This window comes from Streptomyces sp. NPDC001634, from assembly GCF_040298185.1.
In the GTDB taxonomy this organism is placed as follows: domain Bacteria; phylum Actinomycetota; class Actinomycetes; order Streptomycetales; family Streptomycetaceae; genus Streptomyces.
In genome coordinates, this window is sequence record NZ_JBEOZU010000057.1 from 1 (window position 1) to 57,671 (window position 57,671).

Genomic DNA, 57,671 nt, shown 5'->3' on the forward strand with positions numbered 1-57,671 from the left:
CCTCAGACAACGTGATCGACACTGCGGAAGGCCCCGGATGCGACACCCGAAAAGAGTAGCAACTTACCCGTGTGATTTGCGGCGCACGACACTAGGATCGCTGCTGGCCGTGTGCCTGGTCGCCGTGCTCGGCGGAGCGCGCTCCCTGGCCCAGATCGCCCGCTTCGCCGCCGACTGTGACCCGGACCTGTACCAGCCACTCGGACCGGTCAAGGTAACCCCGAACGCCTCCACCCTGGGGCGACTACTGGCCCGGCTGGACGGCGACGCGGTCGACGACTGGTCGGGAGCTGGCTGGCCCGCCACTGCACCGACCCTGCCGACGAGCTCGATGACGCGCTGATCGGGCTCGCGGTGGACGGCAAGACCGTGCGCGGCTCCCGCACCGACGGCACCGCCGTTCACCCGCTCGCAGCCGCCAGGCACGGCGCCCAGGCCGTCATCGCGCAGCGCCAGGTGGGTCGGTGAGGGCGCAGGGCCGGCTGCCGGCTTGGTCCCCCGCATGCTGGATCGGTGCTGGGCGCCCTCGGTGACGCCGCCGCGGTGCCGGACCTCGCCGCCGGTGGGGACGCGATCTGCCCACCCACCGCGCAGCACGCCACGTGCGGCTCACCCTCGCGACAAGTCGGCGGACCGGCGCTGTCGTCAGCACCAGCGCCGTAACCCCGGCCAGGTCAGCGAGCCGAACATCCCCGCGTACGGCCTGGCACCGTCGACTGATCAAGGACAAGTGGACGCAACCCGCCTCGTCGGGACGCCCGCCTGTGCCCGAGGAGCTGCGCGACCTGATCATCCGGCTCGGCGCCGAGAACCCACGATGGGGCTTCCGGCGCGTCCACGGCGAACTCCGTCGGCTGGGGCAGAGGGTCAGTCCGGCCGGCGTCCGCCGGATCCTGCGCGCCGTCGGCCTCGGCCCAGCCCCGTGCCGGCATCCGGTGCGCGGCGAATGGGCCGCCTTCCTCAAGACCCAGGCCCACGGCCTGCTCGCCACCGATCTCTTCCATGTCGACACCATCAGCCCGCAGCGGCTGCACGCCCTGTTCGTCATGGAGGCACGCACCCGCACCGTGCATGTCCCGGGCGTCACCGTCCACACCACCGCCGTCCGGGCCACGCGGCAGGCCCGACAGCTCATATGGCAACTCGGTCAGCGTGCCTACGACTTCACCCACGTCATCCGCGACGGGGGGCGCGAAATTCACCTGGGGGATGTGTCGACTCGCGAAAGCGTGAGGTCGACGAGTACCGGCAAGCTGCCTGACCGCAGGCAGAGAAACGGCCTGGGCGACAGTCCGAACCAGGTTTTCACACGGAACAGGGGTGGCGCGTGGGTGCGGATTCGGTGGCAAGCCGGCGTCTGCTCTCTGACCTGGAACACGGTTGGTTCACTGGAGCGGCGGCGCTATCTGCGCCAGGCGGAGACCAGGTGGACTCCGGCGAGTGCGACGATCAGTCCCGCGCCGACCGCGACCGCCAGCAGAGCCCACCGTCCGGCGCGCTGCGGGGCGGCGATCCCGTGGCGTGCCGGATGGCGGCGCAGGTCGGCTCCGATGAGGCGCGGCAGGCGCCAGACGTAAGCGAGGACGTGCACGGCCATCACGGCGATCCAGCAGATGAAGCTGGCTTTGTGCAGCAGGAGCACCGGAAGCGGACCGGTGTCGGGGCCGAGCAGGGCAAGTGCCACTCCCGAGCCGAGGACGGCGACGCTCGTGGCGACGACCAGGGGGCCGAGCACGCGCAACAGCGGTGCCGGCGGCCCGTGGCGGCGGTACGCGGGCGCTCCCGTGTAGTAGCGGTAGAACCGGTAGCCGGTCGAGCCGATCTTCAGGCAGACCGGGCCGGTCAGCAGCAGCCCGATGAAGAAGTGCAGGGTGAGGAGTTGCCCGAGGAAGAGGATGGTGACGCCCTCGACGGCGAACAGAACCAGCAGCACCGCCCCGGTCACTGCGGTCAGCCGCTCGTTTCCCGCCGGCCCCCCGGACATCGTGCCGGGCCACTCGGGCTTGCCGTCCACCAGAGCCCTGCCGTCGCTCACGGTCACTCGTCCGTCCTCCTGGTGATCAGGCCCCGCGCAGCCCGGATGGCAGTGCTGACGCAACTCCCTCGCGGTGCGCTGGAGCGGGCAGAAGCATGTCTGACGTGGGGTCAAGAACTCGTTCATGTCCGCTGGGGCGACTGCCGGTCCGGTGCGCGATGCTGCGCCCGGTCCAGGCGAAGTGCCAGTGCCGGGCATGCGGCCACCGCGCGCCGAGCGTGCCCGAGGGCTTGACCCGTAAGGGGGGCTGATCCCACGATCGGGTAGCCCCACTCGTCCAACTCGACGAGTTCCGGTAGGAGTTCGGCGCACAGGCCGTAGCCGTCGCATGCGATGCGGTCGATCCCGAGGGAGTGTGTGCCTGACATGCCGTTTACCTCCATTCCCGCTCGTCGGGTACCACTGTGTCCGGAACCGGCAGAACGGGCTCGTGGCCTGCCGCGGCGCACGGGCCGAGGCTCAGATGGTGCCGTGCGTCGTGGGCGAAGACGCGCAGGGCGGTCGCCGCGAAGCGTGACGCGCCGTCGGGGTGCCGGCAGGCGCCGCGCCCGGCGAGCAGTCCCACCCGGCCCTCCAGCCGCTCCCTCAGCCGAGGGTCGGGACTGCCCCAGGCGAGATCCGCGAAGTCCGCGGCCACGGCCGGCAGTCCGAGTCGGCACGGTCCGCACTGCCGTGCACTCTGCGCCGCGAGATATCCGAGCACCCTGGCCGCCTCGGCCAGACCGCAGGCACGGGCGGGAAGCGCCACGAACACTCCGGCACCGGGTCCCGCACCGAGTGACGCCAGCTCCTGCTTGGCGAACGGGACTCCCAGGGCCTGGTCCACCGGCAACCAACTACCGAAGAAGCCGCCCAGCAGGATGGATCCGAGCGGCTCCGAGGCTCCCCCCGCGACGTCCAGTACCTCACCGATCGGTCGGCCCATCGGCACTTCGTAGACGCCCGGCGTGCGCAGGGCGCCGGAGAGGGTCACGAGCGTGGTGCCCGCGGCGTCGGGGCGCCCGGCACTCCGGAACCAGCCGTGACCGTAGCGTGCGATCAGTGCGAGGTGGGCGAGGGTCTCGACGTTGTCGATCAGTGTGGGGCGCCGGCCGACGCCCTTCTCGAAGGGGCGCGGCGGGGTCGCCAGCGGGCGGGCGTCACCGCCGTTCAGCCAGCGCACCAGCGACGTCTCCTCGCTGGAGACGTAGTGGTGGGGCAGTTCGTGCACCATCACCGGCACCGTGTCGAGGCCCCGCCTCTGGCGTTCCTCGACTGCTTCGCGCAGAGCCCGTGCCTGATCCTGCCTGGAGCGCGGTAGGCACAGGTGCGCCACGTCGGCGCCCACCGCGGCGGCGGCCAGTGCGGCGCCGTCCAGCACCAGGTGCGGGGCGAGGTCCAGCAGCGTCTCGTCCTTCCGGCTGGCCGGTTCGCTCTCCATGCCGTTGGCGACCACCACGGCGGTGCCCTTGCCGCCGGCGACCGTGCGCAGTTTGCGGCCGGTGGGGAAGGCCGCGCCGCCCCTGCCGGTCAGTCCCGCGTCCTCCACTGCGCGCACCAGTCGGTCGACCGCGTCGGCGGAGCGGGGAGACGGTGGTGGACCGTACCGGCCGAGGTGCTCGTTCAGGTCGGCCGCGCCACCGGTGGCGTACCAGCCGTGCAGCAGCCGGGAGCCGTACGGGCCCATCATGCCGTCACGCCCGTCGCCGGTCACCAGGGGTGGCTGTCCGTCCGTCATTGCGTCTGTCATTCGGACCCTCCGGCGTCATCGGTCGGCGCGGGCGCCGGGTATACGGCGCCCGTGGCTGCTGGCGCGGGGCCTCTCGCGCGGTGCGCCCAACCCGGCTGCAGCGGCCCGGAACTCAGGAACGCGGTCAGCACCACGGGAACCGCCGCTGCGGTGACCCCCGTCCAGAGCCGCATCGCGACCCGGCCCGGGCCCGCCCGGTACAGCCGCCACCAGACGGCGGCGACGACGAGGGCGACGCATGCGGCGTACAAGGCGAGTTGCAGCGTGAGCCGGGTGTCGGTGCCGGTCCCCGCGGCGTGGAAGAGCGCGACCGGCCAGGCCGCGTAGGCCAGCCAGTGCACGGTCTTCCACCGCCGCTGCCCCATGCGCAGCCGTATCGCACTGGTGGCCGCGACCGCGAGCAGCAGGTCGAACGCGACCGTGCCCAGTCCCAGCCAGAGCGGCCGGTACGAGGCGGTGAACGGCACCACCGTCACCAGCCAGCCCAGGTGGACGAAGGTGTCGAGGATCGCGGTGACGATGTGCACGGCCAGGAAGGCCAGGGTCAGCACCGCCAGGTTGCGGTGCAGCGCGCTCACCTCGAAGCGGGCGAGCCGCCGCGGTGTGTACCGGCCGCCCACGGCGATACCGAGCGCGACGGTCGCGGTGAGCAGCACCAGGGCGACGGTGCCGCCGGCCCGGGTCGCGTACCACAGCGGGCTGGGGCCGGCGGCGAGTGGGACGATTCCGGTCATCGGGCGCCTCCCGCAGTGTCCTCGGGCCAGCCGCAGACTCGCTCGACGGTCCCGTCCACGCGTACCAGCCGCGCGGGCAGCCCCACCCGGCGCAGCCGGCCCAAGGCGCGTTCACCGAGGACGACCGCCTCGGTGCTGGCGATGTTGGCGGCCACGCAACTGACGGCGGCAACGCTGACGGTCCGCCAGACCGGGGCGGGTACGTCGCCAGTGGCGGGATCGACGATGTGATGCAGCCGGCGACCCCCTCGGCGCCAGGTTCGCACCGTGGTGCCGGAGGTGGCGAGGCCGCCCCCGGTGACGCTCACCGTGGGCCGGCCTCCGGCGCCGGGCGCCGCGTGATCGTCGGCGAGGGCGACGCGCCAGCCTCCCGGTGGCGCCTGGCCCGCGACGGAGAGGTCACCGCCAAGGTTGACCAGGACGCCGCAGCCCGCCACCTCGGTGGCGCGGTGGGCGGCCCGGTCCGCGGCGAGGGCCTTGGCGGTCGCGCCGAGGTCGAGCGCGATGCCCGGCGGCATCCGCAGCCGCCGGGCGGCGCTGTCCCATTCCACCGCCCGCCAGCCCGCGGTCGCTCCCGCAAGGCGTACGGGGCCCACGTCCTGCGGTCGCAGCGCGGCGAACGTGACGTCGTAGCCGAGCGCGTTCACGGCGGTTCCGACGGTGGGGTCCACGACGCCGTCGGTCACCTCCGCCGCAAGCAGCGCCACGTCCAGTGCCTCGGCGAACAGGGCGCTCACGTGACGGGGGGCACCCGCCGCGGCATTGGCGCGCGAGAGTTCCGAGTCGCGCCGGAAGCGGCTGCACGCCGCGTCGACGGCGGAGAGTTCGGCCTCGAGCACCTGCCGTGCCGCGTCCATCCCGTCCGGGTCGGCGACGAGAAGCGAGGCGGTGGTACCCAGCGCAGGGAAGGAGAGCGATGCCGGACGTGTGGCGGCGGTCATGACGCACCCGACGTGGTGTGCGACGGTTGTGGAGCCGGTGCCGGGGGCTTCGTCGTGATATGCGCGGATGCGGGGGCGGACGGACCGGTGGCGGACGGCAGGACGGGCGCCGTCCGCTGCTTCGGCACGGTCGTATGCGGGGCCGGGCGGGAGGCCGAGGTGGCGGTCCCGGACGGGTCCGCCGAGTGCGACGGAGTCCGCGGGGTGGTAGGAGTGCTCGACGTGGGGGCGGATGCGGGCGTCGACGGCCGGGAGGTGCTCCCGGGCGCGGACGAGGACTTCCCGGGCAGAGCCCGGGCGTACCCCGTGGCGAGCACCACGGAGCCGGCCGCGGCCGCGGCGGCCACCCAGCGGGTGGTGCTTCCGACCCGGCGCAGGCCGCGCTCCCGGCGACGCACGGCACCGGCCGATGTGGGGTGGTCGGGGTGGGACATGGTTCCTCCTCGGCCGTCGATGTGCCGTCGTGAAGCGCTCGACACCTTGCGGCCACGCCTGTGGGTATCCATCCACCAGCCTGCGCGGGCACCTGTCGGGAACCGGTTCAGGAATCCTTCAGAACCCGCAAAGATCAGCAAACATGCTGGTCGGGACGGTGATGCGAGGTGTCCCGGAGAGGTCGGCGGGTGTTCGGAGTTGTCCTGGGGCGGCTCAGGCGTCGATGGTCCGCGTAGCGCCGGACTCGGACTGGCTGCTGCGGTCGCGTCAGCGCCGGGACGCGGGCAGCGACAGCACCACGGTCACACCGCCGCCAGGCGAGTCCAGCAGGTCGGCGGTGCCGCCGTTGGCGGTGACCAGTCGGTGGACGATGGCCAGGCCCAGCCCGGTACCGCTCGCCTCGGGGTTGCCGAATCTGCGGAACGCGCTTTCCCGCGCGGCCCGGGTCATCCCGGGGCCGTTGTCGACGACCCGCAGCTGAACCGACCCGTTGTGCCGCTTACCGGTGATCAGCACCCGGCCGCCCTCCTGGACCGCGTCGAGGGCGTTGGCGATCAGGTTGTCGAGCACCTGCTCGAGATCTCCCTCGCCGAGGAAGGCGGTGAGCCCGGGGCGGCAGTCGGCGGTGAGCCGGACCCGGCCCGCGTCGGCGACGGGCTCCCAGGCGGCAACGCGTTCGGCCACGACGCGGTCCACCCGGACCGGCACCGGTCGCGGCACCGCGTGCTCGGCGCGAGCCACCGCCAGCATGCCGTCCACCAGCCGGGACAGCCGGGCGATCTCGCCCTGCGCGTCGGCCAGTTCCGCCGCGGTGTCCCCTTCGGCGTCGGCGGCGAGCAGGTCGAGCCGCAGCCGGAGGGCCGCCAGCGGGGTGCGCAGCTGGTGCGACACATCGGCGACCACGGCCCGGTGACCGTGCACCAGGGCCTCGGTGCGCCCGGCCATCGTGTTGAACGTCGCCGCGAGGCGCCGCACCTCCTGCGGCCCTGCCCCGGCCGGCGCCCGCGCGTCCAGCGCCCCCTCGCCCAGCCGCTGCGCCGCCTCGTCCAGCACCCGCAGCGGACGACCGACCCAGCGGGCCAGCAGCACCGACATCAGCACGGCGGCACCCAGGCCACCGACTCCGATCAACGCGAGCCAGCCCCACATCGCCAGAATCCGGTCGTGCAGCGGATCGGCGGACCGGCTCAGGACGGCGACCCCGACGGGGTGCGAGGTGTCACCGATCGGTACGGCGGTGGTCAGCCACTGATCGTCCTGGCGCACCCGGCTGTCGGGGTGGGCGAGCACGGAGAAGACCAGCCCCTTGGAGTCGTCCCCGGCCACGTCGGAACACGCGGTCGACAGCACGACATGGCCCGCACTGTCGTAGACGGTCGCGCAGTCGCCCCTCTTGTGGGCCTCCTCGACCAGGCTTGGTGCCACCGCATCCGTCTTGTGATCGGACAGGTACTCCTCGGCAGCGGAGGCGATCGACCTCGTCTTCGCGGCCGCTTCCTCCCGGAACGAGGTCTGCTCGCGCTGGGTCATGAGCAGCCCGAGCGGTACCACCGCCAGCACCAGTACCGCGGTGATCAGGGCGAGGACACTGAGCGCGATGCGGCGGGTCACGGCGCGTCAGCCGACTTCGCCAAGGCGGAAGCCGCGCCCGTAGACGGTCTCGACCAGTCCGGGCACGCCCAGCTTGCGGCGCAACGCGGCCATATGGACGTCCAGCACCTTCGTGGGCCCGTACCAGTGGGCGTCCCAGGCGCGCTCAAGGATCTCCTGACGCGTCACGACCCGACCCGGATCGGCGGCGAGGCACTGGAGGATGTCGAACTCCTTGGGCGTCAGCGCGACGTCCTCGCCGCCGACCGTCACCTTGCGGGTGCGTGGGTCGACGACGAGCGGGCCGTGGGTCAGCAGTTCGGGCCCGGCAGGGCGGATGCGGCGCAGTACGGCCCTGATGCGTGCCAGCAGCTCCGCCAGGCCGAAGGGCTTGACCAGGTAGTCGTCGGCGCCTTCGTCGAGGGCGGCGACCCGGTCGCCCTCCTCGCCGCGGGCGGTCACCACGATGATCGCCATGTCGGACTGGCGCCGCAGCACGCGGCAGGCCTCGATGCCGTCCATGTCCGGCAGACCGAGGTCGAGCAGGACCACATCGGGCGGCGGTACGTGGGTGAGCGCACCGCGTCCGGAGCCGACGCTGCTCGCCCGGTATCCGGCTCGGTCCAGGCCGCGTACCAGCGACCTGGCGAGCCCTGGATCGTCCTCGACGACCAGCACCGTGAGCGCGTCGGGATCCGCCCTGGGCCCGGTTTTCTGTTCCACGGCACCAAGCCTAGGACGACGTGGACGAGTCTCCGGGCCGGCGGATGGGCAAGGCACGCGCAGGAGCCGCTGCCGCATCGCATCCGCCTGGCTTTGCCACATCTGAAGCTTTCCTGAACGGCTCTCCGATGTGGCGCGACGCAAGCTGATGACATGGCGTACGCGAGCCGGAGGATCGCCTCGCGGCGCTGTCTTCGCCCGAAGGAGGCCGGCCCATGTCCATGCCTGGACCCACACACGACTCCGACCCGGTGCGGCGGCGCGAACGCGGACTTCGGCGTGTGGGCACCACGACCCGCCGGACCGCCACCGCTGCGACGGCCGTAGCCCTTCTGCTCGGGGTTGGTTACGCCCACATGCTGCCGAGCAACCCGGGACCGGTGTCCGATGCGGTTGGGCACTCTTCCCGCAGGCTCCCGCAGCCCCGGGCCAGCGCTCCCGCCTCCACCACACAGCCGGCGCAGACGACGACCGGAGCGTCCTGACCCCCGGTTCCCACCGTCGGCGTGCGGGCATCGCGGTGTGTCAGGGGGGCCGGGGCGTGCCCTGCACCCCTCACACCGCGCATGCAACGGTCGCCGGTTGTGAGGAGCCACGCCGATGCCGGCCCGCATGTCCTACGCCACGACCCGTCCTGCCATCGCTGCCGCCCCGTCCGTGACGGGGCGGCACCCGGGCTCGCACTGCCAGTGGCCTCGGGACTACAGGCGAGCAAACCCCCCTGACCTGCCCTTTTCGCCTTCGCGTCGAAGGCTGCCCCGGTCCACCGTCTTCTGAAGGCGATCGACAGGAGATGCAGTCAGTAATCAGGTCGGCGTAGCGGCTTCGGCCGGGAGCTACTGAGGCGAGAGACCACGGCCTGACGTCATGCGGATGCGGGCGGGGTGGGGCCGTATCAGTGCCCGAGGCGCGCCGAGAGGGTCTTCGCCGCCTCGCTCACCGCGGCGCCGAAGAAGGACTCGGATTCGTCAGTCAATCGGGTCATCGGGATGTTGACACTGAGGCTCGCGATCGGCTCTTTGGTTGCACCCCTGATGGCCGCTGCGACTGAGCCGACGTCGGACCGCCACTCGCCCCTGTTGGTCGCATAGCCCTGTGCTCGTATCCGCTCCAGCTCGGCGAGCATCCGGTCGGGGTCGGTGATGGTCGTGTCGGTGTAGCGCGGAAGCCCCTCGGCGAGCAGTCGGCCGATCACCTCGGCAGGGCTGTGCGCGAGTACCGCCTTGCCGTTGGCGGATGCGTGGAGGGGCAGGGAATGTCCCAGGGACATGCTGGTGCGCACGGGCTTGGACGTCTCCAGCCGCTCGATGAGCACCATCTTGTTCCCTTCCTGAACGGTCAGGTGAATCGTCTCGTCGGTGCGCCGGCGCAGTTCTTCCATCAGCGGTACGGCCGCGTCGCGCAGACCGAGGTCGCCGCTGGCGTGCCGGCCCACGTCCAGCGCTTTCGTGGTCACGACCCAGCGGGTGACCTCGCCTCCTGCGGGACGGATCCACCCCGCCTCGCCCAGCGTGCGCAGTGCACGCTGGACGGAACTCTTGGGCATGCCCAGAACGCGTGACAGCTCGCCGACGCCGATCGGCTGCCGCGTTGCGACCTCTTCAAGGACTCGCAAAGCGTTGAGAACGTTCTGCATCTCCATTGACTCCCTGATCGCTCGTCCCTAACCTCCCCGTACCTTTTTACGGAACGGTGTGCCGTATTACGGCACAGAAGTTGGAGTGATCACAAGTGACGACGCATACTGGGCGGCATTTTTTGCAGATCCCTGGCCCGACCAGCGTCCCCGACCGGGTACTGCAGGCCATCGCGCGACCGACCATCGACCACCGGGGGCCGGAGTTCGCCGAGTTGGGACTGGACGTCCTGGAACGAGTCAAGCCGGTGTTCGGCACCAGCGGTCCCGTCGTCATCTATCCCTCCTCGGGGACCGGGGCGTGGGAAGCGGCGCTGGTCAACACGCTGAGCCCCGGCGACCGTGTGCTGGCGTTCGAGACCGGCCACTTCGCCACCCTGTGGCGCGGCATGGCCGAAGGCCTCGGGCTGGAAGTGGACTTCGTTCCGGGCGACTGGCGGCGCGGCGTGGACCCGCAGGTCGTCGCCGAGCGGCTGGCCGCCGACAAGGCCCACTCCATCGCGGCGGTGATGGTCGTCCACAACGAGACTTCCACCGGCGTCACCAGCCGTGTACCGGAGATCCGAGCGGCCATCGACGAGGCGGGCCATCCCGCTCTGCTCCTGGTCGACACGATCTCCTCGCTGGGATCGATCGACTACCGGCACGAGGAGTGGGGTGTCGACGTCACCATCAGCTGCTCGCAGAAGGGCTTGATGCTGCCCCCGGGGCTCGGCTTCAACGCGGTCAGCGAGAAGGCGCTCGCCGCCGCCGGGCGGGCGCGGTTGCCGCGGTCCTATTGGGACTGGACACCCATTCTCGAGGCCAACCAGCACGGCTACTGGCCCTATACCCCCGCCACCAACATGCTGTACGGGCTGCGCGAGGCCCTGATCATGCTCGAAGAGGAGGGCCTGCCCAACGTGTTCGCACGGCATGACCGTCATGCGGAGGCCACCCGGGCCGCCGTCCAGGGCTGGGGCCTGGAGGTGCTGTGCGCCGACGAGCGGGAGTACTCCAGTGTCCTGACCGCGGTACTGCTGGGCGAGGAGCACGACGCCGATAAGGTCCGTCACATCATCCTGGACCGCTTCGACATGTCCCTGGGCACCGGCCTGAGCAAGCTCGCGGGACGGGTCTTCCGGATCGGCCACCTCGGTCACTTCAACGACCTGACCCTGGCCGGAACGCTCGCCGGCGTTCAGATGGGGCTCGAACTGGCAGGTGTGGACATCAACCCGGCCGGCCTGAGTGCCGCACTGGAGCTGCTGCGCGCCGAGTGAACAGCGCAGTGCAACACCGGTAAGGAGGAAACGAGCAGTGACCACGGCCAGGAGTTCAGGGCCCGTCGGCGAACACGTCATCACGCAGGACCTGATACGCAAGCTTGGGCGGGAACTCGACGGCGAGGTCGCCTTCGACGACTACACCAGGCACCTGTTCGCGCGCGACGCGAGCATGTACTCGATAACTCCGATGGGCGTGGTGTTCCCCCGCCACGCCGGGGATGTGGCGGCCACGGTCGCGGCGGCCGCCGAACACGGAGTGCCCGTCGTCCCGCGCGGGGCCGGCACCAGCCTCGCCGGCCAGACCATCGGGCCGGGCCTCGTGCTGGACCTGTCCCGGCACATGAACCGCATACTTCAGATAGACCCCGACAACCGTACGGCCCACGTCGAGGTGGGCGTGGTGCAGGACCAGCTCAACCGGGCCGCCGCCCCGCAGGGGCTGATGTTCGGCCCCGACACCTCGACCAGCAACCGCGCCACGATCGGCGGCATGATCGGAAACAACTCGGCGGGCAGCGGGTCGGTCCGCTACGGGATGACCATCGATCACGTACGAGAGCTGGACGTGGTGCTCAGCGACGCCAGCCTCGCCCACCTGGCACCAGTGAACGAAACAGAGCGGGCACGCCGGGCACAGGCAGCCACCCTCGAGGGCGATCTCTACCGGCGGCTGCCCGAGATCCTGAACCAGAACGCCTCCTCCATCGCCGAGGGATTCCCCACGTTCTGGCGGCGCGCCGGCGGCTACCGGCTGGACCGGCTCGCCGGGGACGAACCGTTCGACCTGGCCAAGTTCGTCGTGGGCTCCGAGGGCACGCTTGTGGTCGCCACCCAGGCCCTGGTCGACCTCGTGCCCAAGCCGCTTCATACGGTGATCGCCGTCGGTCACTTCACGTCCACGCCCGCCGCCATCGCGGCCACCGAAGATGCGCTGGCCTGCGATCCGGCCGCTGTGGAGCTGATGGACCGTACGATCCTGGAACTGTCCCGGCAGAAGATCGAATACGCCTCGCTGGGCACCATCCTGGAAGGCGACCCCCAGGCGCTGCTCTTCGTGACCTTCACCGGGGACGACGAGCGCGGGCTTCACGGACAGCTGAAGCGGTTGACCGCGCTGTGGCAGCGCCACGGCCACGGCTATCACACGCTGCAGGCCGTCACCGCCGACCAGCAGGCAGCCCTGCTCAAAGTGCGCAAATCAAGCCTCGGTCTGCTGATGGCCGCAAGCGTCGGCTCACGCCGTCCGCTGGCCTTCATCGAGGACACCGCGGTCGATCCCGCGCACCTCGCCGAGTACACCCGGCGCTTCAAGGCGATCCTGGACCGATACGACCTGACGGCCGGGTTCTACGGGCACTGCTCGGTCGGCTGCCTGCACATCCGCCCCTTCCTCGATCTGACCGATCCGGCCCAGGTGCTCACGATGCGCTCGGTCGCGGAGGAGATCAAGGACCTGGTCAGGGAGTACGGCGGCGTCAACTCCAGCGAGCACGGCGACGGGCTGGCCAGGAGCGAGTTCAACCGGGAACTCTTCGGCGACGAACTCTATGAGGCCATGCGCCAGGTGAAAGGCGTATTCGATCCGCACAACCGGATGAACCCGGGCAAGATCGTGGACGCCCCGTCGATGACGGACAACCTGCGGGACGCGGCACTGCCACCGGCCACCCCGGTGCGGACGCGGCTGTCCTTCGAGGTGGTCGGTGGCATGCGCGGCGCGGCGGACCGGTGCATGAACATCGGGCTCTGCCGTAAGAGCGCCACCGGCACCATGTGCCCCTCGTACATGGCGACACTCCAGGAAGAGCACTCCACCCGCGGCCGGGCGAACGCGCTCGTCAACGCCCTGTCACAGCCCGATCCCCGGGCAGCTCTCGGCGACGACCGGCTGCACGACATCATGGACCTGTGCCTGGGATGCAAGGCGTGCAAGAGCGAATGCCCACTCGGCGTGGACATGGCCGCGCTCAAGACCGAAACGCTGTCACACCACCACGACCTGCACGGCACACCGCTACGATCCAGGATCTTCGGTACGATCCGTTCGCTGAACCGCCTTGGCTCGGCGACCGCACCGCTGTCCAACCTGCCCGGGCGCATCCCATCGGTGCGCCGGCTGATGGACCGGCTCATCGGCATCACCCCCGCCAGGCCGCTACCGACGTTCGTGCGGGCCAACCTGCTGCGCTGGTTCAGCCGCCGCACGCCCACGGCACACCCCGCCACCCAGGGAACGGTCGTCTTCCTCGCGGACTCCTTCACCACCTTCACCGAGCCGGACATCGGCCGGGCGGCGATCGAACTGCTGGAACTGGCAGGATGGCAGGTCCACCTGGAGGCCGGCGGCTGCTGTGGCAGGTCCAGTCTGTCCAAAGGGCTCATCGATGACGCCAAGCACAAGGCGCGCGCACTCGCCCAGGTGCTCACCGCTCGCGGGGAACCGCACTCGCCGATCGTGGGGTGCGAACCGTCCTGCCTGATGACTCTGCGCGACGAGCACCTGGCGCTGCTGCCCGACGACGCGGCGGTCAAGGACGTCGCCGGCCGGGTGAAGCAGGTGGAAGAGCTGCTGACCGAAGCCATCGACGACGGACGGCTACGGCTGCGTGCGGACTCCTGGCTCGCCGGGCGCAGGCTGCTCTACCACGGCCACTGCCATCAGAAGGCCGAGGTCGGGACCGCCGCGACCATCGCGCTCCTCAAGCGGATCCCCGGTGTGACGGTCGACGAACTCGACGCCGGATGCTGCGGCATGGCCGGATCCTTCGGATACGAATCCGAGCACTACCACCTGTCGATGACCGTCGGCAACGACCGCCTCTTCCCAGCCATCAAAGCGGCTTCCCCCGACACCGTCGTCGTAGCGACCGGTGTGTCCTGCCGGCAGCAGATCTCCCACGGCGGCGGACGCCGCGCCCTCCACCCTGTGGAACTCGTCCGCTCCGCGCTCCACACCACCTGACAGACCGGGCGATCCCGGCTGAATTCCTCCCCCAAGGCGGGGCTCACACGATGCTCAGCACCGCCGCCGGGGCCCGCACATCCGTATGACGTGTCACTGCCCGCCCGGCCTCGGCCGCGCCTGTGCGAAGACCGCCGAGCGGTAGGCACATCAAGAAGGGAGACGACGCAGCACGCCCCACGAGTCTCGCGTGCAGTCAGTGCGCTGAGACATCCGGCAGTTTGCACCTACAAGGAGGTAGGTCGTTGGCAACGCCGACATCCCTTTTGCGGCATCGATCCCATATGAAGCGATGGACCAGAATTCTGCCCGTCATCGTCTTCGTATACATCATCTGCTACATAGACCGAACGAACATCAGCTTCGCCTTGCCCCACCTCGAGGTGGACATGCACCTCACCGGGGCCCAGGAGGGCTTCGCGAGCGGCGTCTTCTTCTGGGGTTACCTGTTGCTGCAGGTCCCCGGCGGATACATGGCCGAGCGGTGGAGCGCGAAACGGTGGATCGCGATCCTGATGGTGCTGTGGAGCGCGGCCGCGGTGGCTTCAGGGCTGACTCACAACTACACCGAACTCGTACTCACCCGCTTCCTGCTCGGGGTGGCCGAGGGCGGCGTGCAGCCCGCGCTGATGTCCACCATCCGGTCGTGGTTCCCGTTCGCCGAACGCAGCCGGGCATACGTGATCTTCAAGTTGTACACACCGATCGCGGCGATCGTCGCCGCCCCGTTCTCCGGCATCATCCTGACGTACGCGGACTGGCGCTGGATGTTCATCATCCAGGGCGGCGCCCCACTCGTACTCGGGCTTGTCGCATGGCTCGTCATCATCCGCGACACCCCGGCGAAAGCCGAGTGGCTCTCGGCCACCGAGCGGGACCACATCGAGAAGTCCCGCACTGCGGAGGGCGAACCGCTCAAGAACCAGGGGTCATTCAAGGCGGCGTTCAGCAGCCCCATCGTGTGGCTGTTCGCCCTCATCTACACGCTGACCCAACTGGGTCTGCTCGGGCTCTCGATGTGGTTGCCGAGCGTGCTCAAAACGGCCTTCCACACCGACATGAAAGTCGGTGTGGTCGCGATGCTGCCCCAGATCGCAGCCGGCGCGGCGATCATTTTCATCGGCAGGTCCGCGGACCGCCGCGGCAGGCACGTCACCCACATGGTCGCGGTCCTCGGCGTGGGAGCCGTGGTCCTGGCCGGGGCGGGTCTGATCTCGGCACAGCAGAAGTGGCTCGTGCTGGGAGCGATGATCCTGGGCACCGCGGCGTCGATCGCCTGGTACGGACCGTTCTGGGCCACCGTCACCAAGCTCACGCCGGTGGCGGCCGCGGGTGCGGGGATCGGCATCATCAACGGGGTCGGCAACCTCGGTGGATTCTTCGGACCCTACATCGGGGGATGGCTCAAGGACGTCAGCGGGGGATACGCCCTTACTCAGGTGTTCTTCGGCGCGGTCTTCGCGGTGGCGGCGCTGCTCGTCCTGACGCTGCGGAAGAAGCTGCGTAAGGCGACGAGTGTCCCGCCCATCGGTACCGAAACGGAGGGAGCGGAGGGATCACCCACTGTCAGGCCTGCCTGACAGTTCCCTTCCCGCCCGGCCCCTGGGGGGCGGGGCGGCCGAACGCCGCCCCCCCGGCACACAGGCCCGACAGGTGCGGGAGCCGGCTTCGACAACTTTCAGGACAGGAACGGTCCACAGGGGCCGACAAGGGAGATGCGCGGTGCGGTTGGTCAGGTATCGCCAGGCAGAGCACACCGGACGTGGTGCGCTGATCGGCGAGTACATTCACGAGATGGGCGACAGCTCGCTCGGCAGCTCACGGCCTGGCCCCAGGATCGCCTCGCTCGACGAGGTGGAGCTCCTCGCGCCCTGCGACCCGCGGGTCATTGTCTGTGCGGGAAGCAACTACGCAGGACAGATAGCGGAGAAGCAGCGGCCGTGGCCGACCCAGCCGCCGCTGTTCCTCAAAGCCCCCAATGCCGTGGTCGGCCCCGGTGCGGCGGTGGTCCACCCGGCCGGACTGCGCAGGCTGGAGTACGAGGGAGAACTCGCCGTCGTGATCGGCCGCACCGCCCGCGACGTTCCCGCGGCGTCGTTCGCCGACTACGTACTCGGCTACACCTGTGCCAACGACATCACCGCGGACGACTGGCGCGCCGACGGGCAGTGGACCAGAGCCAAGAGCGCGGACACCTTCTGCCCGCTCGGGCCATGGATCGAGACGGACGTGGCCGACCCTGGAGCGCTGCGGCTGGACACCCTCGTCAACGGTCGTACGGTCCAGGACGGCTCCACCGCCGACATGGTCTTCGGCGTGGGTGAACTGCTGGCCTTCGTCACCCGCTGGATCACCCTGCAGCCAGGTGACGTACTGCTCACGGGCAGCCCCGCCGGCGTGGGCCCGCTGGTCCCGGGGGACCGGGTCGAAGTCCGGATCGAAGGCGTGGGAACACTGTCCAATCCGGTGGTCGGCACGGAGCCGCTCGGCGCGCCGGGCACGACGTGAGCGTTTGACCCCGCCCCGGCCGCACCCGTGGTGCATTGTTCAGGTTGACCGAGCGCTGCGCGTCCGGCCGGTGGCACTGGACGAGCCCGGCGACGGTCGACCGAGGTCGCTGGTGCGGGCGTCCCGCCGGAGGTCGACGCCGCCGTCGGTGGAGTACTTGTCGATCTCGCCCGGTCCATCACTGGAGAGGTCGGGATTCTCCAGCGCGGCGACGTTTTGCAGTGCCTGCTCAAGCCGGAGGCCGGGGCCGCGATGGTGCGCAGGCACTGCAGTGCGGGTGCCGATACGTCATCCGGCATGGGCGCGCGGCACGTTGGTACTCGTGGAGGGTACCGCCGAGTCGGTCTCGTCGGCGTACCTCCAGGTGTCTCGCCGTGGTTCGTTGATCCGTTGGGGGAGTGGGCGGAGCGGCCCGACTTGCTTCAGGTCTCGCTTGGCCGGTGCTCGTTGTAGCGGGTCTCGAACTCGCGGAGCGCGTGGAGCAGGTGGCTCTGGTCACAGATCGTGGTGCGGTCGACGTGTTCGCGTGGGCAGGGCCGTATCCAGCGCTCCGTGATGGAGTTCATGCGCGGTGTCTGGATGCCGGTGGTGACGACTTTCAGTCTGGCGTCGGCAGGGCGTTGAAGCCGGCCGGACCGGTACACGTCATGGCCGGGGGAACGCCCGGCGCGGTTGCAGGCCGGCTCGTCACGAGGGCGGCAACTCCCCGCGCTGTCACATTCATTGACGAGTGCATGGCCACTCTGTAGCTTCCTTTCAGTTCAGCTTGCAGTTTTTACATCGAATCATGGGCAATCTCGCAAGATCGACATCGAGATTTTCGCGCAGTCGCCAGCTAGCCGAGTTCGTCACCCCTCGCATCCGTACCCCCACCTCTCCAAGGAGCCGAGGACGAGGATGAGAACCACCGGAAGATCCCCCGCGCTGCCCGCGTCAGGCCGGCAGCGAACCGCCGTCGTCGCGGTGCTCAGCATGCTGGCAGCACTGCTGGCGGTGCTGCAGGCCGTACCCGCCCACGCCGCCGGGACCGACCTGGCGGCCGGCAAGACCATGAGCGCCAGCAGCTACAACCAGACCTACACACCGGCCAACGCCAACGACGGTGACCAAGCCACCTACTGGGAGAGCGCCAACAACGCCTTCCCGCAGTGGCTCCAGGTCGACCTGGGCTCGACCACCAGCGTCAACCAGCTCGTGCTCCAGGTGCCGGTGAACAACTGGCCCACCCGCAGCCAGACTCTGTCGGTCCAGGGCAGCACCGACGGCAGCAACTTCACCACCATCGTGGCGTCCGCCTCGTACACGTTCGATCCGTCCACCAACAGCACGGTCACCATCAACTTCGCGGCGACCGGTACCCGTTACCTGCGGACGCTGGTCACGGCCAACACCGGATGGCCGGCGGCCCAGATCTCCGGGTTCCAGGTGTACGGGCCGAGCACCGCCGACACCACGCCCCCCACCGCGCCCGGCACCCTGCGCTACACCCAGCCGCAGGCCGGTCAGATCGCCCTGTCGTGGGGAGCGTCGACCGACAACGTCGGCGTCACCGCCTACGACGTCTACCGCAACGGCGCGCTGGCCGTCAGCGTCGGCGGCACCACCTTGACCTGGACCGACTCCCAGCCGGGCACGGCGACGGTGTCGTACTACGTCAAGGCGCGCGACGCCGCCGGCAACGTCTCGCCCGCCGGCAACACCGTCACCCGCACCGGCACCGGCGGCAGCGGCACCAACCTGGCGCTGCACAAGCCGATCACCGGTAGCCCGTACACGTACACCTACGCCCCGGCGAACGCGAACGACGGCGATCTCACCACGTACTTCGAGGGCTCCTCGTACCCGAGCCGGCTCACCGTGCAGCTCGGCGCGAACGCCGACGTCACCTCCGTCGTGGTGAAGCTGAACCCGGCCTCGGCCTGGTCCACCCGCACCCAGACCATCCAGGTACTCGGCCGTGAGCAGAGCGCGACGGACTTCACCAGCATCTCGGCCGCGCAGACGTACACCTTCGACCCCGGTACCAACAACACCGTCACCATCCCGGTGAGCGCCACGGTCGCGGACGTCGAGCTGAGCATCACCAGCAACAGCGGAGCCCCCGGCGGCCAGGTCGGCGAGCTCCAGGTGATCGGCACTCCGTCCCCGAACCCCGACCTGACGGTCTCCGCGTCCTCGTGGTCCCCGTCCGCCCCGGTGGAGACCGACTCGGTCACCGCGTCCGCCACGGTCGCCAACGTGGGCACCGCGGCCTCTCCGGCCTCCAACGTCAACTTCTACCTGGGCAGCACCAAGGTCGGCACCGCCCCCGTCGGCGCGCTGGCGGCCGGCGCCTCCGCCAGGGTGTCCGCGGTGATCGGCGCGCAGACGGCCGGTTCGTACCAACTCACCGCCAAGGTGGACGAGGCGAAGAGCTTCATCGAGCTGGGCTACGACAACAACGCCTACACCAACCCGGACAACCTCGTCGTCGCGCCGGTACAGAGCTCGGACCTGGTCGGAACCGTGGACTGGACCCCGAACAACCCGTCGGCGGGCAACAACGTCAAGTTCTCGGTGACGCTGAGGAACCAGGGCACGATCGCCTCGGGCAGCGGTTCCCACGGCGTCACGCTCACCCTGCTCGACAGCACCGGCAAGACGCTCACCACCCTCACCGGCTCCTACTCCGGCACGATTGCTGCCGGCGCCAGTGCTCCCTCCGTGAACCTGGGCAGTTGGACGGCCGTCAACGGCAAGTACACGGTGCACACCGTGGTCGCCGTCGACCCCAACGAGCTGTCGGTCAAGCAGGCCAACAACACCAGCGACACCTCGCTGTTCGTCGGCCGCGGCGCCAACATGCCCTATGACGTCTACCAGGGCGAGGACGGCCAGATCGGCGGCGGCGCCGCCGTGGTCGGCCCCAACCGCACCATCGGCGACCTGGCCGGTGAGGCGTCCGGGCGCAAGGCCGTCACCCTGAACACCACCGGCTCCTACGTCCAGTGGACCACCCGGGCCAGCACCAACACCCTGGTGACCCGCTTCTCCATCCCCGACGCCCCCGGCGGCGGTGGCGACACCGCCACCCTGAACCTCTATGTCGACGGCACCTTCCGGCAGACCATCACGCTGAACTCCAAGTTCGCCTGGCTGTACGGCGCGGAGACCGGACCGGGCAACAACCCCGGCGCCGGATCGCCGCGTCACATCTACGACGAGGCGCACGTGATGCTCGACCGGACCGTGCCCCAGGGCAGCGTCATCAAGCTGCAGAAGGACTCGTCCAACACCTCGCAGTACGCGATCGACTACATCAACACCGAGCAGGTCGCCCCGGTCGCCAACCCGGACCCGAACGCCTACCTCACCCCGGCCGGCTTCGGCCAGCAGGACGTGCAGAACGCGCTCGACACCGTTCGCCAGGACACCACGGGCAAGCTCGTCGGCGTCTACCTGCCCGCCGGGCAGTACCAGACCACCGGCAAGTTCAACGTCTATGGCAAAGCCGTCAAGGTGGTGGGCGCAGGACCCTGGTACACCCAGTTCAACTCGCCCACCACGTCGGAGAACTCGGACGTCGGCTGGTCGGTGCAGAGCAGCGCCAACGGCTCGACTTTCCAGGGCTTCGGCTGGTTCGGCAACTACACCTCCCGTATCGACGGGCCCGGCAAGGTCTTCGACCTGACCGACGTCTCCAACATCACCGTCGACGACGTCTGGATCGAGCACCAGGTGTGCGCCATCTGGGGCACCCACGTGAACGGGCTGAAGGCCACGAACATGCGGATCCGCGACACCTTCGCGGACGGCATCAACCTCACCAACGGCAGCCAGAACAACCTGGTGAGCAACGACGAGGCCCGATCGACAGGCGACGACAGCTTCGCGCTGTTCGCGGCCCAGGACCACAACTCCTCGGACCTGACCGACAACACTTTCCAGAACCTGACCGCGCTGACCCCGTGGCGGGCGGCCGGTGTCGCCGTCTACGGCGGTGAGAACAACACCCTGCAGAACCTGTACGTGGCCGACACGCTGACCTATGCGGGCATCACCATCAGCTCGCTGAACTTCGGCTATCCCTTCCAGGGATTCGGCACCCAGCCGACTACCGTCCAGAACGTCTCGCTGGTGCGCGACGGTGGTCACTTCTGGGGCGGCCAGGTGTTCCCCGCGATCTGGCTGTTCTCCGCGACCCAGCCGTTCCAGGGGATCCGGGTGAACGACACCGACATCGTCGACCCGACGTACGCCGGCATCATGTTCCAGACCGACTACGTGGGCGGCACGGCGCTCAATCCCGTCAAGGACACCGTCTTCACCAACACGTCCATCACCGGGGCACAGCAGAGCGGAGACGCCTACGACGCCAAGTCCGGCTATGGCATCTGGGCCAACCCGATGCCCGAATCGGGACAGGGCCCGGCCGTGGGCTCGGCGACGTTCAACCACCTGACCCAGAGCAACAACCACATCGACGTCTACAACCCGACCACGACCTTCACCATCAACGTCAATCCCTGACGGCAACGCGCCCGGGGGCCGGCCCACCAACCGCGTGGGCCGGCCCCCGTACCGTTGTATGCGGCTCCTCTTTCAACGCTCTAGAGAATATTTTCTTCATTTGATTGGCATCTTGCGATGCACTGTCATGCTCAGTACGGTCGGGGCGCCGATCCCCCACATTCCCTGAAGGAGCATCCAATGCGTGAGATCCCAAGGCCCTTACGGCGCACGGGGCTCGCCCCGCGCCTGGCTGTGGCCCTTGTCGCCGCGCTCGGCCTGGTGTGGATGTCCTTCGCGCCGGCCGGCGCCGCCTCCCGCACCGCGGCTGCCCCACCGGCGTCGGCCGCCGACGCGCCGGCCGCGAGCACACCGGCGGGCGCCACCACTCCGTTCACCACCTATGAGGCCGAGGCCGGCACCCTGGGCGGGGGCGCCGGCAGGGTGTCGCTGACCTCGGCGCCAACGACGCAGTACTCGAGCGCTGCACTCGAGGCGTCCGGGCACGCGTACGTCCACTTGGGCACCACCGGTCAGTCGGTGCAGTGGACGAACAACACGGGCCAACCCATCAGCTTCATCAACGTCCGGGCCAGCATTCCCGACTCCTCGTCGGGCGGCGGCACCACCGGCACGCTGAACCTGTACGTCAACGGCACCTTCCGGCAGGCGTTGAACCTCAACTCCAAGCAGACCTGGGTGTACGAGGGCAACAACAACTACAACACCAGCGACAACCAGAACCCGGCGGACGGCTCTCCGCGGGTGTTCTTCGACGAGTCGCACACGTTCGTCGTGGGCACGCCCATCGCCCCCGGCAGCACATTCTCGCTGCAGAAGGACTCCTCGAACAGTGCGTCGTTCTACGACGTCGACGCCATCGACGTGGAGAACCCGCCGGCACCGATCGCCCAACCCGCCAACTCGATCTCCATCACCAGTTGCGGCGCGGTGTCCGACGACAACCCGACCAACGGGTCCGCCGACCCCCAGTCGGTGGACAGCACCGCCGCCATCCAGAACTGCATCAACCAGGCGCAGTCCCAGGGCAAGGTCCTCTGGTTTCCGCCGGGCACCTTCTACGTGAAGGGCACCACCGGCCTGCGCGCGCGGGGCATCACCATCGCCGGGGCCGGGATGTGGTACACCACGATCTACCGTGACGTGCCGGTGCCCAACAGCACCCCCCTGGCGGCGCTGTTCTCCCTGACCTCGTGCACCGTACGGGACTTCCACATCGACGCCAACGCCGTCAGCCGCGGCACTGTCGGCGGCGACGGTGGCGCCATGGACACCACCGGCACCAACTGGGTGGCCGACGGCATCTGGACCCAGCACACCATGTCCGGCTTCTGGGCCTCGGGCACCGGCGGAAAGGTGCAGAACAGCCGCCTGACCTCGATCTGGGCCGACGGGATCAACCTGAACAACGTGTCGCTCGACGCGAACACCGGAAACGACCTGACCGCCACGAACAACTTCGTGCGCGGCACCGGTGACGACGCGATGGCGATCAACTCGGTCAACTACAACACCAGCGGCAGCACGACGACCTACTACAACCCGATGACCCACATCACCTTCACCGACAACACCGCGATCGCGCCGTGGGGCGGCAAGGGCATCGGGATCTACGGCGGAAGCGGCCACCAGGTCAGCAACAACTACATCAGCGACACCGCGCGGTACATCGGACTGGGCGCCGGCCGCTTCGGCGTCAACGGCAACGACCTGCTGTCCGCGACCGTGACCGGCAACGTCGTCGTCAGGTCGGGCGGCAACGCCTACAGCCAGGGCCAGCCCGCGCTGCACATCGGCAACGGCGGCGACGGCCAGAACACCGGCGTCGTCGACCACGTCACCGTCACCGGCAACACCGTGTCCGACTCCCTCTACGACGGGATCGGCTTCTCCACCTCGACCAACACGCTGCTGCAGAACAACACGATCACCAACCCCGGCCGCAACGGAGTGGTGATCGCACCGCCGTACTACCCGGCGCCCAGCGGATCCGCCACGATCACCGGAAACACCCTCACCGGACTGCACTCGGGGAACACCGCGTTCACCAACAACTCCAGCGGCTTCACCGCGATGGTGAGCGACAACAGCTGGCAGAACCCCGTGCCCGAGGGTCCCTACGGCGGCACTCCCGCCGCGGTACCGGGCACCGTGCAGGCGGAGAACTACGACACCGGCGGTCAGGGCGTCGCCTACAACGTCAGCTCGGTCAACGGCAACGGCACTGCCTACCGCTCCGACGGCGTCGACCTGGAGACCACCTCCGACACCGGCGGCGGCTACAACCTCGGCTGGACCAGCAGCGGGCAGTGGTTCCGCTACACCGTGGACGTCGCCACGGCCGGCACCTACACCGTCAGCCTGAGGACCGCGGCTCCCGCCGCCGTGACCGACGCGTTGCACCTGTCCAACGCATCCGGAACCAACCTCAGCGGAGCGGTCGACATCCCCGCCACCGGCGGCTGGCAGACCTGGACCACGGTCACCGCCAATGTCACACTCCCGGCCGGTCGGCAGGTCCTCACGCTCAACCAGGACAACAGCGGCTGGAATCTCAACCACCTCAGCTTCGCCGCGGCGAGCGGCTCCCCGTCGGCCACCTTGTCGGTCTCGCCGGCCTCGCTGACCTTCGCCGGCCAGACGCTGCACACCACCAGCGCGGCGCAAACGGTCACGGTGACCAACACCGGCACGGCGACAGCGACGATCTCCGGTGTCACCGTCTCCGGTGACTACGCCCAGACCAACACCTGTGACACCTCCGTTGCCGCCGGGGCCTCCTGTTCGGTCAGCGTCACCTTCACGCCGACCGCCTCCGGCACACGCACCGGCACACTCACCATCAAGGGCAACGCCTCCAACAGCCCCACCACCGTGGTGCTGTCCGGCACGGGCGCCACCACCAGCACCGACCTGGCCGCCGGCAAGGCCACCAGCGAGTCCAGCCACACCCAGACGTACGCGTCGTCGAACGTCACCGACGGCAACCAGAGCACCTACTGGGAGAGCGCCAACAACGCCTTCCCGCAGTGGGTGCAGGTGGACCTCGGCTCCGCCCAGAGCGCGTCCCGCGTGGTCCTCCAGCTGCCCGCCGGCTGGGGTGCCCGTACCCAGACGCTGTCCCTGCTCGGGAGCACTGACGACGCCACCTTCACCACGGTCAAGGCGTCGGCGAGCTATACCTTCGACCCGTCCGGCAACAACACCGTCACCATTACCTTCCCCACCACCGCCCAGCGCTACTTCCGGGTGAACACCACGGGGAACTCGGGGTGGCCGGCCGGGCAGCTCTCGGAGTTCCAGGTCTGGAGCTCCTGAATCGGCCGGCACCTCACCGGTACGTCCCTGCTGGTGTCTGTGCCTGCCGAAACTGACGGCATGACGGTGCCGCCGAGCACACAGGGCTCGGCGGCACCTTGGGTTCGGGTCAGTTCAATTGTTCCAGACCTGGAACTCCGAGATCTGTCCCGCCGGCCAACCGGTGTTCGCCGTGATGTTCACCCGGAAGTACCGCTGGGTGCTCGCGGGGAAAGTGATGGTGACCGTGTTGCTGGTGGCGGGGTCGAAGGTGTACGTGGCCGACGCCTTGACGGTGGAGAAGGTGGTGCCGTCGGTGCTGCCCAGCAGGGACAGCGTCTGGTCGCGGGCACCCCAGCCGACGGGCAGCTTGAGGACCACGCGGGACGCGCTCTGCTGGGAGCCGAGGTCCACCTGCACCCACTGCGGGAAGGCGTTGTTGGCGCTCTCCCAGTAGGTGGACTGGTTGCCGTCCGTCACGCTGGACGACGCGTAGGTCTGGGTGTGGCTGGACTCGCCGGTGGCCTTGCCGGCGGCGAGATCGGTGCTGACGGTGCCGGAGCCGTTGCCGCTGGTGAACACCTCGAAGTCCGACAACTGGGCCGCGTTCCAACCGGTGTTCGCGGTGATGTTCGCCCGCACGTAGCGCGCCGTGGTGGCGTTGAAGGTGATGCTCACCGTGTTGGTGTTGGTGTTGGGATCGAAGGTGTATCCGGCCGATCCCACGATGGTCGAGAACGTGGAGCCGTCCGTGGAACCCAGCAGTGACAGGGTCTGCGTGCGGGCCCCCCATGCCGTCGACGGCGGCAGCTTGAGGACGACCTTGCCGATGCTGTAGCTCTGGCCGAGGTCGACCTGGGCCCACTGCGGGAACGAGCCGTTGGTGCCCTCCCAGTAGCTGGACGGGTCGGAGTCGGTGAGGTTCGAGGCGACGTACGGGCTGTTGCTCGAACTCGCCGACGCCGGCCGGCCGGCCGCCACGTTGGTACTGCTGTCGATGCCGCTGCCGGAGAGGGCCACCGTGAGTGGGTTGTTGTTCGCGTTGCTGGACACGGTGAGGGTGCCGGTGCGGGATCCGGGGGCGGTGGGCTTGAAGGCGACGCTCACCGTGCAGGACGCACCGACGGCGATGGTGGAGCAGTCGTTGGTCTGGCTGAAGTCGCCCGTCGCCGCGACGCTGGATACGGTCGCCGTGGTGGTGCCGGTGTTGGTCATTGTCACCGTCTTCGCGGAGGCGGTGGAGCCGACGACCGTGTCGGAGAACGACAGGCTCGTCGGACTGGCGTTCAGCGCGGGTCCGGCGGCGGTGCCGGTGCCGGAGAGGCTGACGGTGTTGGTGGTGCCGCCCGCGTTGACGGTCAGCGTTCCGGTGCGGTTGCCGGTCGCCGTCGGCGTGAAGGTGACGCTGACGGTGCACGAGCCGTTCGCCGGGATGGAGCTGCCGCAGGTGTTGGTCTGGGCGAAGTCGCCGCTGGTGGAGATGGAGGAGACGGAGGCGGACGAACCGGTCGGGTTGGAGACCGTCACGGTCTGCGCCGCGCTGGTCGTACCGTCGGCCTGCGAGCCGAAGCTCAGCGCGCTCGGGGAGGCGGTGACCGTGCTGGCCGGATAGGGCGGGTAGACCGGGGTGGGCCACCCGCCGCAGTACGTGGTGCCGCCGATGCCCGAGTTGCCGCCGCCGTCGGTCACCGTGAAGTTGCCACCCTCGCAGCTGTAGACGGGTGCGGGCCCGTTGACGCCGGTCGCGGTGACGTTGGTGAAGCTCGCCGAGCCGCCGGTCTGCTCCTGAAGGGCGAAGGTGCCGGTCCCGGCGATGGTCACGTTGTTGAGGTGGACACCGCTGACGGTGCCCTCGACCCACTGGATCGCCTCATAGGGGCTCTGCTGGATCAGCGCGTTGGTCACGTTGACCGGGCCGTTGATGGCCCCCTGACTGCCGTCGAACCACAGAGAGCCGACCCCGAACTGCCAGTTGGGGTCGAGGCTTCCGTTGCGGATCAGCGTGTTGTCGGAGATGGTCGTGGTGCCGACCGGGGTGGAGCTGAAGCGCTGCCCGACGTGGATGCCGCCACCCTGAGTGATGCCGGTGTCCTGCACCAGGTTGCCGCTCACGGTGTTGTCGTGCCCACCGTAGATCGCGATGCCGTTGGCGAGCATCTGCAGCTGCACCGTGTTGTCGGAGATGGTGTCGTTGGCGTCCGCGCCGATGCCGGCGTCCGCCCAGGTCGCGATGCCGTCGTCGCCCGTGTTGCGGATGTCGCTCCCCGTGACCTTGGAGTTGGTCACGCCGCCGTGGAAGTTGATGCCATCGGCGGTGGTGTCGCGGATCCGCATGCCGCTGAAGGTCAGGCCGTCCATCGGCCCGTCCATCCAGGCGCCGACCTTCTCGTGCTCGATCCACACGCTGGACACGGTGGAGTTGCTCATCGCGCCGCCGATGCCGTTCACCTGCGCGCCGTCGTTGCGGTCCTGGACGTCACCGGAGATCGCGAAGTTCTCCAGGTGCACGCCGGTGCTCGGCGACGGCGCGGAGTTGCCGTAGAAGCCCGGCGCCGACCCGGTGACCGTCGAGTACCACATGCCGGCGCCCGTGATCGTCACGTTGTTCACCGCGATGTGGCCCGGGATCTTGTACGTGCCGGGCGGCATCCACACGGTGCCACCGGCGCCCGCGGCGCTGATCGCCGAGTTGAAGGCGCTGGTCGAGTCGTTGACTCCGGTCGCGTCCGCGCCCTTGCTGGTCACCGACACCGAGCCGGCCGGCTGCGTCAGCGGGGCACCGACCTGCTCGAAGTCGGCGAAGTCGATGGTGTAGGACGTTGCGGTGTCCTCGGGGTCCACCTGCAGCGTGAAGGTGGTCCCGGCCGGATAGGTCTGCGTGAAGAGGCGATGGGCCTCGTCGAAGAAGTGGTGCGGGTTGCTGCCCGGGCTGTTGGTGAAGGGGTAGCTGCCGTAGAACCAGCTGTATGCGTTGGTCAGGGTGAAGTTGCTCTGCTTGGTGCCATTGACGTACAGGGACAGCGGCGCGTTGTAGACCGACCCGTTCGAGCTGTCCGGGATGCTGTACCGGAAGTTGATCGAGTTCGTGGCCACCGGCGTGGTGAAGGTGACGTACTTGCCCGCCCCCTGCAGCGTCACGGCCTTGCGGTAGGAGGCTTCGTCGGCCAGCTGGCCCTGCGTGTAGCTGGGACCGATGACGCTGCCGTTGGTGGCGGCGTTCTCCGCCTGGACCTCAACATAGGGCAGGGCGGCACCGCTGCCGCCGGTGGCGGCGGCCCATGCCGGGGGCGCCGCCAGGAGGACGCTCGTTGCGACCAGCAGTGCGCCGGTGCCGCCCAGGGCGACCGCGCGTCTGAGTGTGCGTAGGGACTGGAACAAGGGTTGCTCCTTGGGGCCGAAGCCGTCGTGAGGCGTGCCGCCGTCGGGTGGGGTGCCCGAGGTCAGGTGCCCTTGGGCACGACGCAGCGCTTCGCCGGCCCTTCGTGGCCGGGCAAGGTGGAGCAGGTGCGAACAGGTGGAGCGGGAGGATCCGAGCACAGGCGGCGGCGCGTGCAGCACCGTATTGGCTCGGGCAGAGACGAGCAATATTCCGACCAGAGTTTGTTTGAAGCTTACTTTTTCTTGTAAGTTGTCGATCTCCAGCATCGTGGTCGCGTCGGCGTACGGAGAAGCCCTACCCACCTGGGGAGGGCGCGTCCGCCCCTGGCGTCGGATCGTCCCCGGGTGGAGCTTTCTCGCCTTGGCTGTCCCGATGTTCTTGCTGCAAAGACTGACGAATTTTTACGCCAGGCCGTAAGTGGATTGCGGATCATGCCCTAGGCTTGAGCCATGACACGACGACTTGCCGAGGTGGCCAGGAAAGTCGGGGTCAGCGAGGCGACGGTCAGCCGGGTACTCAACGGCAAGCCCGGTGTCTCCGAGCAGACCCGCGAGGCCGTGCTGACCGCCCTGGACGTGCTCGGCTACGAGCGCCCGACCCAGCTGCGGGGCGAGCGCTCGAGGCTGGTCGGGCTGGTCCTGCCAGAGCTGCAGAACCCCATCTTCCCCGCCTTCGCCGAGGTGGTCAGCAGTGCCCTGGCGCAGCAGGGCTTCACCCCGGTGCTGTGCACGCAGACGGCGGGCGGCGTCTCCGAAGCCGACTATGTGGAACTGCTGCTCCAGCAGCAGGTCTCGGGCGTGATCTTCTTCGGTGGCCTGTACGCCCAGGCCGAGTCCCCGCACGAGCACTACGAGCGGCTGTCCCGCCGCGGTCTGCCGACGGTGCTCATGAACGCCGCCATACCCGACCTGGACTTCCCACAGGTCAGTTGCGACGACGCGGTCGCGGTGGAACAGGGCGCCGGGCACTTGCTCTCGCTGGGCCACCGGCGGATCGGCCTGGTGCTCGGCCCGCCCGATCACATGCCGTCGCGGCGCAAGCTGGCGGCGGCTCGCACAGTACTGGAGGGGGCCGGGCTGGAGCTCGAGGAGGCGGACGTCGCACACGCGTTGTTCTCCCTGGAGGGCGGGCAGGCCGCGGCCGCGCGCCTGCTGCAGCGCGGTGTCACTGGCATCATCTGCGCCTCGGACCCGCTGGCCCTGGGGACGGTGCGCGCTGCCCGCAGGCGCCGGCTCGATGTGCCCCGGGACGTGTCGATCATCGGCTACGACGATTCCTCCTTCATGACCTGCACCGATCCGCCGCTGACCACCATCCGCCAGCCCATCGAGGCGATGGGCCGCGCCGCCGTGGAGCTGCTCGTGGGAGAGCTGGCCGGCGCCAAGGTCACCCACGACGAGCTGCTCTTCGAGCCGGAGCTCGTGGTGCGCGGATCCACCGGTCTGGCGCGAGAGAGCCCAGCCGCTGACTGAGCGCCAACTCGCAGCGCCGGCAAGGGCCGTACCCCACGAGGTGCGGCCCTTGCGGTGTTTGTGGCGAGCCCCATCACGGTTTCGCGTTGGTTTCTTGCAAAGTACCGTCGAGATATTGCGGCACGACGGGGTCGGTGCTTAAGTGAGGCACGCCACATCCCCACGCACTCCGCCCATGAAGGGGTCTTCCACCCATGCGCAGATCCGCAGCGCTGCTGATCGCCGGCGCTCTCACCCTGACCGCTGCCGCCTGTTCCAGTTCCTCCGACGGCGGTGCCAAGCCGACCAACGGCAAGGTCACGATCTCCATCGACTGCGCCCCGCCGAAAAGCCGCCCGACGCAGCGCAAGCAGTGGGCCGACGACATCGCGGCCTTCGAGAAGCTGCACCCGAACATCACGGTGAAGAGCATCGACACGTTCCCGTGCGAGACCCCTGAACTGTTCACGGCCGCGCTCAAGGGCGGCACCGAGCCCAACGTCTTCTACACCTACTTCACGGACAAGCAGCAGGTCCTGGACGCCGGCCAGGCGGCCGACATCACGAAGTACGTCACCTCCGAGAACCTGCCGGTCAAGGACGACATCATGTCCTCGGTGTGGGACACCCAGAAGTCCGGCGGGAAGATCTACGGCATTCCGCGCACCAACTACACCATGGGCGTGATCATCAACCGGAAGCTCTTCCAGAAGGCCGGGCTGAACCCCGACCAACCGCCGCAGACCTGGGCCGAGGTCGAGGCCGACGCCAAGAAGATCGCCGCCCTGGGCAAGGGCATCGCGGGCTACGGCGACTACAGCGCGGGAAACAACGGCGGCTGGCACTTCACCGCCGAGATCTACGCCCAGGGCGGCCGGATGGTGAGCGACGACGGCACCAAGGCGGCCTTCAACAACCCACAGGGCCTGGCCGTGCTGCAGAACCTGCACAAGCTCCGCTTCGACGACAACGTCATGGGCAGCACCCAGCTCTACAAGTGGGGCGACCTCCAGAAGCAGATGGCCGCGGGCAAGTTGGGGATGTACATCGCCGCCCCTGACGACATCACCTACATGGTGCAGAGCCTCGGCGCCCACTACGAGGACTTCGGCATGGGCCCGGTCCCCGGCCAGAGCGCACCCGGCGTCGGCACCCTCACCGGCGGCGACGACTACATGTTCAACGTCAAGGACACCCCCGAGCAGATCAAGGCCGGGATCCAGCTGCTCAGCTACCTCTGGCTGACGGAGGGCCAGGGCCAGCAGTACAACTACCCCCGCTCCAAGTCCTCCGGCCAGGCGGTCGGCCTGCCCCAGCCGCAGCTGTTCCAGGGTGCCACCGCCACCAAGGACGCCCAGCTCAAGGCCGCCAACGCCACCATGTCGGTACAGGCCTTCGAGCCCTTCGTGAAGGCCAACGTCCCCGGCGTCACCGAGCCCGGCAACGCCCAGGCCATCTACAAGATCCTCGACACGGCAATGGCGTCCACGCTGACGAACCCCCATGCCGACCTGCAGAAGTTGCTGGACACCGCTGAGCAGCAGGTCAACCAGGTCCTCGCCAACGCCCAGTAGTCGCAAGGGCCGCCAGGCCCCGGGACGGGCAGCCTCCCAAGGAGATCGACGATGGCGGTCGCGACCGCATCCTCCGGAACCGACGCGCCGCCCGCCAGGGCGGCCGACCGGGCCGGGGCACTGCGCAGATCCGTACAGCGCAACCTCACCGCACACGGCTTCCTGATCGGCGCGGTGCTCTGCTTCGCCTGCTTCCAGTGGTATCCCATGGTCCGCGAAGTGATCATGAGCTTCCAGAAGGCGAAGGCGGGCAGGACCACCTGGGTCGGCCTGCACAACCTCGACCAGATCGTGCACGACCCCAGCTTCTGGCCGGCCTGGCGGAACACCGCCGAATTCACCGGCCTGGCCCTGCTGTTCGGCTTCGCGCTGCCGTTCGTCACGGCCGTGGTGATGAACGAACTGCGGCACGCGCGCGGCTACCTGAGAATCCTGGTGTACCTGCCGGTGATGCTTCCGCCGGTGTCCTCACTGCTGCTCTTCAAGTACCTGTACAACCCCGAGTACGGGCCGATCAACCGGTCACTGCAGCTGCTGCACCTGCCCACCTCCGGCTGGCTGCAATCCCCGGACATGGCGATGCTCGCCGTCGTCATCGCCTCCACCTGGATGAACATGGGCAGCGCCACGCTGATCTACCTGGCGGCGCTGCAGAACATACCCGGTGAGCTCTACGAGGCCGCCGAACTGGACGGAGCCGGACTGCTGCGGCGCGTCTGGCACGTGACGATCCCACAGACCCGGCTCGTTCTCTCGCTGATGCTGATGCTTCAGATCGTCGCCACCATGCAGGTCTTCGTCGAGCCCTTCATCCTCACCAACGGCGGCCAAGGGGTGGAGGGTTCGACCACCACCGTCGTCTACCTGATCTACCAGTACGCCTTCAACTTCTCCAACTACGGCGCCGCCTGCGCCCTCGGGCTGCTCCTGCTGCTGGTGCTCGCCGGGTTCTCGGTGATCTACGTGCGACTCAACCGGAGGCTGGAGTCATGAGCGACACCCGCACCCTGGTCAATCCGGCCCAGCTGAACCGCACGCTCTACCGCGCGACGCTGATCCTGGTCGTCGCCGCCTTCACGCTGGCCTTCCTCGGCCCCCTCTACCTGCTGGTGACGGGCGGGCTCAAGGACACCACCGAGTCCATCCAGACCCCACCCACCTTCTACCCGCACCACATCGAGGCCTCCAACTACAGCGACGCGTGGACTCGCCTCAACATCGCCCACCTGCTGCTCAACACGCTCTGGTACGCCTTCGGTGCACTCGCCTTCCAGCTCGTCCTGGACGTCGCCGCGGCCTACTCGCTGTCCAAACTACGGCCGGCGCTGGGCAACGCGATCCTCGGCCTGATGCTGGCCACCCTCATGATCCCAGCCATGGTGCTGGTCGTCCCGCAGTACCTGACCGTGCTGGACCTGCCGCTGATCCACCAGAACCTGCTCAACTCCCCCTGGGCGATCTGGCTCCCGTCGGTGGCCAACGCCTTCAACATCTACCTGCTGAAGCGCTTCTTCGACTCCGTGCCCCGGGAACTCCTCGATTCCGCCGCCATCGACGGCGCCGGACCGCTGCGCACGCTCCTCTCCATCGTGCTGCCCATGTCCCGGCCGATCATCGGCGTGGTGTCCATCTTCGCCCTGGTCAACGTGTGGAAGGACTTCCTCTGGCCGCTGCTGGCCGAGCCCGACCCGACCAGGCAGACGCTCAACGCCGGTATCTACTCCCTCTCCCTGGGCGTGCCGGAGAACGTGCTGATCGCCGCCTCGGCCATCTCCGCCGTGCCGACGGTGGTCTTCTTCCTGATCTTCCAACGCAACATCATGTCCGGGCTCACCGCCGGCAGCCTCAAGGGCTGACACCATCTCCCGAGGAGACTTCTACCGTGCACCAACCCCACGAGTGGTGGCGTGGCGCCGCGATCTACCAGATCTACGTGCGCAGCTTCGCCGACACGGACGGCGACGGGGTGGGCGACCTGGCGGGCGTCCGGTCCCGGCTGCCGTATCTCGCCGAACTCGGTGTCGACGCGCTCTGGTTCACCCCCTGGTACGCCTCACCGATGGCCGACGGCGGCTACGACGTGGCCGACTACCGGGCCATCCATCCGGCCTTCGGCAGCCTGGGAGAGGCCGAGAAGCTGATCTCCGAGGCACTCGCGTCGGGTATCCGCACCATCGTCGACATCGTCCCCAACCACGTTTCCGACCGGCACCGCTGGTTCCAGGACGCGCTCGCCGCAGGCCCCGGCTCGCCGGAGCGCGATCGGTTCTGGTTCCGTGAGGGCCGAGGCGAGCGGGGCGAACTTCCTCCCAACAACTGGATGTCGCAGTTCGGTGGCAGCGCCTGGACCCGCGTCCCGGACGGCCAGTGGTACCTGCACCGCTTCGCCTCCGCCCAGCCCGACCTGAACTGGCAGCACCCCGAGGTGCGCCGGGAGCACGAGGAGGTGCTGCGCTTCTGGTTCGACCGGGGCGCGGCCGGGGTCCGCATCGACTCCGCTGCCGAGGTCATCAAGGACCCGGCGCTTCCCGACCTGGTGGACGGCGCGGACCCACATCCCTACCTGGACCGCGACGAGATCCACGACGTGTACCGGGACTGGCGCAAGGTCGCCGAGTCCTACACCCCGCCGCGCGCCCTGATCGGCGAGGTCTGGCTGCCCGACCCCGAGCGCTTCGCCCGCTACCTGCGCCCGGACGAACTCCACACCGCCTTCAATTTCGGCTTTCTCACCTGCCCTTGGGACGCCGCGCGGCTGCGCGAGGCGATCGCGACCACACTGGCCGTACACACGCCCGTCGGCGCGCCCGCCACCTGGGTGCTGGCCAACCACGACGTGACCCGGACCGTCACCCGCTACGGCCGTGCCGACACCGGCTTCGACTTCGCGGCCAAGGCCCACGGCACCCCCACCGACCTCGCACTGGGCACGCGGCGCGCCCGGGCGGCAGCGCTGCTGAGCCTGGCCCTGCCCGGCTCCGTCTACCTCTACCAGGGCGAGGAGCTCGGCCTGCCCGAGGTCGAGGACCTGCCGCACTCGGCCATCGAGGACCCGATGTTCCACCGCACCGGGGGAGCCGACCCCGGCCGGGACGGCTGCCGCGTGCCGCTGCCGTGGAGCGGCGACGCCCCGCCGTTCGGCTTCGGCCCCGAGGGCACTCGGCCCTGGCTGCCCCAGCCTCGCCACTGGTCGGCGATGACGGCGGAGCAGCAGGTGGCGGACCGGGGCAGCATGCTGAGCCTGTACCGCACGGCGCTGCGCCTGCGCCGGAGAGAGACCGCCCTCGGCGACGGGCAGATGACCTGGCTTCCCAGCGGCCCCCAGGTCCTCTCCTTCACCCGCGACCCCGGCTTCGGCTGCGTCGTCAACCTGGGCTCGGAGCCGGCACCACTGCCACCGCACCGGCAGGTCCTGCTGAGCAGCGCACCGCTGACGGACGGGCAGTTGCCCACCGATACCGCGGTCTGGCTGCGCCTGCCCTGACCCAGACGCAGCCCTGATCGCACACAGGGCCGCGCCGCCCCTGGGGGGAGCGGCGCGGCCCGCCCCTCCCCACACCTCGCGCGAGGGCCCATCGCCCTCCACCACAGAATCGAGGCGCAGTGAACCGCACAAGCAGATGTGCCGGCCCGCGGCGAAGAGCCGCCGCAGCCCTGGCGGTCGTGACAGCGACGGTAGGCCTCACCGCCGTACCGGCCGGCGTTGTCGCGGCGGCACCGGCTGGTGCCGCCGGGGAGACCCAGGCCACGCCGGTGACCCGCGCCGGGCTCGACCCCACCCTGGTCGCCGGTCGCGGAGCCGACCTCGGCTTCCTGGAGCAGGAGGCGGAGCACGCCCCGACCGACGGCACCGTCATCGGGCCGGGTCGCACCGCGTACACGCTCGCCGCCGAGGCTTCAGGCCGCAGTGCGGTCAGTCTCGCGCCTGGCCAGTACGTCGAGTTCACGCTGCCGCGTGCCGCCAACGCCATCACTGTGCGCTACAGCGTCCCGGACGCCCCGACCGGCGGCGGGATCACCGCCCCGCTCGACGTCAGCGTGAACGGACGCCACCGCAGCACCATGACGCTGACCTCGCAGTACGCCTGGCTGTACAACCAGTATCCGTTCACCAATGACCCCACCGCCGACCTGCTGCACCCCGACTGGTGGATCACCGAGTGCGGCTGCGTCCCAGGCGCCACCACCCCGGCCCCGGTCATTCCCAAGCCGTTCCGGCCGAACCACTTCTACGACGAGCAGCGGCTGCTGCTCGGCCGTACCTATCCGGCCGGTGCACACATCCGGCTGCGCGCGCCGGAGCGCAGCGAGGCCGCGACCACCGTGATCGACCTGATGGACTCCCAACTCGTCGCTCCACCGAAGGCGGACCCGTCCGCGGCCAACGTGCTGGCCTTCGGAGCGGACCCCAGCGGACGGCGCGACTCCGCCGACGCGATCGACAAGGCCATCGCCTTCGCCGGACGGGCACACCTGAAGGTGTACATCCCTCCGGGGACGTACCAGGTCAACCGTCACATCATCGTCGACGACATCACGATCGAGGGTGCCGGCAGCTGGTACACGATCATCAAGGGCCACCAGGTCACCCTCGCGGCACCGGCCCCGGACGGCTCGGTTCACACCGGCGTCGGCTTCTACGGCAGGGACGCTTCGGCGGGCGGCAGCCACCACGTGCACCTGTCGGGCTTCGCCGTCGAGGGCGACGTGCGCGAACGGATCGACACCGATCAGGTGAACGGCATCGGCGGAGCACTGAGCGACTCGACCATCGAAGGGCTCTACATCCACCACACCAAGGTGGGCATGTGGTTCGACGGGCCCATGAGCAACCTGCGGATCACCGGCAACCAGATCGCGGACCAGATCGCCGACGGCATCAACTTCCACGCCGGGGTGACCGACTCCCTCGTCTCCGGCAACTTCATCCGGAACACCGGCGACGACGGGCTGGCCATGTGGTCGGAGAAGACGGAGGACGCGGGCGACGTCTTCGACCACAACACCGTGCAGACCCCGGTGCTGGCCAACGGCATCGCGGTATACGGCGGAACGGACAACACCGTCTCCGGCAACCTCGTCGCGGACCCTGTCCGGGAGGGCAGCGCTGTCCAGGTCGGCTCCCGTTTCGGCGCTGAAGCCTTCACCGGCCACCTGTGGATCACCGACAACACCACCGTGCGTGCCGGTACCTACGAGCTCAACTGGAACATCGGGCTCGGGGCGATCTGGCTCTACGCCCTGGAGAAAGACATCAGCGCGGACGTCGAGGTGGTGGGCGACTCCTTCCTCGACAACACCTACAACGCGGTGATGTTCGTCGCCGACTGGCCGGTCAAGGACAAGTACTCGATCACCAACGTGCACTTCAAGGACATCAGAGTCGACGGTACGGGCACGTCCGTGGTGAGCGCCCGCGCCGCGGGGTCGGCGAGTTTCGAAGACGTGAAGGCCCGCAACGTCGGTGCGGTCAGCGTCAACAACTGCGGGTCCTTCCACTTCACCCCTGCCGGTTCGGAGTTCTCCGTCTCCGACCGCGGCGGCAACGGGTCCTGGCTCGCGCCGTGGGAACTCCCCAACACCATCACCTGCGACGACCGGCCTGCGGTGGTGCCCCCACCCGCACCGAGCCCCTGGCCGTAGGAGTCCAGAGGATCCCGTGCGACGGTCACCTCCCCGGGCCTCCAGGCTCCGGGGCCGGGCGGCCGGCTGCGAGGCCCTGGACCGCCTGGACGACCTGGGACCGCTGCCCGGCGACGTCACCGTGCACCTGGACGCCGGCTGACGTACCCACGCCCGGCAGAATGCCTTCCACCGGCTCGCCCGCTGCTGCGAGCCCCGCGCCGCCGTCGTCGACGCCTTCTTCGACCTCGCCGACGCGATCACCACCGTGCGCAGTCTGATCCGGCAGGCATGGACGACGTACCGCCGGGGAGCCCCGGAGAAATGAGGCGGCCTCGGCAGCCGATTCTTGGCGTACGCCCGGCAGCGGTCTCAGAGGTGGAGCCGCCCTTGCGCCGTCACCACCGTATCGTCAGCCGTCAACTCGCCCCTCGGACACCAACCACCAACCATCTCCCCACGGTCTCGCTGAGATCGTGGGGACTGCTTGTTGCGCCGGTCGTTCGGATCGGGGGCGATCTCGGCCCGCACGGTCTGCTGGCCGGCGGTGTAGGTGAGCTGGAGTCCGAGTCGGAGGTAGATCTCGGCCTTGTCCTCGGGTTCGTCCTGGCGGATGACCGCCGCAAGGTCACTGATGGAGTGGACGAGACGGGTGATCTCGTCCCGTGTCATGCGGGAGCTGGTGTCATGGGTGGCGGAACGGAGATCTGCTTCGGCGCGGGCGCGTCGAGCCTGCGTTTCGGCGATCCACTGAGAGACCACAGCCTGCCTGGCGGTCCGTCAGCCGCTCTGCGAACTGCATCACCGCCACCAGCGCGAGCATCTCCGGCGACAGCCCCGGACCGCCGCGGGCCGGGAACGTCGCCGCGAAGTCCGCGTTCTGGAACAGCACACCCAACTCGTCGCGGACCCGCATCGCCAGGCAGCTCTTGGGAAACTCCGCCAGGGCCACCCGCGCGGTCGTCTCGGGGGCCTCGGGAACGGGGACAGGATGCAGCGACACCGCCGATCCTCCTCACTTCCCCGCGAACAGGCCGATCCCGAGACCATCCCAAGCCAAGAACCCGCAGGTCAGCCGTCTCCCAAGAATCGTGCGACAGAGTCCCGCAGTGCTGACGCGAGCACCCCTGGCCGGGCGGGGCGGAGGCGCTGGGTGCAGGATGGGCCTTGTCTTCACCGCGGTTGTCGCGGTCCTGTCTGCTACTCCTTGGCGACAGGTGAAGTGCGGGTGGGTTTGCCCAGTGCCCAGAAGAGCGCGCCGAGGAGCATGAACCCGACGAGCGGGATGGCCTCCGTCAGCAGGTACTTCCAGCGCTCGCCGTAACTCCAGCCGCTCGGCGCATAGCCGGAGCCGAACCAGTGGTCGCCGAGGCCGGGGGCGACCAACTGCACGCTGGCGAAAAGGATGAGCAGGGTGAGCACCAAGCTGATGGTGCGGGGGAAGGGTGCCTTGTAGGGGCGGGGGATGTCTGGGGCCTTGCGACGCAGCACAGGGAGCGCCGGGAAGATACCCAGGTAGCTGATGAGGGTGGTGGAGACGGCGAGGCCGAGGACGGCGCCGAAGAGCTTGCCGGCGCTGCCGTTGGTCAGCTCGTGGGCCAGGACCAGGACGACGGTGGAGACCACCCCGCTGAGGATGTTGACCCGTACGGGGGTGCCGAACCGGCTGGAGATGACGCCGAGGAAGCGGGGCGCGGCACCGTCATAGCCGGAGACGGCGAGGGCGCGGTCGGAGCCCATGACCCAAGTGACGCCGGAGGACAGCACCGTGAGGATGAACATGATGGCGGCGAGGTCCCCGAGCAGGCTGCCGGTTCCGCTGAGCGTGGCGGTGCCGTCGGCGGCGACGTGGCCGCCGTACACAGTGAAGACCTGCCGGATCGCGTCGAGGAATCCGCCGAGGCCGGTGACGGCCTTGATGGGCAGGACGAGCAGGATGCCGAGGATCGGCAGCGCGTACAGGAGAACGGCGAGGACGGCGCTGCGGAAGATGGCGAAGGGCACGTCCCTCTGGGCGTCGGTCATCTCGTCGCCCGCGGTGTTGGGCAGCTCGAAACCGACGTAGTTGAACATCAGGACGGGCACCAGCCCGACGAATCCCGCGTAGGTCGGGGAGAAGTCGCTGATCCCGAATCCGTGCATTCCGTGCTGGATGCCGTACACCACGACGGTGACGGTGAACAGGCCGAGGAGGATGAAACGGCTCCAGGCGCCGATGGTGGGAATCCACTTGCCGACGTCGAAGGAGAGGATCGCGGCGAGCACGCCCACCCAGACGAACACGAGGGTGAAGGCGTAGAAGGCCGGGGTGCTCAGGTCCTTCCCGTCGTTGAAGAAGGTGGTGTAGGCCGTGACGGCGGAGACGGAGAGGGTGCCGCCGAGCCACACAGGGTTGGTGATCCAGTACAGGAAGTTGTTGACGGCACCGGCGAGTCGCCCGAAGGCCCGGCTGGTCCAGATGTAGGGACCGCCCTCGTCGGGGAAGGCGGCCCCGAGTTCGGCGGTCAGCAGCGCGGAGGGCACGAAGAACACGAGGGCCAGCACGATGAGCCAGGTGAACGCCTCGGCACCGTGCGAGGCCACGGTCCCGATGGTGTCCACCCCGACGATGGTGCAGAGGAGGAAGAAAAGGATGTCGAAGCGGCCGAAGTGCTTGCGCAGCTTCTGTCGTTCCGCCTGGGCAGTTGCCGACGCGTCGGCAGGCTCGGAGGTTATTTGATCAGCGGCCACCGGGAGCTCCTGCGTGCTCGTGGTAAGGGGTGAGATCCGGCCAATGATCCGCGCCGCCGCAAAAGCCCACAAGCGTTCATGTACAAGTCTTGACCATCACTCCGCCGCTCAAGTGCCCCGGAAACGTCACCGAAACATGGGAAGAGAGCCGGCCCGGAGCTTCGTGTGCTTGTCCACCCATCGAAGATCGATCTGTACCGCTCGGCCCTTCGCTTTCTGTCGAGCCTGTCGCACGTCCAACGCCTTGAGCGCGGCACCCGGGGCGTCGGCTCACTGACGGACTGGCAGGCTCTGCCGGTCTTGGTGCATCTGCGGGGCGGTCACACCTCCGCGCGGCCGGCTGCCGGTTCGGATGGCGTCGAAAACCGGGCGTGGCCGACATCCCGCGTCACTCGAGGGCGTCATGCGGCTCGGGGAGGGCAGCGATGAACACGTACCCAGCCCTGGGGGACACCACCGCCGGCGTGGTGCGGTGTTGGGCAAGCTGTACTCCCGATGTCTCCGCGCAGGCCCGTGTCGCCTTGCACTGCGCCCCGGACCAACTCGGCTACGGCGACGAGGTGATCAGCGACGCGCTTTTGGCTGTCTCGGAAGTGGTGGTGTGCCGATACGGCGCAGCCGAATCGCGTACGCCCCGCCGTGTGCTCGATGGTGTTGGCAATGGGGTAACCCATATTTCACCTAGCCGTTTTTTGTGTGGCGCTCATTGGGCGTAGGCTCGAGCGAAGTTCTGGAACCGATCGATCTGTGTGGCTTTGTTTGCGCACACTTATCGCGAAGGCCGAGGCCATAGGCCGTGTCAGGAAATCTGTTGTCTTCTTCGGTCTCGAAGGGGAATTCCGATTCCTGCCCGCCGGTCGCGGCGGGTCCCAGTGATTCCGACGGTGGCAGGGCTCTCGGCAACGGCGCGTTGCTGGCATGCGTCGGCTGCGTTTGCCTCACGATCCTTCTGGGCCTGCTGGGACCGTCCTCCGTCGAGCCACTGTTCGGGCCTGCCGGGCACCTTCCGCCGTGGTTCTGGAACGCTCGCCCGCCGGATCTTCTCATCTGGGGGCTCGTCGCCGTGGTGCTGCTGCTCGGCACTGCCGCTGTGATCGCCGGGCTCGCAGCGATACGCCGCGGATGGTCACCCCGCCCCCGGCAGTTGCTCACTGTCGGCACGCTCGCCGTCGCCGGCCTGGTATGCGTGCCGCCCATGGGGACCACGGATCCGCTCAACTATGCCGCGTACGGCCGGATGGCCGCCCTCGGGCTCAACCCGTACCGGGTGACGCCTTTCGGGCTGGCCCAGGATGGTGACCCTGTCGGGCGACTGTCGATAGCGGAACCGTGGCTGCACACCCCGTCGGTCTACGGGCCTCTGGTCACCGCGACCGAATGGACGGCATCGCTGGTCGGCGGCACCTCGATGCTGCGCACCGTGTGGATACTGTCCCTGCTCAGCGGTGCCGCGTTCGTCGCCACCGGGGCGCTCCTGCTGCGTCTGGCCGGAGCGGATCCGCACCGGCAGGCGCGCTCGCAACTGCTGTGGACGCTCAACCCGGTGCTGCTGTGGAACCTGGTGGTGGGACCCCACGTCGATGTGCTCGGTGCATTCTGCGTGGTCGCCGCCTTCTGGGCGCTGCGTCGTTCCGGTCTCGCCGTCGGCCTCGCGCTCGCGGCGGCGACCGCGGTCAAGCTCACACTGGGGATCTTCGCGCTGCCCTTCGCATGGAGCATGTGGCACGACCGACGCCGCCTGGTCGCCGCCGCGTCGGCCGGTGTACTGGCGCTGGCGCTCGGTTACGGCTTCGTGCCGCGGGCCATCCACAATGCCGCGGCCGTCAGCAGCAGCAACCAGTCCGTGGTCGGGTCCCCGTGGCCGCTGCTGCAGCGGAGACTGCTGACACCGGTGTTCGGTTCCGCAGCGAAGCACCTCGTGCCGGTTGTCGAGATCATGATGGTCCTCGGGATCGCCGCTCTGCTGCTGGCAGCGCTGCCGCCGGTCGAGAACGGCGCCATCGTCCAGGTGACGGCCCGTCCGGCCCTGGCCCTTGTCGGCGGTTACCTGCTCGGCACCGCCTACGTCCGGCCGTGGTATGACGCCGTCGCGTGGCTACTCGTGGCAATGCTGCCCCGCTCCTGGTTCGACCTCGTGCTGATCGCGCACACCACCTGCATGACGCTGCCGTTCGACCCCGGTCTGCCTTACCCCCTGCACCCGGACTGGCTCAACGGCGTTGTCCGCCAGACCGGCTACCGTGCCATGCCCTATCTGCAGGCGCTGCTGTTCATCGCCGTCGTCGGCATCTGCCTGTGGCGGATCCGGCACAGGCATGCCGGGACCACAGCCGCTCCTCCGCGGCCCGCGTAGGGCGCCCGCTCCTGCACCGCCGGCGATTCGCCAGATTCCGGCCGCCGACAGCGGGGACCAGCGCAGTGGCCCGATTTGCTTCGGTGAAGGGAGTGCGTGTCGTGGAAGGGCGTTGGCAATTCCCTGATACGGCCGGCCGCCCTGATGCAGAACGACCCCGAGGACGGCGGGCGCGGCGACCCAGGCGTCCATGTGGCCGTCGAAGATATGCAGGTCGATACCGCAGATGCCGACGCGGGGAGATTCGGGGGGATCATCCCCGCGTGTGCGGGGAGCAGCACTCACCGATGTCGTCCAGGCCGCGCGGCGCGGGATCATCCCCGCGTTCGCGGGGGATGCCCCCCCCGAGGGCCGCTCGTTGACGAGCGCCGGATCGGAAGACGCTGCGGGAGCTTGGGGCGTCGAGGTCGCGGTCCCGTCCCGTGTGACTGCGTGCTGGCTGCCGCGAAGAAGCCGACCGTCGAAAAAATGGTGAATTGCGGGGCAACGTCGCTCCCTCATCCGCCCTCTGACAGTTTGAGATCGGTGAGCTGATCCGGCTGCTGCGGGCCGAGGAACAGGTTCGTGTCATCCGTCTTTTCACTGTTGCCGAGCACGAGACCATCCAAAGACCTGGTCAGCCGTCCACGCATGCGCCGCTTCCACGACTGGAACATGTGCGGGTGGCACCTCTCGGAGTTCCACAACGGCCCGGCCCGGGTCCGGTATCACGGCGGCTGCCGGATACCCGCGGTCGCAGATCTCCAACCTGACGGAAGTCCTCCTGCACGTCTGCCTCTTGAGAACCACGTGGCGCACGGGGCCTGGAGAAGCATTGCCGTACGAGGGGTATTGACGAGCCTCGCCGACACCCTAAGATCACTGCTGCTCGAAGTACCGGTCAGCGTACGACATTTCGAACGAAGTCGGCTGGCAGCTTCGGCAGGCTGCCCTATTCCGGCCGGTACGCAACGCAACGGTCTGTCACAAAGGAATGAGCCGCATGCCTTCAGAAGCCGGAATCCCCCGCAGAACCGTCCTCACCGTCCTGGGCGCTGCCTCCCTCGCCGGGACCTTCGCCGCAGCCGCTCCCGCCGGGGCCGCCGAACTCACCGGCACAACCGCAAGCGCCACTGCCGCGGACCTCCCCGGTGCAGCCGCCCACTGGACCTTCGACGAAGGCTCCGGCACCTCCGCCGCCGACTCCTCCGGCAACGGTCGCACCGCGACGCTCCAGGGCGCGGCCGGCTGGGACACCGCCAAGGTCGGCACCCACAGCCTGAGCCTCAAGGCAGGCGGCAACGCCACGGCGTCCGGGCCGGCCCTCGACACCTCCAAGGCATTCTCGGTGGGGGCCTGGGTCAACCTCGCTCAACTCGGCGGCTACCAGACCGCCGTCAGCATCGACGGCAAGGTCGTCAGCTCCTTCTACCTGGGACTACGCGACGACACCGGCACCTTCGCCTTCGCCCGGCTCAACTCGGACGCCACCCAGAGTGCCGCGGTTGCGGCCGCCGCTTCAGCGCCCACCACCAACACCTGGACCCACCTGGTCGGCGTCAGCGACCCGACCGCCGGCGTCATTCGCCTCTACGTCAACGGCGTGCTGGAGGGGGAGACCGCCTACACTGCGGGCTGGGCCGGCAGCGGCGACACCGCCATAGGCCGTGCGCTCTACGGCGGCGGGCACGTCGACCAGTGGCACGGCCTGATCGACGACGTATGGATGTTTCCGTCCGTCCTCACCTCCGACCAGGTCGCGGCGCTGGCCGGGGTCCCTGTGGAGACCACGACGCCGCTGCTGAGCGTGGACGTCGGCAACCCCGCGCACGCCGTGTCCCCCATCCTCCCCGGCTTGATGTTCGAGGACATCAATCACTCCGGCGAGGGCGGCATCTACGCCGAGCTGGTGCAGAACCGCTCGATGATGGCCGACGACACCACGCCCGTCCACTGGTCCGCCGTCGGCGGAACGACCCTCGCACTCGACACCGCCACCCCGCTCAACGCCGCGCTCAGCCGTTCCCTCAAGGTCGTGCTGCCGAGCAGCGCCGGGGCCGGAAACCGGGCCGGCGTCGCCAACGACGGCTTCTGGGGCATACCCGTGCGGCCCAGAACCGCCTACACCGCCCGGCTGTTCGCCAAGGCGTCGCGACGCATCGGCCCGCTCACGGTGGCCATCGAGTCGGCAGACGGCGCGACGGTGTACGCGTCCGCCCACGTGCCCCACATCGGCACCGCCTTCCCCGGCCGCCCGTTCGAGCTGACCCTGCGCACCGGTTCGCGTACCCCCCTGGTCGGTGACGCAAGGCTGACCGTCACCACGACCGACCCCGCCGCCGCGGGCGAAACCTTGTGGCTTCAGCACGTATCCCTCTTCCCACCCACCTACAACAACCGGCCCAACGGCCTGCGCATCGACCTGATGGACAAACTGGTCGCTCTGAAGCCGAAGTTCCTGCGCTTCCCCGGCGGAAACTTCGTCGAGGGCAACACCATTGCGACGCGGTTCAACTGGAAGAACACCATCGGTCCCGTCTGGGAGCGCCCCGGCCACATGGACGACGCCTGGGGCTACTGGTCCACGGACGGCCTCGGACTCCTCGAATACCTGGAATGGGTCGAGGACATGCACGCCCAGCCCGTTCTCGCCGTCTACGCCGGCTACTCGCTCAAGGGTGAACACGTCACTGGCGACGCGCTCAAGCCATTCGTCCAGGACGCACTCGACGAGATCGAGTACGTCACCGGTCCTGTCACCAGCACCTGGGGCGCACGACGTGCCGCCGACGGACATCCGGAGCCGTTCCCGCTGGAGTTCGTGGAGATCGGCAACGAGGACTGGTTCGACTCCTCGGGGTCGTACAACGAGCGGTTCGCGGCCTTCTATGACGCGATCAAGGCGAAGTACCCGCATCTGAAGCTGATCGCCACGACGTCCGTGACGAGCCGCACGCCGGACCTGATCGACGAGCACTACTACCTCGCGCCGTCCGCCGCCCAGGCCTCCACCCACAAGTACGACAACCGGGACCGCAATTCGACGAAGGTGTTCGTCGGAGAGTGGGCCGCGCAGGAGGGCCGCCCCACACCCGACCTCAACGCGGCGCTCGGCGACGCCGCTTGGCTGGCCGGGCTGATCCGCAACTCGGACCAGGTCCTCATGGAGTGCTACGCGCCGCTCTTCTCGCATGTCAAGAACAACGTCTGGGCCACCAACCTGATCGCCTACGACAACCTGACCAGCTACGTGTCGCCCAGCTACTGGGCACAGCACATGCTGACGAGCAGGCTCGGCAGCACAGTGCTGCCGGCCACCGCACGTGCGCTGCCCGGCCTCGCCACCGTGGCCACCCGCTCCGGGAACCGCCTCTACCTCGCGGTCGTCAACTGCGGGACGGAGAAGGTGAACGTGCCGGTCGAACTGAAGGGGCTGGCCAAGGGAGTCAAGAGGCACGCCACCGCGACGGTCCTGACCGGCCCTTCGCGCGCCACCACCAACACGCTGACGGACCCCGACACGTTGGTGCCCAGGACGAGCACCGTCACCGGCGCGGCAGCGTCCTTCACCAGCACCGTGCCGCCGCTCTCTGTCACCGTACTGGAACTGTTCCTGACCTGATCGGTCACTGCCCGACGCCCCTGTTTCTTGGCGCACGTCGGTTTCAGAAGTAGAGCTCGCCTTGCGCCATCGCGACCGTATCGTCAGCCGTCAACTCACCCCTCGGACACAACGACTGACGATACGGCGATGAGGGCCTCGACCTAACGGTTGCGGTCCTCGTCGCGTGTTCGTAGCTGATTGTGATGCCCAGGGCTTCGTAGAGTGGGCCTTTCTTGTCCGCGTCGGCTGTGTGGATGCCTGTGCGTGTGCCTGCTCGTACGCCGCATCTCGAACGACCAACGCATGTGTGTTGGACCGAGCCGACCGAAAGTTGTTCGAGCAGCTCTGCGATTGTCAGCCCCACGTGGTACGGGCCGTGCGGTGAGGGGCTACTGCTGCGGCGGGATGGGGTCGCAGCGGCAGTCGACCACGAGGTCCGATCGTGTAGCACCCTGTGCCGCTCGCAATTGCGATTCGTGCCGTGACCTGTGCTGATGTCTTGGGGGTCAGGCGGCGCTCTGGTACTCGTTGATTAGGCCTCCGAGGACGGGTTGTCGCCGAATTCTGTGAGTCTGGAGGTCGGTGAGGGTAGACGGGGCGGGCGGTTGGTCGATGTCCGGGGGGAGCTGCTGCCGGGACTGGTGGGGGCGGTGCCCGTTGTAGTGCTCGGTGTACTGGGCGAGGACTCGCCGGGTGTGCTGCTCGTTTCGCCGAGCGGAAGTGGCTGACGGTGTTCCTGCTGCCCGCCTACTCACCCGAGCTGAACCCGGTCGAAAGCGTGTGGGCTCACGTCAAACGCAGTCTGGCCAACCTCGCCGTCGTCGCCCTCGACCGCCTGGAGACGCTCGTCCGCAACCGGCTCAAACGCCTCCAGTACAGGCCTGACACCCTCGACGGCTTCATCGCCGGAACCGGACTCAGCGTCAACGAGTCGACATCACCCTGACGAGCCGAAGTCAGTGACGCCCGGTGCCCGGCGCGTCCGCCGACGGCGTCATCGAAGGTGAACCAGGACCCGGCCGGCGTTGGTCGCGTCGGTCTCCACGCGGACGTAGAGCTTCTTGATGTGCTTCTGCGCCAGCAGAGCCAGCACCCGCTTCTTCAGCTGGCCCGTCCCCTTGCCTGGAATGATCTGTACAACGTCGACCCCGGTGGCGGCGGCCTTGAAGAGGGTCTGGCGCAGTGCGACGTCGATGTCGCGGTTGTTGCGGAAGATCGGGTGCAGATCCAACGTGAGCAGGGCAATCGCCTCCGATGCGCTCGGTCACCGGCCGACGCCGGGTCCCTATGGGCCGTGCAGTGGCAGCGTACGTCGTCCTCCCGACCCCGTCCCACCCTGGAGGTTGCGGACTTCCGGTGGTACGGCCGGAAGCGTGCAGGGGCGCGGGTGAACCTGCGGCAGCCGCGACAGGGGCAGCCCGACGTAGCCGTATCGCGACGGCTTGGTCAGGCACAAGCCGTAGGTAGCCTTGCCGGAGCGCTGTTTCGAACGGCGCACGCCCGGCTCGGCGAGGCCCTCGCGCTTGGGCGAAGGCGGCTGTACCGAGGGCGGCTCTCGTCCTCCGACCGCTGGGTTGCCAACGGCTAGGTTTCGTGGAGGCTTCCGTCGAGTCCGTCTTGTCGGAATACCTCCAAGTGTGTGTCTGCCCTGATTCGTGTGTCGGTTGGGAGAGTGGGCGGAGCAGCGCGGCTTACTTCAGGGGTCGTGCGGCTGGAGACTGACTGGTGTGGGGATGGGGTAGGTGCCCGTTTTCACGAGGAGACCTTGGGACCACCTCGCGGGTCTTGCAGCTCGAGTCGTCCTTGAAGGTTTCGAACTCGCTGAGCGCATGGAGAAGGCGGCTCCGGTTCGAGATCAAGGTGCGGTCCAGGAGCTCGTGCCGGCACGTTTGTATCCAGCGCTCCGTGAGGGCGTTCATTCGCGGAATCTTGGATGCCGGTGGTGACTACCTTCAGCCCGGCGTCGGTTACCAAGGCGTCGAAGGCGGCGGTGAATTTCGAGTCGCGTTCGCGGATCAGGAACTTGGCTCTGCTGCCTGCGTCCTGCAGGTCCATGAGGAGGTTGTGGCCGAGCTGCACGGTCCATTCCCCGGTCGGGTGTGTGGTGGCGCCCAGAATCCGGACGCGCCGGGTGGAGCGTTCAATGACGGCGAAGACGTTCAGGCGCACCCCAGTCAGGGTGCGGGTCTCGAAGAGATCGCAGGCGAGCAGCGCCTCGGCCTGGCTGCGCAGGAAGTCAGCCCAGGTCGTGCTCTGATTGGCATCGCTCCGGGGCACCTCCGCTCGCGCGCAGAGGACAGCATGAGCGTGCCCAGCATGCTCCCTGACGCCGGGTCACCTCCCTCGCGCTGAGAGGACAGCGAGTCCGCGACCTCCGTGGCCTCGGTCGACGGATCACCTCCGTTCGCACGGGGAGGCCCTGGCGTTGCGGGCTGAGCTCGATCCCAGCTCGGATCACCTCCGCTCGCGCGGAGAGGACACCTGGTTCTGCAGCGCAGCCGCCTCCAAGCGCGGATCACCTCCGCTCGCACGGAGAGGACGTACTGGAGAGAAACCCGGTGGAATCACGCAACGGAGGCCGCGCGGACGCCGACTGCAGCCACATTTCCCCGCGCCGGCTCTGCGGGTGCCGATTAATCATCCGGCCAGGTCAAGCGGCAGGTTGGTACTCGCGATGTGTTCCGCCGAGTCGATCTTGTGCGCGGACCTGCAGGTGGCTGATCTGCCCGGGCTCGATCATCGGTGGGGGGAAGCGGGCGTAGTGGAGCGGCTTGCCCCCAGGGCGCGGTGAGGGCGATGCCCGTTGTAGAACTGCTCGAAGTCACTCAGGGCGTGGAGCAAGTGGCTCTGACCTTGACCACCGGATGGGCGTGAGGCTGATTGCCGCGTGCTACTGCTGCGACTGCAGAACCTGTGCTTCGACACGGTGCAGCTCGCCTTCGCCTACGACCGCCCCCACCCGGCCCTGCTGCGCCGCCCGGCCGCCCTCCACCAGCGCGCCCTGCTGCGCTTCATCACCGGCTTCGGCATCCTCAACGCGGCGGCCGACCTCGCCACCTTCGTCGTCCTGGCCCTCGCCCTGCACGGCTCCGGCGCGGCCGAGGACGAGGCGGTCCTCCACTCCGGCTGGTTCACCGAGAACCTGATCACCCAGAGCCTGGTGATGATGCCGCTGCGCACCGGCCGCCGCTTCTTTCAGGACCGCCCGCCCGGCCCGGTCGGCTGGACCGCGGCCGGCTTCGCGGTCATCGGTCTGGTGCTGCCGGCCTCCCCGCTCGGCCCGCTGCTCGGCCTCACCGCGCTCCCGCTGGAGTATTACCTGCTTCTCACCACCGTCCTCACGCTGTACGCCGCCGGGCTCGTCCTGGCCCGCAAGCGCCACGAACGGAATCTACTCGGCGGGAACAATCCGTGCCAAGCCGGGTAATTCCTGGCGCTGGTCCGGCTGTCGGCGTCCGAGAGAGGGAGCAGTGTGAGCCGGGCGCTTCGGGTGGCCTGTCCGGTTCTTGCCCACCTGTAGTACCTTCCGCGGCCGGAGCCGTCCGCCGCGCGCGGGGTCCTCGGCTCCGGCCTCTCGCGCACCCCGAGACGAAGGCTGGCCGATGTCCGTTCTTACCTATCCCGAAGCCGTGGGCGTCGGCCTGCTGCAAGGCGTCACCGAACTGTTCCCAGTCTCCAGCCTGGGGCACAGCATCCTGATACCCGCGCTGCTCGGCGGGCACTGGAAACACGACCTGGATGTCTCGGCCGACGGGTCCCTTTACCTCAATGAGCTGGTCGGCCTCCACCTGGCCACCGCGCTCGCGCTCGTCGTCTATTTCTGGCGGGACTGGGTCCGGGTGATCCGGGGCCTCGCGACGTCATTCACCCAGCGCCGGATCGAGACGGTGGACCAGCGGCTCGCCTGGCTGATCGTCACCGCGTGCGTCCCGGTCGCGGTCGCCGGTGTCGCGCTGGACAAGGTGTTCCGCACCACGCTCGGGCGCCCGGTCCCCACCGCGATCTTCCTGGCGCTCAACGGCGTCGTACTCTTCGTCACCGAGCAGCTGCGGCGCGGCGGGACCGGCCGCAGGCGGGCCGGGGCTGTCGCGGACCGCGGGGAGGAGTATCTGTCGGCGGAGGAGCAGTCGGACCTGCGGATCACCCGGATGACGATCCGGCAGGCCGTGACGATCGGCGCGGCCCAGATCCTCGCCCTACTGCCCGGCATCAGCCGCTCCGGCTCCACGATCAGCGCGGGCATCTTCAAGGGCTTGGGCCACGAGGACTCCGCCCGCTTCGCGTTCCTGCTCGCCACGCCGGTGATCGGCGGCGCCGCACTGCTCAAGCTGCCCCCGCTACTCGGCGCACAGGGCAACGGCCTGCGCGGTCCGCTGCTGGCGGGCAGCCTGGCCGCGTTCGTGGCGGCCTACCTCGCCACGCGCTACCTCGTCCGCTACTTCGAGAACCGCACCCTCATCCCGTTCGCCATCTACTGCTCGGTGGCGGGCCTGGGCAGCCTCGCGTACTTCATGTTGGCGTAAGGGGCGTCTGCCTCATGTCGGCGTGGGGGGCGGCTGCCCACGCGGGGCAAGAGGGCACACGTTCCTCCTCGGCCGGAGGGGCCGGCGCGTTCGCCTTCGGGTGACGGGCCGGCCCTCAGCCGTATCCCTGACCGCTCGGTGCAGCCCAGCAGCCCAACCGCTCGCCGTGGCTCAGGTGGCGTCGGGATCGTAGGCGTGCTGCGCGGGGGCCGGCTCCGTCGAGGCCACTCGGCGCGCCCCACTCCCAGTCCGCCCGGTTGGCTCAGTTCGCGCGGCCCGCTCGGTCGACTCGCTCGGCTCGCCGTTCACCGCGTCGGCCAGTTCCGCCAGCTCCGCCCTCGGGTCCAGGGCGGAACGGATCTCCTCGATCCCGAGGCCGTCGCTGTCGAGGAGGTGCTTGCGCACGAACGTCTTCGGGTGCAGGTCCTCCAGCTCCAGGTCCTTGAACTCCGGACCCAGTTCCGAGCGGACGTCCTCCTTGGCGGCCTCGGAGAACGCGCGGACCTTCCGCAGGAACCCGGTCACCTTCCGTATGACCTCGGGCAGCTTGTCGGGGCCGAAGAGCAGGATGATCATGATCCCCAGGACGAGCAGGTCCAGGGGGCTCACGTCGAAGAACATCGGTGTCTCCGCTCTGTCGCCGACTGGGATGCCGGGCTCATGGCAGTACCAACTGGGTCTCGGCGGCGCTGACGTCCGTGGCCGGCACCGGCGGGGGCCGGCGGGCCGTGTCGCTGACCTTCATCAGGACGGCGACCAGCAGCCAGTTGGCGACCATGGACGAGCCGCCCTGGGCGAGGAACGGCAGGGCTTTTCCGGTGAGCGGGATCAGCCCGGTGACACCGCCGCACACGACGAAGACCTGCAGCATGAGCGCCGCGGCCAGACCGCCGGCGAGCAGTTTGCCGAACGGGTCCGTGACCGTCAGGGCCGTCCGCAGGCCGCGCTCGGCGAGCAGCGCGTAGAGCAGGATGACGATCGTGACGCCGGTCAGGCCCAGTTCCTCTCCGACCGTGGTGAGGATGAAGTCGCTGCGCCCGGCGAAGCCGATGAGCTCCGGGTGGCCCTGGCCGAGGCCGGTGCCGAGGATGCCTCCCGAACCGAAGCTGAACAGGGCCTGGGCGGCCTGGTCCGAGATCAGGCCCGCGGGGCGCTTGTCAGGCGGCAGAAAGATGTCCATGGGATGCAGCCAGGCGACGACACGGCCGTGCACGTGCGGTTCGAAGGAGCCGACGATGAAGGCACCGACGGCGAACATCGCGACGCCGAACACCACCCAGCTGGTGCGCTCGGTCGCGATGTACAGCATGACCACGAAAAGGCCGAAGAAGATCAGCGAGGTGCCGAGGTCCCGCTCGAAGATCAGCACGAGCAGGCTCAGGATCCACACGGCCGCAACCGGGCCGAGCTGCCGCCCCCGCGGCAGGTACATACCCATAAGGCGCCGGCCGGCGAGCGCGAGGGCGTCCCTGCGTAGCGTCAGGTAGCCGGCGAAGAACACCACGATGACGATCTTCACGAACTCACCGGGCTGGAAGGACAGCGGACCGATGAAGATCCACCGCTTGGCGCCGTAGACGTCGCCGGGATAGAACGCCGGCGCCATCAGCAGGACAAGTCCCACGGTGATCGTGACGTACGGATAGCGCTGGAGCCTGCGGTGGTCCCTGAGCAGGGCCACCGCCGCGGCGAACACCACCACGGCGATGCCGCACCACATCAGCTGCCCGGACGCCGCGGCCGTCGCATGGTGGTAGTGGGCCGCGTAGGCGAGGTCGAGCCGGTGTATGAGGACGAGCCCCAGACCGCTGAGCAGGGTGGCCAGCGGCAGGATCAGCGGATCGGCGTTGGGCGCGAACCGGCGTACGGCGACATGGCACACCACGGGCAATACGATCGCCGCCAGGCACGCCAGTGCCATAGTCGGCGGCAGCTTGCCGCTGACGGCGAGGGCCGTCTCGGCATAGCCGTAGCAGCAGATCAGGACCGCGCCGAGCAGAAGGACCAGCTCCAGGTTCCGGTCGCTCAGGCGTCCTGACCGGCGCAGCCGTACGGCCGGTTTCGCCGGTCCCCGCCGACCAGTCATGTCTCCCCCCTCGATCGGTTCTGCCGCCGAAATCCCGCTCCGGGCCACGGCCAACAAGGTTATATGGTTGCGCAACAAAGCAACTGAACTGTAGCCGAGGCCAGATGAAGGAGGGGCTACATGGCGGCACGCAGGAGGGGGCGCCGCAAGGCGTGGGCGGTGGTGATCGGGGTGAGCGTGGTCCTGGCGCTCGTGAGCTACCTCGCCGTCCGGCTCATCCGCTCGACGACTCCCGACGGGTGCACGGCGCACGGCCCGGACGGCACGACGGTCACTCTCGACCTGGACCAGGCATCCCACGCCACGACCATCGCGGCCGTGGCCCACGCGCGCGGCTTGCCGGAACGGGCTGTCACCATCGCCCTGGCGACAGCGATCCAGGAGTCCAAACTCCACAATCTGACCTACGGGGACCGGGATTCAATCGGTTTGTTCCAGCAGCGTCCGTCCCAGGGCTGGGGCAGCCCTGCACAGATCCGCGACGCCGTCTACGCGTCGGGCAAGTTCTTCGACGCGCTGGTCAAGGTGCCGGATTACCTCGGCCTGCCGGTCACTGTCGCCGCGCAGCAGGTCCAGCACAGCGGCTATGCGGAGGCGTACGCCCAGCACGAGGGCATGGCGGCGACACTGGCCCACGTGCTGACGGGGCGGGAGGGGCCGGGACTGAGCTGCACGGTGAGCGGGGCCGATCCGACCCCCTCGGACGCAGCGAGCGGTGCGGCGGGCACCGTGAGCGAGGCCGGTGACGGTGGCGGTGTCGCGGCAGCCGTCAGACGGGAGTTCGGCGGCGCGCCGGCCGCCCGGCCCGCCTCTGGCGGCGGCAGTGTCAGCTACCCGATCGCGACCGATCAGGTTTCCACGGGCTGGTCCCTCGCCCTGTGGCTGGTCTGCCACGCCACCGAACTGCACGCTACCTCCGTGACGTTCGACGGCCGACGCTGGAGCAGCACCGCCTCGGACCGGGGCTGGACGCACGTCGCACCCGATCCCGGGCGGACCGGGACGCTGGCGGTGGCGCTGGGCTAGTGTCATGCGCCGGAAATCGCTGGCTCACGTCTCTTGCTGGTTTTCGATGGCTGGTGGAGTGACCTTGGTGAGGTAGTCGGCGAGGGATTTGCCGGCCTGGTGGACATCCGAGGACGCTACAGTCGAAGGACGCCGTCACCGGAGCTGCCGCACGGCGGCGTCCGGGCCCGATGCCGTCCCGGGACGGGGTAGCCGGTTGGTGAAGACCGCTCCGGTCTCGTTCGACACGTCGATCGTGCCGTTGTGGTGGTGCACGGCCTGGCGGACGACGGCGAGGCCGCGGCCGCGGGGGCGGTTCGATGGCTTGATCCCGGGGTCCCGGAGGATCTCCCAGACGGTTGATTCGGCCACCGTGACGCCCAGAACGAGGAGTTCGCCGTGGATGCGGCGATATCCCCAACCGGGGGTCTCGCGGGCGAGCCGCCGCACCAGCAGCCGGATGGAGTGCACGGTCCGCGGCCTTCGCCGGCGCTTGGGACGGGAGCGCGCAGCGTGGCGGCGTGCGACCAGATCGCGGTGCCGGCGCAGCACTGTGTCCGGGCGCACCATCAGCCGTATCCTGCGCAGCACCTGCGAGGACAGACGGTGCAGCAACGCCGCCAGGAACGCGCGATCGCTCGGGGAGAACCGGATCTTCTCGCTACCGAGTTGGCGCTCCAGCACCATGTTCTGATGGCGCAGAGCGAGGATCTCCGTGTCCTTGTCCCGGTCGCTCATCGGCAGCAGGCACAGGGCGGTGAACGCGCTCGTCACGGTCAAGTAAGCCAATCACAGCAGCACGACAGGCCATCATGCCGCGGCACGCCAGCCGCGCGAGAGTACCGATACAAGCGTCCATGCTCGAAGACCCGGCGCATCTCGCACACCGGCTCCCACCTGGGCGGATGAGGTGTTCGGCCGGCGCAGGTCCAAAGAGCTCACACAGAAAAAATAAACCAGACTCTTTTTGAATTCTTTCCGAGATCGGAAGGAGTGTGTGGAAGGCAATTCGGATCCCTCATCATGGTCTATGGTTCGTCAATTTCCTCCCACGGGCGGGCAGTAAATCAATTGCGTGGAGTTGGTGAACGTCTCGGCAGACAAGAGCATCTGACGGCCCGTAAGGGGTTGGGAAGCCCGTCAGTACCGAAAGCCTGAGGCACGACTTTGACATCGACCGCACTCGATGCCCCGCCACCGTTCCCCGAGTCCTCCGGAGACCGGGCCCTGTTCCGCTCTGCGGCGGCTGCGTCGCCCCGCACCCTTGTCGACGTCCTGCAGGCCACCGCCGCCCTGCACTCAGACGCACCCGCCCTGGACACCGGCGACGAGGTGCTGACCTACCTCGAACTGTGCGCCGAGGCCCGCAGACGCGCTCGGCGGCTCACCGCACAGGGAATCGGCCCCGGCGACCGGGTCGGCGTACGAGTGCCGTCGGGTAGCGCCGAGCTGTATCTTTCGATCCTCGCCGTACTGCACTGCGGCGCGGCCTATGTCCCGGTCGACGCCGACGACCCCGAGGAACGCGCCGCCACCGTGTTCCGCGAGGCCGGCGTGTGCCACGTCCTGGGGCCGCACCCGCAGCCCGCCGACCTCGCGGCGCCGTCCGGAGAGGCGGCGGGATCCGCACCCGCCCCCGGGGACGACGCCTGGATCATCTTCACGTCCGGTTCGACCGGCGCGCCGAAGGGCGTGGCCGTCACCCACCAGTCCGCCGCAGCCTTCGTGGACGCCGAGGCAGCGCTGTTTCTGCGCGACCGTCCGCTCGGCCCCGGCGACCGCGTGCTGGCGGGACTGTCCGTCGCCTTCGACGCCTCCTGCGAGGAGATGTGGCTGGCATGGCGCTCCGGCGCCTGCCTGGTGCCGGCCGAACGGGCCCTGGTACGGGCCGGCCACGAACTGGGCCCCTGGCTCGAGAAGCGTGACATCACCGTCGTCTCCACCGTCCCCACCCTGCTGGCCATGTGGCCCCAAGAGGCGCTGACCCAGGTGCGGTTGCTGATCCTCGGCGGCGAGGCCTGCCCTCCCGGTCTCGCCGAACGGTTCGCCCGCCCCGAGCGGGAGATGTGGAACACCTACGGCCCCACGGAAACCACCGTCGTGGCCTGCGCCGCCCGCCTGGAGCCCGGGCAGCCGGTGCGCATCGGACTGCCGCTGGCCGGCTGGGAGCTGGCAGTGGTGGACGAGACCGGGGAACCGGTGGCGCACGGCGAGCAGGGCGAACTGGTCATCGCCGGCGCTGGAACCGCACGCTACCTTGATCCCGTCAAGGACGCGGAGCGCTTCCGACCGTGCCCGGCGCTGGACTCGCCGCGCGCCTACCGTTCGGGCGACCTGGTGCGCGCCGACGCCGAGGGAGTGGTCTTCCTCGGACGCATCGACGACCAGGTCAAGCTCGGCGGACGCCGTGTCGAACTCGGCGAGATCGACGCGGCCCTCCTCGCCCTGCCGGGCGTGCGCGGGGCAGCCGCGGCCGTGCAGTCGACCGCGGCCGGTGCCCAGGTACTCGTCGGCTACATCCTCCCGCAGCAGGCGGCCGACGGCCGCACCGCCTTCGAGGCCGACAAGGCCAGGACACGGCTGAGTGAGTGGCTGCCCGCGCCGCTGGTACCGGTCCTGGCCGAGGTGACGGACCTGCCCACGCGTGCGTCCGGCAAAGTCGACCGGAAGGCGCTGCCCTGGCCGGTGCCCCTGGCCGGCGGCGACACGGCGCACCGGCTGCATGGTACGGCCGCAAAGCTGGCGGACGTCTGGGAGCAGCTGCTGGGCCTGCGGCCCGGCCCCGAAAGCCATTTCGTGGACCTCGGCGGCAGCAGCCTGACCGCCGCCCGGATGGCCTCGATGCTGCGCGAGGACTATCCGGGTCTCTCCGTCGCCGACCTCTACCGGCACCCTGTGCTCCAGAGCATGGCCGACCATCTCGACTCCCTGGCCGGCGCCGTGCGGGAGGTACGCCCCGCCCGGCCGGTACCCCGGCGGACCGCTGTCGTCCAGTTCCTTGTCACCCTGGCCGGTTACGGGATCACCGGGCTGCGCGGTCTGGTCGGCCTGGCGGCGGCGGACAACGTGCTCGGCTGGATCGCCCCGCACCGCTGGGCCCCGCACACCTCCTGGTGGCTCGTCCTGGTGGGCTGGGTGGTGCTGTTCAGCGCACCGATGCGCTGCCTGATCGGCGCGGGCCTCGCCCGTACGCTGGCCGGCTCGGTCACCCCGGGCGCGTATCCGCGCGGCGGACGTGTCCATTTGCGGCTTTGGACCGCGGAACGGGCGGTGACCGCGTTCGGCGTTGCCGCCCTGCTCGGCACACCGTGGGCCGCTTGGTACGCCCGGATCCTCGGCTGCCGGACCGGGCGCGACGTACAGCTGCACAGCATGCCCCCGGTGACGGGCCTGGCCGAACTGGGCGACGGATGCAGCATCGAGCCCGAGGCGGACATCGCAGGCTGGTGGCTCGACGGCGACACCCTGCACATCGGCACTGTCACCATCGGTCCGGGCGCGCGGGTGGGTCACCGCAGCACTCTGCTGCCGGGCGCCGTAGTGGGGCGCGATGCGGAACTGACCGCCGGCAGCTGTCTGGACGACCGGATCCCCGACGGCCATGTGTGGACCGGTTCCCCCGCCAGGCCGGCCGAGCCCGCCATACGCCTCACGGGTGTCGGCCGACCCGCCCGGCCGACGGACCGCTCGCGCCGCTGGCACCTGGCCTACGCGCTGTCCCTCGGCCTGCTGCCTCTGCTGCCCCTGCTCGCGGCGGCCCCGGCGTTGACCGTCACCTGGCTGCTGGTGCGCGACACACCGACGCTGCCAGGCGCCGCCAAACATCTGCTCGCCGCCGCACCGCTGCTCACGGTCCTGAGCACGGTGTGCGGGATGCTGATCACCGCGGTCACCGTGCGTCTGCTGGGCCGGTCGATCAAGCCCGGTCTGCACCGCGCGGACGGGGGCGTGGCCTGGCGGGCGTGGCTGGTGACCCGGCTGCTCGACGGTGCCCGCGGCAGCCTGTTCCCCCTCTACGCGAGTCTGGCCACGCCGTACTGGCTCCGTCTGCTCGGCGCACGCGTCGGCCGCGGCACCGAGATCTCGACCGTGCTGCCGCTGCCGTCCCTGCTCGAGGTGGACGACGGGGCCTTCCTGGCCGACGACACGCTCGTCGCACCGTTCGAACTGCGCGACGGATGGATGCGGCTGGGGTCTGTTCGCATCGGGGCGCGCGCGTTCGTCGGGAACTCGGGCATCGTGGCACCCGGCCGCAACGTCCCCGAGCGGGCACTCGTGGGTGTGCTGTCCGACGCACCGGCCCACAGCAGGCCGGGCGTGTCCTGGATCGGGCGGCCCGTGATGCCGTTGCCGCGCGTGCCCGGCAGCACCGACCCGGCACGGACGTTCGCCCCGCCCCGGCGGCTGGTGGCGGCCCGCGCGGCCGTGGAGGTGTGCCGGCTGCTGCCCGTCATCCTGGGCACGTTCCTGGCCGAGTGCCTTTTCCTCACCGAGCAGGAGGCCCTGGACCGCGGCGGCCTTCCCCTGGCCGCGCTCGTCGGCGCCCCTTTGCTCCTTGCCGCGTCGGTGCTGGCCTGCCTGACCACGACCGGCGCCAAGTGGCTGCTCGTGGGCCGCTTCCAGCCGGTCGAGCGGCCCCTGTGGTCGTCGTTCGTGTGGCGCAACGAGCTGTTCGACACGTTCGTGGAGGTGCTGGCCGTGCCGTGGGGCGCGGGGGCGCACCTGGGCACGCCCGCATTGAACTGGTGGCTGCGCACGCTCGGCGCGCGCGTCGGCCGTGGGGTGTGGTGCGAGACGTACTGGCTGCCGGAGACCGATCTGGTCAGCCTCGGCGACGGGGTCAGCGTCAACCGCGGATGTGTGCTCCAGACGCATCTCTTCCACGACCGGATCATGCGGATGGACACCGTGCGTCTGGCCACCGGAGCGTCCCTCGGCCCGCACAGCATCGCCCTGCCCGGCACCACGATCGGCACCGGCGCGTCCGTCTCCGCGGCC

At 69.1% G+C, this 57,671-nt stretch carries 37 protein-coding genes and 5 pseudogenes (1 of these 42 running past the window's edge); 22 read left to right on the top strand and 20 right to left on the bottom strand.

Annotated features, from left to right (window positions below; translation table 11 throughout):
* The first annotated feature begins 76 nt into the window (after positions 1-76).
* A complete protein-coding gene (locus tag ABT186_RS31040; RefSeq protein WP_351927871.1) occupies positions 77-343 on the top strand; it encodes a transposase family protein in 267 nt (88 codons plus the stop codon).
* Positions 344-764: 421 nt separating this feature from the next.
* Positions 765-851, top strand: a pseudogene (locus ABT186_RS31045) (integrase core domain-containing protein); the annotation flags it as partial.
* Positions 852-1,402: 551 nt separating this feature from the next.
* Here ABT186_RS31045 and ABT186_RS31050 read toward each other — a convergent pair.
* The 9 genes from ABT186_RS31050 to ABT186_RS31090 form a co-directional block, all read right to left on the bottom strand.
* The gene (locus ABT186_RS31050; RefSeq protein ID WP_351927873.1) at positions 1,403-2,041 is read right to left on the bottom strand and encodes a hypothetical protein; all 639 of its coding nucleotides are present in this window, start codon (positions 2,039-2,041) and stop codon (positions 1,403-1,405) included.
* A gap of 116 nt (positions 2,042-2,157) precedes the next feature.
* A complete protein-coding gene (locus tag ABT186_RS31055; protein ID WP_228620829.1) occupies positions 2,158-2,403 on the bottom strand; it encodes a ferredoxin in 246 nt (81 codons plus the stop codon).
* A gap of 5 nt (positions 2,404-2,408) precedes the next feature.
* Complete coding sequence (locus tag ABT186_RS31060; RefSeq protein WP_351232003.1) at positions 2,409-3,764, bottom strand: NADH-ubiquinone oxidoreductase-F iron-sulfur binding region domain-containing protein; 1,356 nt, start codon at positions 3,762-3,764, stop codon at positions 2,409-2,411.
* Positions 3,761-4,498, bottom strand: a complete 738-nt coding sequence (locus ABT186_RS31065) for a ferric reductase-like transmembrane domain-containing protein (RefSeq protein ID WP_351927875.1) — start codon at positions 4,496-4,498, stop codon at positions 3,761-3,763. Before ABT186_RS31065 ends, ABT186_RS31060 begins: the two co-directional genes overlap by 4 nt.
* Positions 4,495-5,439: an FAD:protein FMN transferase gene (locus ABT186_RS31070; RefSeq protein ID WP_351927877.1), complete on the bottom strand. Its 945-nt coding sequence runs from the start codon at positions 5,437-5,439 to the stop codon at positions 4,495-4,497. The genes ABT186_RS31065 and ABT186_RS31070 overlap by 4 nt, the downstream gene beginning before the upstream one ends.
* Positions 5,436-5,873, bottom strand: coding sequence for a hypothetical protein (locus tag ABT186_RS31075; protein ID WP_351927879.1), 438 nt, complete (start codon positions 5,871-5,873; stop codon positions 5,436-5,438). The genes ABT186_RS31070 and ABT186_RS31075 overlap by 4 nt, the downstream gene beginning before the upstream one ends.
* Before the next feature lie 268 nt (positions 5,874-6,141).
* On the bottom strand, positions 6,142-7,485 hold the full coding sequence (locus ABT186_RS31080) for a sensor histidine kinase (protein WP_351927881.1): 1,344 nt from the start codon (positions 7,483-7,485) through the stop codon (positions 6,142-6,144).
* Positions 7,486-7,491: 6 nt separating this feature from the next.
* Positions 7,492-8,187 carry a response regulator transcription factor gene (locus ABT186_RS31085; RefSeq protein ID WP_228620834.1) on the bottom strand — a complete coding sequence of 232 codons (696 nt, stop codon included), beginning with the start codon at positions 8,185-8,187 and terminating at the stop codon, positions 7,492-7,494.
* An 895-nt stretch (positions 8,188-9,082) separates the two neighbouring features.
* Complete coding sequence (locus ABT186_RS31090) at positions 9,083-9,823, bottom strand: IclR family transcriptional regulator (protein WP_351237263.1); 741 nt, start codon at positions 9,821-9,823, stop codon at positions 9,083-9,085.
* 95 nt (positions 9,824-9,918) lie between these two features.
* On the opposite strand from ABT186_RS31090, the gene ABT186_RS31095 reads away from it, so the two are divergent.
* The 4 genes from ABT186_RS31095 (at position 9,919) to ABT186_RS31110 (ending at position 16,561) form a co-directional block, all read left to right on the top strand.
* Positions 9,919-11,085: a pyridoxal-phosphate-dependent aminotransferase family protein gene (locus tag ABT186_RS31095; RefSeq protein ID WP_351237261.1), complete on the top strand. Its 1,167-nt coding sequence runs from the start codon at positions 9,919-9,921 to the stop codon at positions 11,083-11,085.
* Positions 11,086-11,122: 37 nt separating this feature from the next.
* Positions 11,123-14,053 (top strand): FAD-binding and (Fe-S)-binding domain-containing protein, encoded by a 2,931-nt coding sequence (locus ABT186_RS31100; protein ID WP_351927883.1) that lies wholly within the window; start codon positions 11,123-11,125, stop codon positions 14,051-14,053.
* Positions 14,054-14,337: 284 nt separating this feature from the next.
* Positions 14,338-15,633 carry an MFS transporter gene (locus tag ABT186_RS31105; RefSeq protein ID WP_351927885.1) on the top strand — a complete coding sequence of 432 codons (1,296 nt, stop codon included), beginning with the start codon at positions 14,338-14,340 and terminating at the stop codon, positions 15,631-15,633.
* 142 nt (positions 15,634-15,775) lie between these two features.
* Positions 15,776-16,561, top strand: a complete 786-nt coding sequence (locus ABT186_RS31110) for a fumarylacetoacetate hydrolase family protein (protein ID WP_351234288.1) — start codon at positions 15,776-15,778, stop codon at positions 16,559-16,561.
* A gap of 422 nt (positions 16,562-16,983) precedes the next feature.
* On the opposite strand, the gene ABT186_RS31115 is transcribed toward ABT186_RS31110, so the two are convergent.
* Positions 16,984-17,127 carry a hypothetical protein gene (locus ABT186_RS31115; protein WP_351234290.1) on the bottom strand — a complete coding sequence of 48 codons (144 nt, stop codon included), beginning with the start codon at positions 17,125-17,127 and terminating at the stop codon, positions 16,984-16,986.
* A 331-nt stretch (positions 17,128-17,458) separates the two neighbouring features.
* On the opposite strand from ABT186_RS31115, the gene ABT186_RS31120 reads away from it, so the two are divergent.
* Together ABT186_RS31120 and ABT186_RS31125 are read left to right on the top strand one after the other, a co-directional pair.
* A complete protein-coding gene (locus ABT186_RS31120; protein WP_351234292.1) occupies positions 17,459-21,070 on the top strand; it encodes a discoidin domain-containing protein in 3,612 nt (1,203 codons plus the stop codon).
* Between the two features lie 180 nt (positions 21,071-21,250).
* A complete protein-coding gene (locus tag ABT186_RS31125) occupies positions 21,251-24,388 on the top strand; it encodes a carbohydrate-binding protein (RefSeq protein ID WP_351927887.1) in 3,138 nt (1,045 codons plus the stop codon).
* 114 nt (positions 24,389-24,502) lie between these two features.
* Here ABT186_RS31125 and ABT186_RS31130 read toward each other — a convergent pair whose 3' ends face one another.
* Positions 24,503-27,745 (bottom strand): discoidin domain-containing protein, encoded by a 3,243-nt coding sequence (locus tag ABT186_RS31130; protein WP_351927889.1) that lies wholly within the window; start codon positions 27,743-27,745, stop codon positions 24,503-24,505.
* 450 nt (positions 27,746-28,195) lie between these two features.
* Between ABT186_RS31130 and ABT186_RS31135 the strand changes: the two genes are divergently transcribed.
* The 7 genes and pseudogenes from ABT186_RS31135 to ABT186_RS31165 form a co-directional block, all read left to right on the top strand.
* Positions 28,196-29,218: a LacI family DNA-binding transcriptional regulator gene (locus ABT186_RS31135; protein WP_351234296.1), complete on the top strand. Its 1,023-nt coding sequence runs from the start codon at positions 28,196-28,198 to the stop codon at positions 29,216-29,218.
* A gap of 194 nt (positions 29,219-29,412) precedes the next feature.
* A complete protein-coding gene (locus tag ABT186_RS31140) occupies positions 29,413-30,771 on the top strand; it encodes an extracellular solute-binding protein (protein WP_351927891.1) in 1,359 nt (452 codons plus the stop codon).
* Positions 30,772-30,822: 51 nt separating this feature from the next.
* A complete protein-coding gene (locus ABT186_RS31145) occupies positions 30,823-31,764 on the top strand; it encodes a carbohydrate ABC transporter permease (protein ID WP_351234300.1) in 942 nt (313 codons plus the stop codon).
* Positions 31,761-32,627 (top strand): carbohydrate ABC transporter permease, encoded by an 867-nt coding sequence (locus ABT186_RS31150; protein ID WP_351927893.1) that lies wholly within the window; start codon positions 31,761-31,763, stop codon positions 32,625-32,627. The genes ABT186_RS31145 and ABT186_RS31150 overlap by 4 nt, the downstream gene beginning before the upstream one ends.
* A gap of 26 nt (positions 32,628-32,653) precedes the next feature.
* A complete protein-coding gene (locus ABT186_RS31155) occupies positions 32,654-34,255 on the top strand; it encodes a glycoside hydrolase family 13 protein (RefSeq protein ID WP_351927895.1) in 1,602 nt (533 codons plus the stop codon).
* Between the two features lie 179 nt (positions 34,256-34,434).
* The gene (locus tag ABT186_RS31160; protein ID WP_351927897.1) at positions 34,435-36,414 is read left to right on the top strand and encodes a glycosyl hydrolase family 28-related protein; all 1,980 of its coding nucleotides are present in this window, start codon (positions 34,435-34,437) and stop codon (positions 36,412-36,414) included.
* 76 nt (positions 36,415-36,490) lie between these two features.
* Positions 36,491-36,721: pseudogene (locus tag ABT186_RS31165) on the top strand (IS5/IS1182 family transposase); the annotation flags it as partial.
* Between the two features lie 44 nt (positions 36,722-36,765).
* Here ABT186_RS31165 and ABT186_RS31170 read toward each other — a convergent pair.
* From ABT186_RS31170 to ABT186_RS31180, 3 genes are all read right to left on the bottom strand, one after another.
* On the bottom strand, positions 36,766-37,065 hold the full coding sequence (locus ABT186_RS31170) for a hypothetical protein (RefSeq protein ID WP_351927899.1): 300 nt from the start codon (positions 37,063-37,065) through the stop codon (positions 36,766-36,768).
* A 13-nt stretch (positions 37,066-37,078) separates the two neighbouring features.
* On the bottom strand, positions 37,079-37,396 hold the full coding sequence (locus ABT186_RS31175; RefSeq protein ID WP_351237539.1) for a hypothetical protein: 318 nt from the start codon (positions 37,394-37,396) through the stop codon (positions 37,079-37,081).
* 197 nt (positions 37,397-37,593) lie between these two features.
* Entirely contained in the window at positions 37,594-39,123 is a 1,530-nt protein-coding gene (locus tag ABT186_RS31180) for an APC family permease (protein ID WP_351237533.1), read from the bottom strand.
* A gap of 811 nt (positions 39,124-39,934) precedes the next feature.
* On the opposite strand from ABT186_RS31180, the gene ABT186_RS31185 reads away from it, so the two are divergent.
* Entirely contained in the window at positions 39,935-41,476 is a 1,542-nt protein-coding gene (locus ABT186_RS31185; protein ID WP_351927901.1) for an MptA/MptB family glycosyltransferase, read from the top strand.
* 497 nt (positions 41,477-41,973) lie between these two features.
* Here ABT186_RS31185 and ABT186_RS31190 read toward each other — a convergent pair whose 3' ends face one another.
* Positions 41,974-42,132 carry a hypothetical protein gene (locus ABT186_RS31190; RefSeq protein WP_351927903.1) on the bottom strand — a complete coding sequence of 53 codons (159 nt, stop codon included), beginning with the start codon at positions 42,130-42,132 and terminating at the stop codon, positions 41,974-41,976.
* 326 nt (positions 42,133-42,458) lie between these two features.
* Between ABT186_RS31190 and ABT186_RS31195 the strand changes: the two genes are divergently transcribed.
* Complete coding sequence (locus tag ABT186_RS31195) at positions 42,459-45,077, top strand: alpha-L-arabinofuranosidase family protein (RefSeq protein WP_351224475.1); 2,619 nt, start codon at positions 42,459-42,461, stop codon at positions 45,075-45,077.
* A 691-nt stretch (positions 45,078-45,768) separates the two neighbouring features.
* A pseudogene (locus tag ABT186_RS31200) lies at positions 45,769-46,005 on the top strand (transposase); the annotation flags it as partial.
* A gap of 48 nt (positions 46,006-46,053) precedes the next feature.
* Here the strand turns inward: ABT186_RS31200 and ABT186_RS31205 are convergent.
* Together ABT186_RS31205 and ABT186_RS31210 are read right to left on the bottom strand one after the other, a co-directional pair.
* A complete protein-coding gene (locus ABT186_RS31205) occupies positions 46,054-46,290 on the bottom strand; it encodes a Smr/MutS family protein (RefSeq protein WP_449657552.1) in 237 nt (78 codons plus the stop codon).
* Positions 46,291-46,811: 521 nt separating this feature from the next.
* Positions 46,812-47,336, bottom strand: a complete 525-nt coding sequence (locus tag ABT186_RS31210; RefSeq protein ID WP_502973373.1) for a hypothetical protein — start codon at positions 47,334-47,336, stop codon at positions 46,812-46,814.
* A 625-nt stretch (positions 47,337-47,961) separates the two neighbouring features.
* On the opposite strand from ABT186_RS31210, the pseudogene ABT186_RS31215 reads away from it, so the two are divergent.
* Together ABT186_RS31215 and ABT186_RS31220 are read left to right on the top strand one after the other, a co-directional pair.
* Positions 47,962-48,486 (top strand): annotated as a pseudogene (locus ABT186_RS31215) (cation transporting ATPase C-terminal domain-containing protein); the annotation flags it as partial.
* A 175-nt stretch (positions 48,487-48,661) separates the two neighbouring features.
* Positions 48,662-49,582, top strand: a complete 921-nt coding sequence (locus tag ABT186_RS31220; RefSeq protein WP_351927905.1) for an undecaprenyl-diphosphate phosphatase — start codon at positions 48,662-48,664, stop codon at positions 49,580-49,582.
* A 171-nt stretch (positions 49,583-49,753) separates the two neighbouring features.
* Here ABT186_RS31220 and ABT186_RS31225 read toward each other — a convergent pair whose 3' ends face one another.
* Together ABT186_RS31225 and ABT186_RS31230 are read right to left on the bottom strand one after the other, a co-directional pair.
* The gene (locus ABT186_RS31225) at positions 49,754-50,203 is read right to left on the bottom strand and encodes a sec-independent translocase (protein ID WP_351224481.1); all 450 of its coding nucleotides are present in this window, start codon (positions 50,201-50,203) and stop codon (positions 49,754-49,756) included.
* Positions 50,204-50,240: 37 nt separating this feature from the next.
* Entirely contained in the window at positions 50,241-51,668 is a 1,428-nt protein-coding gene (locus ABT186_RS31230; RefSeq protein WP_351224483.1) for an FtsW/RodA/SpoVE family cell cycle protein, read from the bottom strand.
* Between the two features lie 120 nt (positions 51,669-51,788).
* Between ABT186_RS31230 and ABT186_RS31235 the strand changes: the two genes are divergently transcribed.
* Positions 51,789-52,694 (top strand): heavy metal transporter, encoded by a 906-nt coding sequence (locus ABT186_RS31235; RefSeq protein ID WP_351927907.1) that lies wholly within the window; start codon positions 51,789-51,791, stop codon positions 52,692-52,694.
* 297 nt (positions 52,695-52,991) lie between these two features.
* Here ABT186_RS31235 and ABT186_RS31240 read toward each other — a convergent pair.
* Positions 52,992-53,411: pseudogene (locus tag ABT186_RS31240) on the bottom strand (transposase family protein); the annotation flags it as partial.
* A gap of 429 nt (positions 53,412-53,840) precedes the next feature.
* Between ABT186_RS31240 and ABT186_RS31245 the strand changes: the two are divergent.
* A protein-coding gene (locus ABT186_RS31245) for a Pls/PosA family non-ribosomal peptide synthetase (RefSeq protein WP_351927909.1) crosses the window boundary here: on the top strand, positions 53,841-57,671 show its 5' portion. Its footprint extends 117 nt past the window's final position; only the first 3,831 of its 3,948 coding nucleotides appear in the window; the start codon lies at positions 53,841-53,843; the stop codon falls past the right edge of the window.

What these genes read in the sequence shown, in the direction of transcription:
- ABT186_RS31055 (WP_228620829.1), bottom strand. Translation starts at nt 2,403, where the DNA reads ATGTCAGGCACACACTCCCTCGGGATCGACCGCATCGCATGCGACGGC.
- ABT186_RS31060 (WP_351232003.1), bottom strand. Translation starts at nt 3,764, where the DNA reads ATGACAGACGCAATGACGGACGGACAGCCACCCCTGGTGACCGGCGAC.
- ABT186_RS31065 (WP_351927875.1), bottom strand. Translation starts at nt 4,498, where the DNA reads ATGACCGGAATCGTCCCACTCGCCGCCGGCCCCAGCCCGCTGTGGTAC.
- ABT186_RS31070 (WP_351927877.1), bottom strand. Translation starts at nt 5,439, where the DNA reads ATGACCGCCGCCACACGTCCGGCATCGCTCTCCTTCCCTGCGCTGGGT.
- ABT186_RS31075 (WP_351927879.1), bottom strand. Translation starts at nt 5,873, where the DNA reads ATGTCCCACCCCGACCACCCCACATCGGCCGGTGCCGTGCGTCGCCGG.
- ABT186_RS31090 (WP_351237263.1), bottom strand. Translation starts at nt 9,823, where the DNA reads ATGCAGAACGTTCTCAACGCTTTGCGAGTCCTTGAAGAGGTCGCAACG.
- ABT186_RS31105 (WP_351927885.1), top strand. Translation starts at nt 14,338, where the DNA reads ATGAAGCGATGGACCAGAATTCTGCCCGTCATCGTCTTCGTATACATC.
- ABT186_RS31115 (WP_351234290.1), bottom strand. Translation starts at nt 17,127, where the DNA reads ATGAACTCCATCACGGAGCGCTGGATACGGCCCTGCCCACGCGAACAC.
- ABT186_RS31120 (WP_351234292.1), top strand. Translation starts at nt 17,459, where the DNA reads ATGAGAACCACCGGAAGATCCCCCGCGCTGCCCGCGTCAGGCCGGCAG.
- ABT186_RS31125 (WP_351927887.1), top strand. Translation starts at nt 21,251, where the DNA reads ATGCGTGAGATCCCAAGGCCCTTACGGCGCACGGGGCTCGCCCCGCGC.
- ABT186_RS31135 (WP_351234296.1), top strand. Translation starts at nt 28,196, where the DNA reads ATGACACGACGACTTGCCGAGGTGGCCAGGAAAGTCGGGGTCAGCGAG.
- ABT186_RS31140 (WP_351927891.1), top strand. Translation starts at nt 29,413, where the DNA reads ATGCGCAGATCCGCAGCGCTGCTGATCGCCGGCGCTCTCACCCTGACC.
- ABT186_RS31145 (WP_351234300.1), top strand. Translation starts at nt 30,823, where the DNA reads ATGGCGGTCGCGACCGCATCCTCCGGAACCGACGCGCCGCCCGCCAGG.
- ABT186_RS31150 (WP_351927893.1), top strand. Translation starts at nt 31,761, where the DNA reads ATGAGCGACACCCGCACCCTGGTCAATCCGGCCCAGCTGAACCGCACG.
- ABT186_RS31170 (WP_351927899.1), bottom strand. Translation starts at nt 37,065, where the DNA reads ATGACACGGGACGAGATCACCCGTCTCGTCCACTCCATCAGTGACCTT.
- ABT186_RS31190 (WP_351927903.1), bottom strand. Translation starts at nt 42,132, where the DNA reads ATGTTCCAGTCGTGGAAGCGGCGCATGCGTGGACGGCTGACCAGGTCT.
- ABT186_RS31195 (WP_351224475.1), top strand. Translation starts at nt 42,459, where the DNA reads ATGCCTTCAGAAGCCGGAATCCCCCGCAGAACCGTCCTCACCGTCCTG.
- ABT186_RS31220 (WP_351927905.1), top strand. Translation starts at nt 48,662, where the DNA reads ATGTCCGTTCTTACCTATCCCGAAGCCGTGGGCGTCGGCCTGCTGCAA.
- ABT186_RS31225 (WP_351224481.1), bottom strand. Translation starts at nt 50,203, where the DNA reads ATGTTCTTCGACGTGAGCCCCCTGGACCTGCTCGTCCTGGGGATCATG.
- ABT186_RS31230 (WP_351224483.1), bottom strand. Translation starts at nt 51,668, where the DNA reads ATGACTGGTCGGCGGGGACCGGCGAAACCGGCCGTACGGCTGCGCCGG.
- ABT186_RS31235 (WP_351927907.1), top strand. Translation starts at nt 51,789, where the DNA reads ATGGCGGCACGCAGGAGGGGGCGCCGCAAGGCGTGGGCGGTGGTGATC.